Origin of the sequence: Segatella baroniae B14 (assembly GCF_022024235.1) — a bacterium.
Classification (GTDB): Bacteria; Bacteroidota; Bacteroidia; order Bacteroidales; family Bacteroidaceae; genus Prevotella; species Prevotella bryantii.
Map to the genome: position 1 here is coordinate 970,001 of NZ_CP091800.1, position 57,671 is coordinate 1,027,671.

General features: G+C 40.1%; 33 protein-coding genes, 1 tRNA gene, 1 rRNA gene and 2 pseudogenes (1 of these 37 cut by a window edge). 22 read left to right on the forward strand and 15 right to left on the reverse strand.

Annotated features, from left to right (window positions below; genetic code table 11):
- Window positions 1–62: 62 nt before the first annotated feature.
- Window positions 63–1,592 (reverse strand): 16S ribosomal RNA (locus tag L6469_RS14080).
- Between the two features lie 1,159 nt (window positions 1,593–2,751).
- On the opposite strand from L6469_RS14080, the gene L6469_RS14085 reads away from it, so the two are divergent.
- Window positions 2,752–4,668 (forward strand): heavy metal translocating P-type ATPase, encoded by a 1,917-nt coding sequence (locus L6469_RS14085; protein WP_006281403.1) that lies wholly within the window; start codon window positions 2,752–2,754, stop codon window positions 4,666–4,668.
- 108 nt (window positions 4,669–4,776) lie between these two features.
- On the opposite strand, the gene L6469_RS14090 is transcribed toward L6469_RS14085, so the two are convergent.
- Window positions 4,777–6,249, reverse strand: a complete 1,473-nt coding sequence (locus L6469_RS14090; RefSeq protein WP_006281404.1) for a DUF1846 domain-containing protein — start codon at window positions 6,247–6,249, stop codon at window positions 4,777–4,779.
- A 141-nt stretch (window positions 6,250–6,390) separates the two neighbouring features.
- Complete coding sequence (locus L6469_RS14095) at window positions 6,391–8,640, reverse strand: inorganic phosphate transporter (protein ID WP_006281405.1); 2,250 nt, start codon at window positions 8,638–8,640, stop codon at window positions 6,391–6,393.
- A 153-nt stretch (window positions 8,641–8,793) separates the two neighbouring features.
- Here L6469_RS14095 and L6469_RS14100 point away from each other — a divergent pair, with 153 nt between their 5' ends.
- Together L6469_RS14100 and L6469_RS14105 are read left to right on the forward strand one after the other, a co-directional pair.
- Window positions 8,794–9,486 carry a response regulator gene (locus L6469_RS14100; RefSeq protein WP_006281406.1) on the forward strand — a complete coding sequence of 231 codons (693 nt, stop codon included), beginning with the start codon at window positions 8,794–8,796 and terminating at the stop codon, window positions 9,484–9,486.
- A gap of 3 nt (window positions 9,487–9,489) precedes the next feature.
- Entirely contained in the window at window positions 9,490–10,905 is a 1,416-nt protein-coding gene (locus L6469_RS14105) for a sensor histidine kinase (RefSeq protein WP_006281407.1), read from the forward strand.
- On the opposite strand, the gene L6469_RS14110 is transcribed toward L6469_RS14105, so the two are convergent.
- Window positions 10,898–11,644, reverse strand: a complete 747-nt coding sequence (locus L6469_RS14110) for a ZIP family metal transporter (protein WP_006281408.1) — start codon at window positions 11,642–11,644, stop codon at window positions 10,898–10,900. The two genes, L6469_RS14105 and L6469_RS14110, sit on opposite strands and share 8 nt — an antisense overlap.
- Before the next feature lie 149 nt (window positions 11,645–11,793).
- Here L6469_RS14110 and L6469_RS14115 point away from each other — a divergent pair, with 149 nt between their 5' ends.
- The 6 genes from L6469_RS14115 (at window position 11,794) to L6469_RS14140 (ending at window position 30,085) form a co-directional block, all read left to right on the forward strand.
- Window positions 11,794–12,321, forward strand: a complete 528-nt coding sequence (locus L6469_RS14115) for a hypothetical protein (protein WP_006281409.1) — start codon at window positions 11,794–11,796, stop codon at window positions 12,319–12,321.
- Window positions 12,322–13,068: 747 nt separating this feature from the next.
- A complete protein-coding gene (locus tag L6469_RS14120) occupies window positions 13,069–14,892 on the forward strand; it encodes a hypothetical protein (protein WP_006281410.1) in 1,824 nt (607 codons plus the stop codon).
- A gap of 16 nt (window positions 14,893–14,908) precedes the next feature.
- On the forward strand, window positions 14,909–15,859 hold the full coding sequence (locus L6469_RS14125) for a hypothetical protein (RefSeq protein ID WP_006281411.1): 951 nt from the start codon (window positions 14,909–14,911) through the stop codon (window positions 15,857–15,859).
- Window positions 15,860–15,896: 37 nt separating this feature from the next.
- A complete protein-coding gene (locus L6469_RS14130) occupies window positions 15,897–16,877 on the forward strand; it encodes a hypothetical protein (RefSeq protein ID WP_006281412.1) in 981 nt (326 codons plus the stop codon).
- Between the two features lie 28 nt (window positions 16,878–16,905).
- Window positions 16,906–29,292 (forward strand): T9SS type A sorting domain-containing protein, encoded by a 12,387-nt coding sequence (locus tag L6469_RS14135; RefSeq protein ID WP_143067234.1) that lies wholly within the window; start codon window positions 16,906–16,908, stop codon window positions 29,290–29,292.
- A gap of 64 nt (window positions 29,293–29,356) precedes the next feature.
- Window positions 29,357–30,085 carry a hypothetical protein gene (locus tag L6469_RS14140; RefSeq protein ID WP_143067233.1) on the forward strand — a complete coding sequence of 243 codons (729 nt, stop codon included), beginning with the start codon at window positions 29,357–29,359 and terminating at the stop codon, window positions 30,083–30,085.
- A 79-nt stretch (window positions 30,086–30,164) separates the two neighbouring features.
- On the opposite strand, the gene L6469_RS14145 is transcribed toward L6469_RS14140, so the two are convergent.
- A complete protein-coding gene (locus tag L6469_RS14145) occupies window positions 30,165–31,037 on the reverse strand; it encodes a hypothetical protein (RefSeq protein WP_006281415.1) in 873 nt (290 codons plus the stop codon).
- Window positions 31,038–31,380: 343 nt separating this feature from the next.
- On the opposite strand from L6469_RS14145, the gene L6469_RS14150 reads away from it, so the two are divergent.
- The 4 genes from L6469_RS14150 (at window position 31,381) to ftsZ (ending at window position 34,870) form a co-directional block, all read left to right on the forward strand.
- Entirely contained in the window at window positions 31,381–31,632 is a 252-nt protein-coding gene (locus tag L6469_RS14150; protein ID WP_006281416.1) for a hypothetical protein, read from the forward strand.
- Window positions 31,633–31,697: 65 nt separating this feature from the next.
- Window positions 31,698–32,162 (forward strand): transcription elongation factor GreA, encoded by a 465-nt coding sequence (gene greA / locus L6469_RS14155; RefSeq protein ID WP_006281417.1) that lies wholly within the window; start codon window positions 31,698–31,700, stop codon window positions 32,160–32,162.
- Between the two features lie 61 nt (window positions 32,163–32,223).
- The gene (locus L6469_RS14160; RefSeq protein ID WP_143067232.1) at window positions 32,224–33,384 is read left to right on the forward strand and encodes a hypothetical protein; all 1,161 of its coding nucleotides are present in this window, start codon (window positions 32,224–32,226) and stop codon (window positions 33,382–33,384) included.
- A 16-nt stretch (window positions 33,385–33,400) separates the two neighbouring features.
- Entirely contained in the window at window positions 33,401–34,870 is a 1,470-nt protein-coding gene (ftsZ, locus tag L6469_RS14165) for a cell division protein FtsZ (protein ID WP_006281419.1), read from the forward strand.
- 128 nt (window positions 34,871–34,998) lie between these two features.
- On the opposite strand, the gene L6469_RS14170 is transcribed toward ftsZ, so the two are convergent.
- A tRNA-Trp gene (locus tag L6469_RS14170) sits at window positions 34,999–35,069 on the reverse strand.
- A 107-nt stretch (window positions 35,070–35,176) separates the two neighbouring features.
- On the reverse strand, window positions 35,177–35,671 hold the full coding sequence (locus tag L6469_RS14175) for a methylglyoxal synthase (RefSeq protein ID WP_006281420.1): 495 nt from the start codon (window positions 35,669–35,671) through the stop codon (window positions 35,177–35,179).
- 436 nt (window positions 35,672–36,107) lie between these two features.
- Between L6469_RS14175 and L6469_RS14180 the strand changes: the two genes are divergently transcribed.
- The 5 genes and pseudogenes from L6469_RS14180 (at window position 36,108) to L6469_RS14200 (ending at window position 46,028) form a co-directional block, all read left to right on the forward strand.
- Window positions 36,108–37,493, forward strand: coding sequence for an ammonium transporter (locus tag L6469_RS14180; protein ID WP_006281421.1), 1,386 nt, complete (start codon window positions 36,108–36,110; stop codon window positions 37,491–37,493).
- A 194-nt stretch (window positions 37,494–37,687) separates the two neighbouring features.
- Entirely contained in the window at window positions 37,688–39,934 is a 2,247-nt protein-coding gene (locus L6469_RS14185) for a helix-turn-helix domain-containing protein (protein ID WP_006281422.1), read from the forward strand.
- A gap of 160 nt (window positions 39,935–40,094) precedes the next feature.
- Window positions 40,095–44,465, forward strand: a complete 4,371-nt coding sequence (locus tag L6469_RS14190; RefSeq protein ID WP_162091541.1) for a pectinesterase family protein — start codon at window positions 40,095–40,097, stop codon at window positions 44,463–44,465.
- Between the two features lie 543 nt (window positions 44,466–45,008).
- Window positions 45,009–45,155: pseudogene (locus tag L6469_RS14195) on the forward strand (nitroreductase family protein); the annotation flags it as partial.
- A gap of 309 nt (window positions 45,156–45,464) precedes the next feature.
- Window positions 45,465–46,028: a hypothetical protein gene (locus L6469_RS14200; protein WP_006281424.1), complete on the forward strand. Its 564-nt coding sequence runs from the start codon at window positions 45,465–45,467 to the stop codon at window positions 46,026–46,028.
- A gap of 14 nt (window positions 46,029–46,042) precedes the next feature.
- On the opposite strand, the gene L6469_RS14205 is transcribed toward L6469_RS14200, so the two are convergent.
- Together L6469_RS14205 and L6469_RS14210 are read right to left on the reverse strand one after the other, a co-directional pair.
- Entirely contained in the window at window positions 46,043–46,747 is a 705-nt protein-coding gene (locus L6469_RS14205) for a hypothetical protein (protein ID WP_006281425.1), read from the reverse strand.
- Window positions 46,728–47,534 carry a metallophosphoesterase family protein gene (locus tag L6469_RS14210; protein ID WP_006281426.1) on the reverse strand — a complete coding sequence of 269 codons (807 nt, stop codon included), beginning with the start codon at window positions 47,532–47,534 and terminating at the stop codon, window positions 46,728–46,730. Before L6469_RS14210 ends, L6469_RS14205 begins: the two co-directional genes overlap by 20 nt.
- 312 nt (window positions 47,535–47,846) lie before the next feature.
- Between L6469_RS14210 and L6469_RS14215 the strand changes: the two genes are divergently transcribed.
- The gene (locus L6469_RS14215; RefSeq protein WP_006281427.1) at window positions 47,847–48,614 is read left to right on the forward strand and encodes a DeoR/GlpR family DNA-binding transcription regulator; all 768 of its coding nucleotides are present in this window, start codon (window positions 47,847–47,849) and stop codon (window positions 48,612–48,614) included.
- Window positions 48,615–48,709: 95 nt separating this feature from the next.
- On the opposite strand, the gene L6469_RS14220 is transcribed toward L6469_RS14215, so the two are convergent.
- From L6469_RS14220 to ribB, 4 genes and pseudogenes are all read right to left on the reverse strand, one after another.
- On the reverse strand, window positions 48,710–49,261 hold the full coding sequence (locus tag L6469_RS14220; protein WP_006281428.1) for a hypothetical protein: 552 nt from the start codon (window positions 49,259–49,261) through the stop codon (window positions 48,710–48,712).
- A 166-nt stretch (window positions 49,262–49,427) separates the two neighbouring features.
- On the reverse strand, window positions 49,428–49,970 hold the full coding sequence (locus tag L6469_RS14225) for a hypothetical protein (protein WP_006281429.1): 543 nt from the start codon (window positions 49,968–49,970) through the stop codon (window positions 49,428–49,430).
- A gap of 205 nt (window positions 49,971–50,175) precedes the next feature.
- Window positions 50,176–50,658: a hypothetical protein gene (locus L6469_RS14230; RefSeq protein WP_177181312.1), complete on the reverse strand. Its 483-nt coding sequence runs from the start codon at window positions 50,656–50,658 to the stop codon at window positions 50,176–50,178.
- A 989-nt stretch (window positions 50,659–51,647) separates the two neighbouring features.
- Window positions 51,648–52,253: pseudogene (gene ribB / locus L6469_RS14235) on the reverse strand (3,4-dihydroxy-2-butanone-4-phosphate synthase); the annotation flags it as partial.
- Between the two features lie 193 nt (window positions 52,254–52,446).
- On the opposite strand from ribB, the gene trxA reads away from it, so the two are divergent.
- Window positions 52,447–52,992: a thioredoxin gene (trxA, locus tag L6469_RS14240; RefSeq protein WP_371262738.1), complete on the forward strand. Its 546-nt coding sequence runs from the start codon at window positions 52,447–52,449 to the stop codon at window positions 52,990–52,992.
- A 122-nt stretch (window positions 52,993–53,114) separates the two neighbouring features.
- Window positions 53,115–54,359 carry a phosphoserine phosphatase SerB gene (gene serB, locus L6469_RS14245; RefSeq protein ID WP_006281433.1) on the forward strand — a complete coding sequence of 415 codons (1,245 nt, stop codon included), beginning with the start codon at window positions 53,115–53,117 and terminating at the stop codon, window positions 54,357–54,359.
- 490 nt (window positions 54,360–54,849) lie between these two features.
- On the opposite strand, the gene L6469_RS14250 is transcribed toward serB, so the two are convergent.
- Complete coding sequence (locus L6469_RS14250; protein WP_074803229.1) at window positions 54,850–55,245, reverse strand: hypothetical protein; 396 nt, start codon at window positions 55,243–55,245, stop codon at window positions 54,850–54,852.
- A gap of 102 nt (window positions 55,246–55,347) precedes the next feature.
- Entirely contained in the window at window positions 55,348–56,454 is a 1,107-nt protein-coding gene (locus tag L6469_RS14255) for an AAA family ATPase (protein WP_006281435.1), read from the reverse strand.
- 510 nt (window positions 56,455–56,964) lie between these two features.
- Between L6469_RS14255 and L6469_RS14260 the strand changes: the two genes are divergently transcribed.
- Window positions 56,965–57,671: the 5' portion of an AAA family ATPase gene (locus L6469_RS14260; RefSeq protein WP_006281436.1), read on the forward strand. The gene runs 637 nt beyond the window's last position; only the first 707 of its 1,344 coding nucleotides appear in the window; its start codon is at window positions 56,965–56,967; the stop codon falls past the right edge of the window.

Genomic DNA, 57,671 nt, shown 5'->3' on the forward strand with positions numbered 1-57,671 from the left:
CAACCTTTACGTTTGTCATGTCTCTTGACTTTTACTTACTTCTAAATAAGCATCTCTTCCAGAAAGGAGGTGTTCCAGCCGCACCTTCCGGTACGGCTACCTTGTTACGACTTAGCCCCAATTACCAGTTTTGCCCTAGGCCGACCCTTGCGGTCACGGACTTCAGGCACCCCCGGCTTTCATGGCTTGACGGGCGGTGTGTACAAGGCCCGGGAACGTATTCACCGCGCCATGGCTGATGCGCGATTACTAGCGAATCCAGCTTCGTGAGGTCGGGTTGCAGACCTCAGTCCGAACTGGGACCGGCTTTCTTGATTAGAATGACCTTACGGGCATCCGACTTTCTGTACCGGCCATTGTAACACGTGTGTAGCCCCGGACGTAAGGGCCGTGCTGATTTGACGTCATCCCCACCTTCCTCACACCTTACGGTGGCAGTGTCTCCAGAGTGCCCAGCTCTACCTGATGGCAACTGAAGAGAAGGGTTGCGCTCGTTATGGCACTTAAGCCGACACCTCACGGCACGAGCTGACGACAACCATGCAGCACCTTCACAGATGTCCCGAAGGAAGTCACTATCTCTAGATCCGTCATCTGCAATTCAAGCCCGGGTAAGGTTCCTCGCGTATCATCGAATTAAACCACATGTTCCTCCGCTTGTGCGGGCCCCCGTCAATTCCTTTGAGTTTCACCGTTGCCGGCGTACTCCCCAGGTGGGATGCTTAACGCTTTCGCTTAGCCACTCACCCCGAAGGGCAAACAGCGGGCATCCATCGTTTACCGTGCGGACTACCAGGGTATCTAATCCTGTTCGATACCCGCACTTTCGAGCTTTAGCGTCAGTAACACTACAGCGAGCTGCCTTCGCAATTGGAGTTCTTCGTGATATCTAAGCATTTCACCGCTACACCACGAATTCCGCCCGCTTCCTGTGCACTCAAGTCTGGCAGTTCGCGCTGCAGTGCCCAGGTTGAGCCCGGACATTTCACAACACGCTTACCAAACGGCCTGCGCTCCCTTTAAACCCAATAAATCCGGATAACGCCCGGACCTTCCGTATTACCGCGGCTGCTGGCACGGAATTAGCCGGTCCTTATTCGTAGGGTACATGCAAATAACCACACGTGGCTAACTTTATTCCCCTAAAAAAGCAGTTTACAACCCATAGGGCCGTCATCCTGCACGCTACTTGGCTGGTTCAGACTTCCGTCCATTGACCAATATTCCTCACTGCTGCCTCCCGTAGGAGTTTGGACCGTGTCTCAGTTCCAATGTGGGGGACCTTCCTCTCAGAACCCCTACTGATCGTCGGCTAGGTGGGCCGTTACCCCGCCTACTACCTAATCAGACGCATCCCCATCCATAAGCGATAAATCTTTATTCCATCTCAGATGTCTTTAATGGAAACCATAGGGCATTAATCTTACTTTCGCAAGGCTATTCCCTACTTATGGGCAGGTTGGATACGCGATACTCACCCGTGCGCCGGTCGTCATCAAAGAAAGCAAGCTTTCTTCATGTTACCCCTCGACTTGCATGTGTTAAGCCTGTAGCTAGCGTTCATCCTGAGCCAGGATCAAACTCTCCATTGTAAAATATCTTTGAATATCTAATTGAATAGATTATTTGTCTCTGTTTCAAGGACGCTTATCCTTTTATTGAAGTCGGTTTAAAGCCTGGACAAAAACTAAACTTGACGGTTCGTTTTTGTTACCCATTCACACATATCTATAATATGTGAACGCTTCTTGTACTACTTCTCTGTCTATGTAATCTTTTCAAAGAACTCTTTCTCTTAAGCCTCATAACCAACGTTATTTGGCTGCTTCCGTTTGTTCGAAAGCGAGTGCAAAGGTATACAAAATATCCATAACCTCCAAATGTTTTCAAGAAAAAATTGCAAAAAACTACAATTTTGCGCGTTCTTTGACAAATATGCCCTATTATACCCTTTATTTCGACTTTTTAATAGCATCGAACATCGTTTGCATCCAACAACATCTTTCAACGGTGAAGAATCGAACAACATCACTCCTTATATATATGATAGTCATGTTAGGCTCATGAATACAAATTATGTTGGCCTCATGAATATAAACCAACGTGCTGATCTGATTGAAGCAAACTTGATTATGCCAAGTACATCACAACAGGTAGTACGAGAAGCAAACTGAGCGTGTTGCTAAGAGAAAAATTAGAATTTAATTGACATCAACAGAGTTGTAGCTTGCGTATTTGAAATGGCGATGTAAATGTGCCTCAAATACGCGAATTTTGAAGCGTTTTTGTATCTGCCTGAATATCAGCGCGTTACGAATTTTACACTTCGGTGGCTTAATAAATGGGCGCCAAAACCCCAGCTCCTAGGGGTCGAAAGCTTAGGGTTGACGCGATAAGGTCATAGAGTTTAGCGAACAAAGTCTTAGGTTTCGACCCCCAGGAGCTGGGGTTTTGGCGGGAGAGAAAATCGAGGGGAAGAAAAAAGACCAAACAGGCTGATCAAAAGTTGAATATTTTGAGCTAGATGACGATTTTTGAAAACGCTGTTTTTTGACAAATTATTTGACAGTCAACCCATTAGAGACGGACAAGACCCGTTCACACCCGACACATCGCGTCGTAACAATATTATAAGTTTCTAAAAAATCCTATCTAAAAAAGACGAAGAATCAGCCATAATATCTAAATCTTATAAATCTAATCCTCAAAACTATAACAACATATTAACCTATATCTTATAACTTTGCACCCATGAAGAAAACAGTTCCAATTATAGGTATGGCTTGTTCAGCATGTTCAGCAAATGTACAGCGCAAGCTCGATGAGCTCGAAGGGATTCGCAAAGCCCAAGTAAACTTAGTAGGTCGCTCAGCGTTTATCGACTATGATGAAAACAGCATTACACTCGAGCAGATCAAGAAAGAGATTAATTCGATAGGATACGACATGGTTATCGAAGAAAATCGCAGTGCAGAAGAAATAAGCAAGCGAGAGTATGTATTACTCCGTCGAAAGACCATACTATCCTGGATTTTCTCAGTTGCAGTGATGGCCATCAGCATGCAATGGATAAATCTTGGAAGTAAAGAATATGCCAACCAAATGGCTATGCTTATTGCCATCTTCAATATCGTATATTGCGGCAAAACATTTTATATTACAGCGATAAAACAGTTACGCCATGGTACAGCCAACATGGACACCCTCGTAGCCCTATCTACCGGTATCAGTTTTATATTTAGTACCTTTAACACCTTTTGGGGCGATGCAATCTGGGGAATACGGGGAATAAGTTGGCACACCTATTTTGATGCGAGCGTAATGATCATCACCTTTGTACTTACAGGCCGATTACTTGAAGAAAAAGCTAAAGACAGCACAGCGACAAGTATACGTAAACTGATGGGCATGGCTCCCAAAACAGCACATATCGTAAATGGTCAGGAAATCGAAGAAGTACCTATCTCAACCATAGAAATAGGCGATTTACTCGAAGTTCGTCCTGGAGAAAAAGTTCCTGTTGATGGTGAAGTAACATGGGCAGAAAGTTTTATGACAGCCGATGCAGCTTATGTAGACGAGAGTATGATAACAGGCGAACCAACACCAGCCGAAAAGAAAAAAGGAAGTAAAGTTTTAGCCGGAACAATACCCAGTCAAGGCAAATTTCGCATGCGTGCCCGTCAGATAGGAGAAGATACAGCTCTTGCACACATCATACGTATGGTACAAGAAGCCCAAAGCTCCAAGGCACCCGTTCAGCGCATTGTAGATAAAGCCGCATTAATCTTCGTACCCGTAGTAGCAATCCTTTCACTTATCACCTTCCTGAGCTGGCTTCTTGTAGGTGGTAGCACTTATCTACCCCAAGCCATCATATCGGCTGTAGCTGTGCTTGTGATAGCCTGTCCATGTGCTATGGGACTTGCCACTCCAACCGCACTCATGGTAGGAATCGGGAAAGCTGCAGAAAGACAGGTACTCATTAAGGACGCATCTGCTCTAGAGCGTATGCGTAAAATAGATGCTCTTGTTACCGACAAAACCGGTACACTGACTCTTCCCAATCTAAATATCGACTTTACCCGAGCATCCAACTTGACTTTAGAACAACGCGAAGTATTAAAACCGAATGCTAAAAAGGCGATACAAATATTACAAGATCAAGGCATCGAAGTATATATGATGAGTGGCGATCATGAAGAAGCTGCTCAATACTGGGCAGAACAAACGGGTATCAAGCATTATCAGAGCAAAGTAATGCCACAGGATAAAGAAAACCTGGTGAAAAAGCTCCAAGCAGAAGGAAAAACGGTAGCCATGATGGGCGACGGCATCAATGACACTCAAGCCTTAGCACTGGCCGATGTGAGCATCGCTATAGGTAAAGGTACAGATGTCGCCATGGATGTAGCCCAAGTTACACTTATGGGCAATGATCTCATGGCTATTCCTGAAGCCATAAAATTAAGCAAGCGCACCGTACGGATGATCTGGCAAAATCTTTTCTGGGCATTTATCTACAATATCATTTGTATCCCATTAGCCGCAGGAGTACCTTATCTATTTGGCATCGATTTTCAGATTACCCCGATGTGGGCGAGCGCCTTAATGGCTTTGTCATCGGTATCTGTTGTTCTCAACAGCCTCAGACTTAAATTAGGATAATATAAAAAGTAGTTTAGGCTAAGCACCTCTTGAACGATGAGCTTAGCCTAAACTACTTTAACGATGTCACTCTGTCGCCATATATCAATGACGAATGGGACACATGATTTATTTTTTCTCCTTCTTAATTGGATCGCAAGTGATACCAACGCCCAATTTCTTGAAAATCTTACGGTCTACTTCACCCAACATAATCGTAAAATGAGCCTGACATCCACGCAACTTAGGTAATTGTTCAAGCGCTTTCTTACAATTTTCATCCGTTTGGCTAAGAATAGAGAGAGCGACGAGGACTTCATCCGTATGCAAACGAGGATTATTGCCACCCAAATATTCTATTTTAGTCTTCTGAACAGGCTCAATCAAGTATTGAGGAATGAGTTTCAAATCATGATCGATACCAGCAAGACTCTTCACTGCATTCAGAATAAGAGATGACGCTGTACCGAGAAGCACACTACTAGCAGCAGTAATAATACGTCCATCAGGCAACTCAATAGCAGAGCAAGGCACACCAGCTTCTTCCTTACGCGCTTTTGCAGCTAAAGTAGTCTTTCGGAAATCAGTGGTAATTTTAGCCTGCTTCATCAACAATGAAAGTTTGTTAACCTCTGCTTCATTTACCCCACCATTAGCCAATTTATTAAGTGCTGTATAATAACGGCGAATAATCTCCTGCTTAGATGCTTCCTGACAAACCTCATCATCACTGATACAGAAACCGACCATGTTAACACCCATATCAGTTGGCGACTTATAAGGACATTCGCCATAGATACCTTCAAACAACGTGTTAAGCACAGGGAAGATTTCGACGTCACGATTATAATTAATAGCCACCTTCTCGTACGCATCAAAATGGAACGGATCAATCATATTGATATCGTTCAAGTCAGCCGTTGCAGCTTCATAAGCGATATTAACAGGATGATTCAAAGGAAGATTCCATACAGGGAAAGTTTCAAACTTGGCATACCCAGCATTTACACCTCTTTTATTTTCATTATAAAGCTGAGACAAACAAACAGCCATCTTACCACTACCTGGTCCAGGCGCTGTAACAATGACAAGCGGACGAGATGTTTCCACGTAATCATCTTTACCAAATCCCTCATCAGAATCAATAAGAGCCACATTATGAGGATAGCCCTCAATAGTATAATGATAATAAGCGCGAATACCTAAACGCTCCAAACGCTTACGATACATATCGGCACTATTCTGACCATTGTAATGCGTGATAACAACACTGTCTACAAGGAAGCCACGATTCTGGAACTCTTTGCGCAGACGTAGCACATCTTCATCATAAGTGATACCAAGGTCTTGGCGAACTTTATTCTTTTCGATATCAATCGCACTGATTACAATAACGATTTCCGCCTTATCACTTAGCTGCTGCAACATACGCAACTTACTGTCTGGTTGAAAGCCTGGCAGTACTCGACTAGCATGATGATCATCAAAAAGTTTACCACCTAATTCAAGATATAGCTTACCTTTAAATTTCTCTATTCTTTCCTTGATATGTTCTGACTGAATACGAATGTATTTGTCGTTATCAAATCCTAACTTTTTCATCAGATTTTTCTCTTAATTGCCGATTTGTAAATTCAATTTTGCAAAGGTAATCAAAAATTTGCCAAAAGCGTGAATTCGTATCAACTATTGTCCATAAAAGAGCAACTTTTCACACCATTCAAGGCATATAGAAAGCATATTTTATTCCATAAACTTTTTAGCAGCACGAAGCTGATGACGCATATTACTGAGCAACTGCTGACTCTCCTGAAGCACATTCAGATATAACAGATTAACCTGCATCTGAGAGTTCGTTTCACTATCCTGCATACGGTCAATCTGACGCTTACGAAGAATAGAAAGTTCGTCTTTTACATTATCAGCCTCTGCAAGAATCTGACGATAATTCTCGTATCTACCCGTTTCTATCTGTGCACACGAAGCCTTCATCAGTTCATTGATACTACGCTTAATCGGCAAGAAATCAGCAATCAGTTCAGGTGATAAAGGATTAAAACTATTGTCTACATGCTCCTTGATAGGCTCAAGCATACGTCGCAATCCATAAATTAACTGTTGGTTACTATTCATACCCAAATGAAACCAAGTATTACGCTCTATAGCGATCATACGAGGAACACGCTGTAATACCAACATCTCCTGACGACGAACCTTCTTCAACGGTTGCTTCGCAGCCACTAAATCGCGCTGAGCTTTTCTTAAAGAACTGGTCTTCTCATTTTCAAGACCATCTATAATTAAGTTAAACTGTTCTAAGGCGAATTTACAGCAATCAGACTGCGTTCTTCTTACCTGCTTCTGAAGCATTTCCCACACAAGCTGTGGGTCACGGGTACGCATCATCAGACGGAATACATCTTTATCACGATTTTCAGAAGCCTTTTTCTCTTTATATTTACGACTACTTCGAATAAGTGAAGCGATAACCACTACGATAAAAGCAATATTAGCAACGATACCTCCATAATACATAACAAGACAGATAACAGCTGCCAGGAGGAATGAAGCTCCAGCTGTAATAAACCATCCACCGATAACAGAAATGACACCCGTTACACGGAATACGGCACTCTCCCTACTCCATGCTCTGTCGGCCAGAGAAGAACCCATAGCAACCATAAAAGTTACGTATGTAGTAGACAAAGGCAATTTATAGTTAGTACCAATGGTAATCAGCATAGAGGATATCACTAGGGTGACAGCAGCACGTACCAAGTCGAATGCAGCAGTTTCATCTTCCAGAATGATACCATTTTTATCAAATCTACTATCTATCCAATGCTTTATATTTGCCGGAATAATCGCTGAAATCTGCTTGTTAGTAGTTTGGAAAAAACGTACTATAGCACGAGCTGCAGAAGAAGAGCCAAACATTTCATCGCCCCCATCCTGTCTACTCAGGTCGACAGATGTTTTAATGACATTCTGAGCTTTTTTGGATGTAACCATTGCCACAACCATAATGACACCGGCAATAAGCAAGTACAACGGTGATGTCTTGGCATTCTCCATCAGTGATGACATCATAAAAGCATTAGGAGCAGCACCATTTGCATGAGCCACATAATCTTGATAACTGTCAAGACCAGAAAGTGGTACACCGATAAAGTTCACCAAGTCATTACCTGCAAAAGCCATAGCCAGCGCAAAAGTACCCATGAGAACAATAACACGGAAAATATTGACCTTAAACAGATGAAGTATCTCCATAAAGACTGTAGAACAGCCAAATGTAATCAATAACAACAACTGAATATTACCATTGATCCATGTGCGTATACCAGCATCCATGTAAGGACTATTGCCTACGCCTTTTAAGAAGATAAAATAAGATAAAGCTGTAAAGGCGATACCACCAAAAATAGCAATAGAATAACGTGAATACTTTTTGTAATTAAAGGAAAAGACCATTCGACTGATCCACATGATGAGCCATCCAAACACAAAGGCGAAAGCTACACTCACAAAGATCGCAATAATCATACTCAAAGCCTGACCAGAATTGAGTAACATATTATAATCGAGCGAAGGGTTTACAATCGTTTTTAGGGTAGCAATAGAAAACGATGCTCCTAATAGACCAAAAACGAGAGATATCGTACTTGAAGTAGGCATACCCACCGAATTGAACATGTCTAATATAATCACATTAGCCACCATGACGGCAAAGAATATGGTCATTACTTCAAAAAAGGAATAATGTACAGGGGTAAGAATACCATGCCGAGCCACATCCATCATACCTGTTGACATTACTGCACCCAGCAACACTCCTAAAGAGGCGTAAATTAATACTGTACGAAACTTAGCTGCACGAGCGCCAACTGCAGACTGCAAGAAATTGACAGCATCATTACTAACACCCACGAAAAGGCCAAACACTGCTAAACTAAGCAGAAAGACCACAATGACAAAATAAATTGTTTCCATAAATACTTATTTGTAGGCAAATATACAGGATGTATGTTACAGAAACATAACACTCATGTTACAATACTGTTACAACTTAAAAAATGAACAGCCTCAACTCGTTTTCGAACAAAAAAAACTGTATATTTGCAAATATATCAGTAATATCGCAACATGAAAGATGAAAGTTATCGCATATTAGTAGTAGATGACGAAGAGGACCTCTGTGAGATTCTCAAATTCAATCTCGAAATGGAGGGTTACATCGTAAATACAGCCAATTCTGCAGAAGAAGCACTCACACTTGATATCGCTTCTTACCATCTACTTCTTCTCGATGTCATGATGGGAGGCATGAGTGGTTTTGCCTTAGCCAAACAGCTGAAAAGCAATGCTACAACAGCATCAATACCCATTGTCTTTCTAACTGCCAAAGATACCGAAAACGATACGGTCACCGGTTTTACACTGGGAGCTGATGATTATATCGCTAAACCTTTTTCTATTCGTGAAGTAATACTCAGAATTAAGGCTGTGTTACGCAGAACAGCCCATCAGAATGCTATCGATAATCAAAATACCTTATTATATAAGGGTATCATCATCAACTTAGACCAGAAGACGATAACTGTAGATGGGCAGAATGTGTCTTTTTCAAAGACAGAATACGAACTTCTAAAACTGCTATTAGAAGAAAAAAATAGAGTTTTCTCACGCCAACAACTTATAGACAGAATATGGCCTAGCGATGTACAAGTATCCGATCGTACGGTAGATGTAAACATCACTCGTTTACGTAAAAAGATCGGTCAATATGCCACACATATTGCTACCAGACAAGGATTTGGTTATTATTTCAATGCATAAATCATGATTAAACTCTCTATAGGTAACAAACTATATCTCAGCGTAGTATCTATATTTCTGATTTTCGCCATATCCTTTATCGTATTCCAGCAAAATCGCGAAAAGCAGTATAAGATAGAATTTCTCAATTTACGCCTACAAGATTATAACGACAGGATGCATGTATCACTTTCTATCTTGGGCAAAATGGATGAGAAAACGTTGAGCAATTATGTTCAACGTAATTATGAGAAAAATATACGCGTAACGCTTATTCGAAAAGATGGACTGGTATTTTTTGATAATCTGATAAAGGATTATTCTAAGATCGCTAACCACTCGAATCGTACGGAGTTTATACAAGCGATAAAAACAGGCGAAGGCTCTACAGTAGATCGTCTCTCGAGCACACTAAAACATGATTATTTTTACAGTGCAACCTATTTTCCCGAGGATGGATATGTGATACGAACGGCTTTACCATACGACAACGACTTGGCAAAATCATTGGCAACCGACCAGCATTTTATCTGGTTTGCGCTTGGCGCCATTCTATTACTAACGATATTCCTTTTTCGATTTACCAATCGACTGGGACAAAACATTAATAATCTCCGTACATTTGCCTGGAGAGCCGACCATAATAAAAGTCTCGATATCGATGACCTTATCCACTTTCCGAATGACGAATTAGGTGAAATCGCAGAGCGCATCATCAAGATATACAGAAGACTGCAAAACACGCGTCAAGAACAAGACAAACTAAAACGTGAGCTTACTCAGAATGTAGCGCACGAATTGAAGACACCAGTGGCAAGTATTCAGGGCTATCTTGAAACTATTATCAATAACCCGAATATGAATGAAGAAACAAAAGCACAATTTCTTCAACGCTGCTTTGCACAAAGTGAGCGATTAACATCACTTCTACGTGATATCTCTACGCTCAACAAGTTGGACGATGCGCCACAGCTACAAAACTTTGAATATGTGGACATAGCAGAGATCGTGCAGAACATACAAAAAGAAACGGCTCTTCAATTACAGAAACATGAAATGAACTTCGTAAACCAGTTACCGCCTTCTTTAGTCGTTAACGGCAACCGCTCATTATTATATAGCATATTCCGTAATCTTACCGATAATGCGATATCCTATGCCGGCCAAGGTACAACGATAACCATATCAGCTACTCTAGAAGAAAGCGTCTGGCACTTTACATTCAGCGATAATGGCATAGGCGTGCCCTACGCACACTTGAATCGACTTTTCGAAAGATTTTATCGCGTAGACAAGGGAAGAAGTCGAAAAATGGGAGGAACAGGTCTCGGTCTGGCCATCGTCAAAAACGCTGTGCTCTTTCACCATGGCAACATAACCGTGAAGAACAATCCTACAGGAGGATTGGTCTTCCACTTCACATTAAGCGCTATCAAATAAGTTTATCCATCAACAACAAGGTCATAAAACCGAGTAATAAGGCATACGTGGCCTGCTTCTGATACCCATGCGCATGCGTCTCAGGTATCATCTCGTCGCTGGTAACATAGAGCATTGCTCCTCCTGCAAAACCGAGCATAACCGGTAACAGCGTCAATGATACAGAACCCATCCCAAATCCAATCCATACACCGACTACCTCAAGCAGACCGATAGCCAACGAAATGACCATGGTTCGTATCTTAGACACACCGGCAACCAGCAATGGGGCAATAATAACCATACCTTCTGGTACATTCTGAAGAGCAATACCCAAACTTACCGACCAATCGATTTCTGTAGTGCTCATACTAACGCCAGCAGCCATGCCTTCAGGCATTTTATGCAAAGCAATAGCCATAACAAAGAGGAGAATATGATTGAGCGATTTGTTATTGCGATGCTCTTCTTGATCTAATCCTGTAATATGATGCAAATGTGGAGTAACCAAATCGAGGACATTAAGAAATAATGCTCCAGCCATAACACCGACAACCACTATCCACCACGTTGTAGAAGACGTCATATCAAAGGCAGGTACAATTAATCCTAACGTTGATGCGGCAAGCATAATACCAGCACAATAGCCTAATACCGTATCATTCCACTTATGAGGAAGTTCCTTAATTAGAAAGCCTAAAACAGCACCTATCAGAGTGGCTCCGCAAAGTCCGGCTGCACTAATCCAAATTTGAGACATAAATGTTTTTTTATTGCGATTAAATGAATTTGGGGATAAAGGTAAGCCTTTTTAGGAAAAAAGGCATTATTTTTTTGTATAAAATTTGCTTTTTATTAGAATAAATAATATATTTGCATTTATCATACCTTAAACAAAAACACGCATTTATGAAAAACTTCTATTATTTATTTTTAGCTACACTATTCTGTATGACCAGTTTGTCGGTATCCTCCTGCACAAAAGATGAGGTTAGCGAACAGACAGAACTTGTTGTGAAAGATGCAACCAACCATAATGAGGCACTCAAACTAGAACAAGACTATCCTATAGAGAATCTCGCTTTCTTGATGAAAGGTATCTTTGTACTCGAGGACGAACAGAATAATATCACCAGTGTAATGGCTTTTGATCAAGATTCCATATACATCTTCAGCTGTAACACTTGCCAATATAAACACAAGAAATATCAATTACAACAAAATGGAACCATACTTCAGATAGATAACCAAAAAATACCTATTGCACGTTGGGCATACCTGAATAATCATAACCAAGGCATTATCCCTCTCAAGCTGACACCAGATAACACTCAATATTGGCTCGCATTCGAGAAAATAATACTTGGTGATGGCAATGAGCAACAAGAATTCGACCGTACCCAGCTCATCGCATTTATCAGAAATCAAAAACCTTAATTCGTTTAGCATTTTTCTTCATCCCGGCATGGTTAGTACGACACAAACCTATCTCTCGCATGAAAATAAAATAACATAAAAAAGGATTCGCCTCACGGAGAATCCTTTTTTTATGTATCCTTAATCTTCCTATGCAGATTAAGCAATGTCTCGTACTGTTTAATGCGAATAACCAACTTAAATATGTTGACCGAAAATAAGCATTCCCTAATGCGAAATCAACTACACCTAGCTTAATTAATGTCTAATGCGAATTTTAATATACTAATGCGAATAAATAAACCAATAATCTCTTTTTGATAGTACAAATATAACAAAAAAAAAGGAACCTGTCAAGAGTTTGAGGCCACTTTTTTCACTAAATTTGTTATTTTTTTTCTGTGTTCGAAAACAAGAAAATCTGTGCACGATAACAAAAAAAATAAATGATTCGAAGTACCAACATAACAACAAAAAATGTGTATTTCTCATTCAAATCCATCCTTGATGACTGATTATCAACGCTATGATTATCTATAATAGATACCAACTTTTAGCACCAGTAATCAAGTAGAATAAGTTTATATCGTTAATTTTGAACATATATCACTGATTTCAGCCAAAAAAGCAATATAATCATAACATATCTTAAAATATTTGTTTATATTTGCAAGACAAAATTATATAAATCCCGTGAATGTAAAGCATTAACGGCAAGTACCTTCAAAAAGCATAAAAATAAATTATAATCATAAAACATCTCCCAGCATGAGAAAAACATTTATTACATCGACCCTCTCTGGAGCGATAGCTATAGCAGCAGCAATACATCTAACAGCATGTCAAAGCAACGATATTGCCCCAGACACACCTGTTCAACAAAACGATTTAGTCAACACCAGCCTCGCTATTTCGATTCCACAGAATGCTGCTGGTAAAAATTACAAGGGACTTAACAGCACTACTAAAGTTTCCTCTCGTGCATCCCAGGAAATCGTACAGGGAGCTGACAATCAATTCAGAGGATTATCGAATATTGTACTCATACCATATTCTACTGATTCTACTCAACGTAATGGTGCCAATATCACACTGGAAGATATCAACAAGAACCAACTTAGCAGCGGAAGCCTTGCCAAGGTGTATGACAACATTTTGTTAAGCGTGGGTACAGCTGGAATAAGAGCCTACGCACACGCAAAGGATACGACTGAAGCCCTAGAAGGCTATCACTTTACCAATGGTACCCTTACAGCAACAGGACTTGACGATGAGGCTAATACGGATATCAACACCATTAGTTTTACACCGGTAAGTATCAATGCTTCTTCTATACCATCAAACAAAGCCCAGTATCTTGCGAACCTGCTTACTGAAATCGCAAAGACAAATGCAAACGGAATTAGCTGGAGTAATGATGAAAATGAAAAAACTGCATATTATAATTTCATAAAAAACGCTGCAGGATCATCTAAAACTGTACTTGGCCTGATACAAGAATTATACGATAACATGAAGAGCAAGAGCAACGCAATGTCTGTTGCCTTGATTAATAAAATCAATACCGTTACCCTGAACGATGTTCAGGACATCAATGGCGGTTCATACCCTTGTATCACCAACAACAACGGCATACTATCACTTCACAGTGACCTGGACAATTATCCAACCGAACTGAATCTTCCTGATGGAGCTGCTGTTGTAAAATGGAACAATAACACCGGTTTTCAACCGGTAATGGGTTCAAGTACGATATCCGAATCAATTTCTACTTTGGAAATACCACGATATGTCTACATGCCAAATTTGTGGTATCAAGTAACTTCTCCACTGAAAACATCAAGCATCGATCAGACTAAGGTCATGACAACCAACAAAGATTGGAGTGAGATTGTAAATGACGTCGACAATTTCCCTAACACTAGTGTCACAACAACCACCAAGACTATCGCTATGCAACAACCTCTGCGATATGCTGTGGGACGTATGGATCTCACTATCAAGTTGGCCAACGGCAACGTACTCTACGATAAAGCTGGCAATGTGGTTACTCCTAATGCGAAGGGATTTGAAGTAACGGGTATCATTATCGGTGGACAGAAGGCAGTAGATCAAGATTTTAATCCGATTACCGACTCTAATAGCAAACAATATGCCATATACGATAACTCGATGAGTAATATGTATGCTAGCAGTAACGGTAGTGATACCAACTATACGTTAACATTGCCATCTGCAGCAGAAGAAGTCGTTAATATCGCCATAGAACTAATTAATAATACTGGCCAAAATTTCGAAGGAGCTACAGGTATTATTCCTAACGGTGGCAAGTTCTATCTTATAGCCAATCTGAACCCACCAGCTGCTAAAAGTGGCTATACAAACGAACTTAATCAAGTCTTCAAACAAGACTATATTACTACCGTGAAACTGACCATACCACAAAACTCTACTAAAGAAAGCGAAAACCACGAGACAGGTCTTGGTAATGCCTATAATGTTTTGCCAGACTTGAGTAAATCACTCATCAGCTTCGGCTTCTCTGTAGACCCATCATGGCAATCGGGCTTATACTTTGAAGTAGAACTCTAAAAGCAAGCGCATGAAAATGAAAACCATCATACGATATATAATGCTGGCACTGCTGGCAGTGATGATGGGCAGTTGTAGTATCATTTATGAAGACTTAGACGACTGTCCGTCTCCTCCAGAACCGGATCCTGTCGTTAATACTACCGATGTTACAATAACCTACAATCTAAGTGGGGTTATTGAAAGTGATTCGCTCATGGAAAAAAGCCTCGGTAGTTTAAGCTCTCATAATTATGATTCATACTTTTTCGATGATAACAGCAAAGACTTTGCGCTCAAGACTAGATACAGTAATCAGGGTACGAGTTTGACAATCCAGGGAGAGATGAATATCAACAAATATATGAATGTAGCTATTACAGATGTAAAAGAGACTTCACAAGTAACCCTGAGCGACTCGTCTAGCTTTACGAATTTCAGTATCAATAATATCCTCGCTGATAGCATAGGCAGCCATGCCAAGATTATGTATTATGCGCTCGAGACCATGAATATCGACACACTTAATCGCGAGTTTACCGTAAATTTGAGTCCGATGAACAGTGTGGTAGAAGTCATTATAGACACCACTGCTGCCACACAAATCGTTAAGAACGTTACGGTATCTATCGACAGTCTCTATACTGGAATAAACTTTAGCAATGATTTTTTATATACCTTTAGTCGTAAAGAGATTGTTAAAACATATCCAGCAGTCGCAATCGAACAAGGGAAACTTGGTTTTGTCGGAGTAGGATTCCCATCGCCAGAAGAATGGTATTATACCATAAAAGCAGCACTGACCACAGGAGAGACGGTCTATACTCGGATAAAGGTTGAGGAAAAATTAAAACCTGGTGAAAAACGAATACTGGAAATCAAGATGAACGAATCCGGTACAATAGGTGACCAGGAGTTACAACAGAATATGGGTATGAGTGTCATCACGACATGGAAAGAAGGTCATACTTACGAACCGTCTATCTAACCTCACTCCCCATGAGATAATAACGAAACGGAAACATATGAAAATACATCAGTTATCCATCCTTATGCTGTCCGTATTGCTATTCATATCGTGTAGCAATCATGACGATACAGAACCATCTGGCATAAAGACGAAAACGCTTCCCGTAGAAATAGAGATACCTGCAGAACAAACGTCACGGGCTTGGGGAGATCCTGGTTCTGGATATAGCTATAAGTTACCTCGCTATCTTTATCTTTTTCTGGTAAGTAAATATGCTGACTCGAATAACGATACGACCACAACGGTGCAATACATCACTTCTGAACTTGATTCGGCACTATGGGAAAAGAATGAAGAAGAAAATATCTATAAATATATAGGTGGTATCAAAGTGCCAATACCAGAACTGAGAACGACGGGTGAAGTCTATTGTGCTACATCTTACAGTCCTCTACATCTCAACTCTGATGATCCATTAACACTGCAAGATGTACTGAATACCTCTTTCAGTTTCAGCAAGAACGATGATACCTATGCACATCTCAAAGATATCTACTCTACTAACGCCGACTTGAAAAACGGTACACAGTATTATGGTACAATCAGTGACTACGAGTCGAATAATCCATATATTAAACTGAAAATGTATCATGTGGCAGCCATACTAGACATAGACTGGAATGTTGCAGAGGATATCAATGAAAGCGTTAGTGTAAAAAGCATCACCATCGAAGGTTTAAAACAAGAAGGATGTTTGCTTTTCAGGCCTAACAAGAATACAACTGCCGGAAGCAATACATATCAAGAGACCTTCAATACGACACCAGGAACTCAATGGTATGGACGTACCTATTATTATATTATACCTTATGCAGCCGATGGCACGAACATACAATTACCATTACGCATAGAAAACGGTATTTCGGGTGGATATAAACAAACCACCATCAATATGACAATAGACCAAAGCAGCTTTGTTCCATGGATGTACGGTAATATCATCATCAAAGATGCTACGGGATGGCTTAATGATTAAAGTATAACCCAAAAACGGATAGAACAATATGAAACGATATATACTCCTTACCTTTTTTGCGCTATTTATACTAAAAGGATGGGCACAAACGGATACAATAAGATACGTTAATCCAAGCAACAAATCAAAAAATGTAATGACTGATGGTAAAACCTGGGCCACAGGTTATGCACACGTACAGGATGCCATCAATAGTCTACACAACTACATGAAAGCTAACCCGAATGTCACGTCGGGCAGCATATATGTCATGGGTGGTGACAGTGCCATTTTCTCCCCACTTGAAACCACAGAGAAAGAGGCATCGTCTATACAGAATACCGCTATTAATATCTATGACGGTATACATGTATATGGTGGTTTTAATCCACAAAACCCTGAATCTACTCCTGCAGAGCGTATATTAGTAGATGAAAAAAATGCTGACAATACCATTACAGTAGGTGAAAGAGACGCTCTTGACGCTGCTGGTACCGGATCGGATATTGCACACTGGTCATTTAAGACACCGACCACCTTTACAGGTAAGCATGGTGTTGGTGAAGTGACATTTGAATGGAATGATACCGAAAAAAAATATAACACAAGATATCCTAGCAGTTCGTATCACGTCGTATGGTTTGGTACTGCCGGTGAAGAAACGGATGAGGAAACCAGTACACATAAAAAAGTAACAAACCGCCGTAAAGCCTATACCTATGGTGCCAGTCTAGACGGTGTTACGATACAAGACGGTAACGCCAATAATAAACAGTCAGACATACGAGCCCATAATAGCTATGGCGGTGGTGTATATATGGTAAAGAACACGATCCTTCGCAACTGCATTGTTACTCACAACAGTGCTGCTATAAAGGGTGGTGGCGTATATCTAGACGGTGGCGGTCTGGTAGAAAACTGCCACATCGTAGAGAATCAGAGTATCGGTTCAGGTATCACCGACGGAATGGGCGGTGGTGTTTCTATCGGATGGGAAGGTGGAATACGAAAGAGCTATATCGAGAAAAATGTTGCCCGCATGGGTGGTGGCCTAAATATTACACACGAAAATGACAGAGTACCACTGAGTTGGCAAACTGATGACAGAAACCAGTATGCAGGATATGCCACTTCGTGTATCATCACCAACAATACATCTATTACAGAAGCCGGTGGTGTTAATATCGGCAACGGTGGAGTCATCGTAAACTGTACTGTAGCAGAAAACGAAAACGCCGGTGCTGATGTAACCTATAAGAATCACCGATACGGTAGAAGTGGTGGTGTATATATAGACAAAATGGGCGTTGTATATAACACCGTTATCTGGGGCAATAAATGTAGTACGAATACAGATATACAATATGCGGCTTACATACAGGAAACAACCGATGAAAACACCAAGGTGAACCGTCCAATAGTAGCCTATACTGCTATTGCAAATCACGATATCACCAACTGGAATGGAACCCATAAAGATAATGTACTATCACTCGAAAAGGGTAATTATCCTGAATCAACCACTGCTTCAGGACATTTTCCTTATTTTATGGACCCATCTTCTATCGTCGGTGCGAATGGTCAAACACCTAACAACGTGTATACAGACTGGCGTATCAGTGCTCGTTCCGATTTAGCGTATCGTGCTGTACAAATACAAGATATCCCTACTTACAATAAGATCATCTTACATGCACAGGTGCAAAGCGACTTACGCGGTCGTACTCTCTACCCGATTTCTTCTTGCGGAGCCATGGAATGCGATGAAAGTAAAACCCGTGAAATTATGATGGCTTCTGTTGAAGAAAGCGACAATGGTCAGTTAATACCTACTATTTTTGTAGACCCTAATTTCAATGCCATTATCCCTGGATCTATATTCGGAACAAGTTGGGAATCACCATTAACCAATGTCAGTGAAGCCATTAACTATTTCCAAAAGAAATATTCAGACAAAGGCAACAATACGCAGAAAGTTCAAATCCTGATTAAAGAAGGTAGCATAAACACGACAGGACCAAGCTCGTATGTCAATAATATGCTCCGCTCAGCTTCTCTCCGACCACAATCTTACATGCGCATATTTGGTGGTTATCCTTCTGAATTAACTGGTACAAATACCCAGCAAACCATCAACGAAACTACTTATGCACGTAATCCATTGAATTACAAAACTATTGTAAGTGCCAATAATATTAACCAGGGATTTAATACCAATAGTGTACATGTCATGGAGTTGAATAACGTACACGACGTGATCGTAGATGGACTTACCCTGGAATATGGTAATTCTACTTCTATCAATTCAAACAACACACTGCCAAGTGGCGGTGCCATTATGATCTCAAATGTCAATTATGACACGAATACCGAACCTACGGGACGTGTGAACATGGACAACATTGAGATAAGAAACTGTACGATGCGAAACTGTGTTGCAGAAGAATCGGGTGCAGCTGTCTTTGCTAATGGATTCTATTATACAGGAATCCAAGATGATGGTGCCGATGGAAATGTCGCACTTAAAAATGTTTGTCATATCAGTGCTAAACTTCTTAACTGCGTCATCAACAACAATACCAACCAGTCTGGCACAGGTATCGTAACAGCCCGAGGTAATGCAGAAATCGTGATGGACCATTGTACATTAGTTAACAATGTAGGTATACCATTGCAAAGTATGCAAGCTCGTGGATATTCAGGAACGATCAATGCAACCAACTGCGCTATATTCGGAAATGTAACCGACTCGGTAAACATAACCGATATCGAAAACTACATCGCACCATTAGCAACTTCTCAAAATACGACCCTGAAAACCATTATCGGTAATAATAACATCGTAGACAAGACGATAACAATTCCGACGGGTTTCATGGATATGACCAATATTAAACAAGTATTGGGATCCGATGCCAACGACATCAAGAGCTATGCTCACTTTGAGAACGCTACTCAAACTGTAGGCGCAAGACATAATCAGGATAATATTACTATGTATGGTGGTGCTCCTGATTTCATGCCTAAAGATATGAACCCGATGGTGAATGCGGCAACTACTGATGACAGTAATGCCACATCTACCGACCTTACTACTGTAAATAAAAGAAATATCGGTGGTGCTCCTGATGCCGGTGCTATCGAGAACAATACACTCCCTGAAAACGGACAGGTAATCTATGTTCGCGAATCAGACGGTGTGGATGATAATGCTCACGGTGGCAGCTGGGGTTCTGCGCTCAAGACTATCTCTGCAGCCCTAGAACGTGCCACATACGGACAAGACATTTGGGTTGCTGCAGGTAAGTATTATGAAAACCTTACCATGAAGGAAGGCGTCAATGTATATGGCGGATTCCTGAACTATGGTAATCCAGGAAAAGAAGAAAACGAACGAAATATTTCTAACGAAGACCCTGAATACCAGACCATTATTGATGGTGACAGAAGCGGTAGAGTACTGAATCAGGAAGAAGACTTTAGTAAAGAGACTATCTGGGAAGGATTTACAATACAAAATGGTTTATGGGCTTCTGCCATAGCTGATGAAATGACTATATCTGAAAATGAAGTCATCGTAGATACACTCACGAGTGCATGGAGCCATGGTACTTACGGTACGAAAATCGTGAAGGAAATCACTGAAAATGTTACAGGTCACTTTACCAGACATTATAACGAAAGTGAACCTTCTTGGAAATCGGGTGTGGGTGTAAACCTTATGAGTAATGGTACACTGAAAAACTGTCTGATTAAGGATAACTTAATGCAGATGCAATACCCTACCCAGTATCTGGTTAAGAATGTACGCAATAAAGTTATTAAGATTACAATCTACACCAAAGACAGCGAAAATGGCATCGAAAAATCGACGACATCCATCAAATACGATAACAATTCAAGCCGTATCTATAATATGGTTGATGGTAAGTACAAGAACGCTAAAGGTGGTACAGAATATGGTGGTGCCGGTATTGCTACGACAAGTGGAAGTAAAGTACTCAACTGTATTATACGCAACAATGTTATCGATTTCAGTTCTCTTGATGGTAGTGTTGTAGCCAATGTATCTACTCCTGCTCGCGGTGTAGGAGTACTTATGGATGGTGGCGATATTGTAAATTCACTTATTGTAGAAAATTATTCAAATGTCGGTTCAGGTGTTCTTGGACAAGGCATTTACATCAAGAGTAAGAGTAGCCTATATAGCTGTACCATCGCATATAACAATGGATTCAATGTAAGAAGCAACTTTACTGGTGCTGCTGCCCCTGGTGTGTGGGACGATGCTTCTAATCCTAATAAAGGTAGCGGTTGGGCTGCTAATGCATCACAGTTCTATAACTGTATCATCTGGGGAAATGCAGGTTATGGTATCACAGGCGAAAACTATAACAACTTGTGCCGTACAAACTGGCAGGCCTCTATCGGTGTTACCGGTTTCTTACATAACTGTTACCACTCTACTCCATCCACCTACTTTGCCATAGAAGGTGTAAACAACAGTCACTCTGCGGTAACAGACTCCACCTTGGTATACAATACCAAGAATATCGACTATAATGGTGTGCCTGAAGCCAATTCTAAATATTACGAGGCCGCGTATGTAGATGCTTACCGCCAAAGCTGTTATGATGCCAATCTGTTTAACGAATACAACTATCCATATTTCCCAGATGGTTCATCAGACAATAATTATAGCATCAATCGCGCAAGCGATGTTGCCAATAATTGCATCAACATGGGTGCTGATGAATGGGCAGACGAAATGGATAGCAAATTCAATATTATAGAAGATATTACTGGAGCTAACCGTGTACAAGATTGTAAAATTGACAAAGGTGCATACGAATACGATGGTACTGGAGAAATTTCTCCTGTAATAGAAGGCAATTCTGCAACTTATTATGTAACAGAGAATGGTGCAGGTACTGCCAAAGGTACGTTGACAGAACCAGCCTGTATGCAGAAACTACAGAAGATACTCGATGCTGCTGGTCGATATAAATATGCAAACCCTACTTCTGCTGTAACCGTAAAACTCGCCAGCATTCCTGACGGTCATTACTATCCAACCCGTACGACTCAAGAGAACTACTCTACCATTAATCCGCGTAACTTCTCTATCATCGTACCACGTGGTGTAAAAGTGATGGGAGGCTATCTTGACACGGATAATTTTGCTTCTCGTAACATTATTGACAACCGTACCATACTGTCGGCAAAATATACCAGCGAAAACATTGTCACGCAGAGTTATCATGCCGTAACCTTCACGGATCATGTATTTGATATCAATCAAAATCTGGAATATGAGGATGATGGTGTAACTCCGAAGTCCATCACCAAGAAATTAATAGAAACCTATGGTACAACGCTGATTGATACCATCCAGAATATCGAACAACCCAATATTCGAGCTGTTCTTGATGGACTCTATATTGAAGATGGATCTGCCAATGGTATCAACACAGAAGACCAAATCGGTGGTGGTGCTATCATACCAAATTATGCCATGATCCAGAACTGTATCATCCAGAATAACAATGCACTAACAGAAGGTGGCGGTCTTTACTTGCAAAAACGTGCTCTCGTAATCGGTTGTATTGTAGAAAATAATTCGGCTGATTATGGTGGTGGTATCGCTGTCGTCGATAACAACGACATGAGTGAGAATGCGTATTTGAGTTACCCGTATGTAGTATCATCTACGGTCGTCAATAATACCGCTACTACTCGTGGAGGTGGTATCTACTTCCTCAATAACTTCCGTACCAACTCCAGTGTATACTGGGCTAATACTAGTAACGACCAGGCTGACTTATCGGGTGTTACCACCACAACAAATGGTTTGAAAGGTGATATCTATCCCGTTACCTATTGTGCTATTACCAACCAGATAGCAGACGGATCAAACAATATATCTGTTGATGCTGACGAAACGAAAGGTGTAAGGTGGAATAACACAGACGACGACAAATACTACTCATTACAGGTACTGTCACAGCTTACCCGAGGTGGTATGTCGTATGCCAACTTCCGCCGAATGCAAGAAAGCTATCCAAGCATCGACTCTCTTGACATCAATGGTTTGTCACGTATGGCAGTAAGTTTATCCGACTATAATGCCAAACGATCAGATTACGATGGTAATCCATGGACCGTGAAGAGCAATTCATATATCGAAATTGGTGCACGTGTGGTCAACTATGCATTCATGACCTACACGTCACAAAACATTACCACCGACAATCTGATGACACGACTCTTTGTGGCCCATACAGAATATGTAGAACCACAACGAGCTATTGCATGGCAGCAATCTGACAATACGATGTATAAACAGGTTGGCAGCTCATTTGCCAATCCGTTCTTACGCCTTGACGATGCCCTGGAATATGTAGCCAAAGCCCGACAGAGTTCGATAAACAATATCAACAATACACGATTTGAAATTTTCCTGGCGCAAGGTAGATATTTTCCTTACACCAATATCGACCGTAACAACTCTTCAGCCCGAGGCAATACCTTCCTCATTCCTGAAAAGGTTACGATAATCGGTAGTATTGATGTATCAAAAGATGACCATATGTACTGCCAGAGCAGCACTATAGGACAGGATATAACCATCACAAGCAATCAAAATACCTATACCCTCAAAGGGTGTACCACAGATAGTATCCGCGCTGCTCGTGAGCATATCGATTTCAACAAGAACTCGATCTATGAGCTTTGGGAAATGGCTGCTCAAACCACCCTGAGTGGTGAAGTTACTATCGACGACAATACTCCAGGTAATGTGAACCATGTTATCTCTATCATCAATGATGATTCCAAAACGGGTAAATCGCCTGATATGTTTACAGGCACAAACCTTACCAATGGAGAAACCACATTAGACCGTACTAAGGAAAGCCAGGAGTCTATGATGAGTCGTATGATCATCATAGATGGCATAAAGGTTACCAATGGTAACGCCAGTGAATATACTGATACAACAGTATACAACCTTAATGGCTACTTCCGAGGTGGTGGTATGTATATTGATGGAAACCCTGAGACTACTGTCTTCGCAAATTCTGACGAACAGCATAAGTTGACACGTACTATCGAAACAAATGCTATGGAACGTGGTCTGCGTGATAAAGCTGTACTCCTTGCTAACTGTATCTTCCAGAACAATAATGCGATACAGGGTGGTGCCATCTTCTCGAATGGTACACTCTATATTAGTGGTTCTGAATTTGTACAGAATACAACTGTCGGTCCTAGTGGTTCAACTGCTAATACGGATAACCGTTATGTATCATACAGTGGCGGTGGAGCTATTGCGTCCAACTCAGACTTATTAATGGGTAACTGTCTGTTGGCCAATAACGAAGCACTATATGGAGATGTTGCTATCACCATAAACGCTGATGATGTAACATTACATAACGGAAAGACCGTCAATAAGAATGCTAATCAATATCAGGGCTATGGTGGTGCCATCTGGTTGGGAGACGAATCCGCCATCTATATGATGAATACCGATATCGTACGCAACAAATCTGTAGGATATCCTTGTATCTTCAACTCTATTCCTAACCGTTCTGACAATATCCACCACTATGCCATCAATAACGTGTTCTGGGGTAACGAAATCTCTACAGAAAACAATGATACGCTCAAAACAATCATGAACATTGAGGAGTGGAAAGGTGTCGACAATGCACCTTCTATATTCTTTAATGCTTTTGAAAGCGGTCAAGCTCACACTCCGAATCGTACTCTCGATCCAAAATATAAGCGTATCAACTTTACCGGAAACTTCCAGGATATCGCTCCTCAATTAAGAGAGACACAGGAAGACGGTACCGTAATACAGTATGATATGAACATACTGCTCGATAGCGACAACGATGCTCTAGATGGTCCTAACTTTAAGGAACCTACCGTAGAAGCAGGTGCAGATGGTTACATGGAACAATGTAACTGGATGCTCTCTCGTATTAACAACTTATGTGATAACGGATGGGGTTACCTGGAACAAGATGAAAATGGTAAATTCATCAAAAATAGTGATGGCTCTTATGCTGGTGGTGGGTATTATAACTACTGGTCACGTCTCACTAACCGCTATAGTAACCTTACCTTGGTGCCACTGGGCGACGAGGTTTATATGGAATATAGCAATGTAGAAACTGACTTGAACGAAAGTAACAAACGTATCTCTAATGATCCATTGCATAAAAAAGGTCTCAACTATGACTATATCGACATGGGTCTGTACGAATATCAGCATACGATTCTAGCATTGAATAATAGCCACGAAGTAGATACCATCTGGGTGGCTCCTAGCGAAGTCGTCGGTCAGAACGATGGTAAAACTTGGAAGACCCCTACCTCAGACTTGCAACGTGCAATAGAGGTGCTATTAATGAGTAGAAACGACCATCCTAAAGTGCTCAATATCGAAGCCGGTACATATTCTCCAGCTTACGTGATGAACGATAATTTGGGATACACAATCGCACTGGGTAACTATAACAACAACTCTATCGAACTGAAAGATACTGTCTATACGGGTATCGGTTATGGTATAAAGAGTCTTACTATTAATGGTGGATGGAATACCGAAGCCGAAGAATGGAATCCGGAAACATATCAGGTTATCTTTAAACCTGGTAACATCTATGGTAGCACAACGAATCATATCTTGAATATCGTAGATGTGGAAAACCGTGAGACCGAAATGGATGTGAAGGAGGATAAAATAACGCGCCCTACCTTTAAGACCGTACCGATTACCATTAATGGTATTACCTTTATTAATAATACAGGACAAAGTACAAGTGGCGGTTCTTCTATTAACTATCAGGACCAATATTGTTCGGAGAGTAAGACCGAAACGGCTACAAAAACCACCATTCCACTTAACCCGAACGAAAATGATGATCCTAAACTGATTATCAAGAATTGTATTTTCCGTGAGAATGGTATACCAGGCAATACGACAGCTGCTCCAGCGGTTACTATTGGTACAGGTGGCGGACAGGCACTTATCTACAACAGTCTGTTCCACTCAAATATCGGTATCCCTGTAAAAGCTGTTGATACCAAGATAACCAACTGTACCTTCGCACTCAACGGAGGTCACACACAGCTTTCTGAGTCTGGATATACTTACACGCTCAATTCAAACGAAGAAAACAAGACATGGGGTCCTTATACCAGTGAACTGCATAACTGTATTATCTGGAAGGATGATACTCTTGCTTCTACCAAGTATGCACAACAGTATGAATTAACACATACGGGCAACCAGATAGATGAGGGTTCTGAATATAACAGTTATAATGCCGTATATGGTATCGAGAACACAAAAGAAGACCAGGCACATTACTACAATGTAGGCTTGGGTGATAATAATAATCTTGTGCTATATGGTCCTAACTTCATTGCCCCATTCGAGAGCAATGCAGCAGATTGCAACTTTAAGATTAGACCTGCCGACCATACCTGCCGCCGCGCAAATGCACGACTTTTTGCAGAAAAAGCGCTACTTCGTAATTTTACGGGTATGAGCGATGAAGCCATTCAGGATTCTGTCGTTACTGATCTTAAACACCAAACAGACCTCTCTGGTACCTTCAGCCGTTACAATGGTAAAGGTATGGAACGTGGTGCTTACGAAAATGTCATTGACCTGCAGCGCATATATTATGTAAAGCAGAATCAGGCATTCAATCCTGAAGTACAAGATGGTAAGAGCTGGAATTCTGCATTCGGTGGCGGACATTTACAGGATATCATTGACGGTGCTACACTTTATGTACACCTGAATACGGATAAAAAGAAATCATACGTCCTGGTAAATGGTCAGGCTACTGAACCACAGTTGACTATACGCGACGGTGTAAACTTGTATGGAAGCATACATTCTCTCATAGAACTGGGTGATACGCTGAATATGCAAGATAACGAGAAGGAGAATGCAATCACTGACATGATTAATCATATCAAGGCTGACCGTCGTGGTATGGCATCTGAAACTAACAGCGCTAATGCCACCCGTATACGTGGTCTCATTACGGAACCGGTCAATAATAAAGATAACATTCTGGGTAGTATTATAGATGGTTTTATCATCGAGAATGACAGCATAGCTGAAACTCCGGCTATCGAACTTGATAATGATCGTACCACTCTTCGCAATCTTATTATACAAAACAATAAGAACAAGGGTGAAGCTCTGATCAGAATCAAAAATGGTTTGCTCTATAACTCTCTCATCTATAACAATACGGCAACGACCCTCGTGGACAATCAGGGTGGTGTACTGCTCAACAATACCATTATTGCCAACCAGGCAGATGGTATTACTGTAGACAATAAGAGTGGTGAGGTCATCAATACGTTGATGTGGAACACTGCTACTGGCACATCAGCTGAAAAGAATGGAAACGGAACATTCACCACCAGCAATACGGCAAGCCAGGTGAATCCGTTCATTCCATATATGGATAATACCCTTTATGCTCATCAACCTACAGCATATACAATCTATCCTACCTATTACTATCAGTTGCACGAAGCGAGCAGCATGATTAATGCCGGTACGAATATAACCACACCAAGTGGTGAACTTATCATCGGCAACAAACACTTCTCACACGATGCAGTAAACTTTGCAACAGACCGTGATATCTTAGGTAATCCACGTCTACTCGGTAAACAGGAGGGTGAAACATCCAACCATATTGATATTGGTGCTTTTGAAGTATGGAACATCTCTGACCATCAAAATGTCTATACCGAAAACACCACAAACACAGAGGCTAATCTCACTGAGGATGATGACAGCTACCGTACCTATACCAAGAATTACGGTGGCAACTTCTATCCACATGCGGGTAGTGTCATGTATATCGGGCGAGGGGCAAGATTCAATTTCAACAAGAATGCGAGTGAAACTCCTATTTTTGACGCCGACAACGCATTCATGCCAAGTTATCTACTCCTCAAAGACAGTGCCTCTCTCTATGGTAATCGTAACGTGATACGAGCAAGCTATGTCGCTATTGAGAAGACTCTCAAAAAGGGTGATCGCTATAAACTCATGTCGCTTCCATTCAATGAGTACTATTGGGATAATGTAAATGTGGTATCTAGTCAAGATGGTAATATCACATTAAGTAAATTCGATCTCACCAATGCTGTGGTTAAAACCTACAATGGCGAAACTCGCTCTGCATGGAACTACGAATATCAAGCTGAAAATTCGTCATGCTGGGAGGATGTGCATGTCGATACTCCTCTTCAAGTTGGAGAAGGATGGATGATAGACTATGGCCGCTCTCTCAACGAAGATCAGACCATTCGAATGACAGCATTTGCCAAGAATAATAACAGCTTTGCCTACGAGGAAGACGGTAGCGATAAGCAGGTTATTCTTACACAGCATAACACGATAGATCGTAGTGGAACGGCTCACTTTACTAGAGCAGAAAATATGGGATGGAACTTTATCGGACTTCCATACTTGGTAAGTAATTACAATACTGCTACCGGTCAAAATGGCAAGTACCAGATGCACATTCCACATGTGCTCTATGGCGTAAACAGTGAAGACGGTACATATCAGAGTGCAGACCAGATGGTAACTCTCCCAAGCTGGGAAGAAGGTTCTGAGATAACGATGGGCGACGGCTACTTTACACAGACCGCAACTCAAAGTGATACCGAAAAAGTTACCTTCCGCCTGCCTATAAACCCAGAAGAACCAACACAGGCTGCTGCCAAGCCAAATATCATGCTAACGGCAGAGAATGGTACTAAAGATGCTGTTAAGATGGCTCCATCTGCTGAAGCCACAAGCATTACCTACAGTGTTGGTAACGGTGGTGTAAAATGGGATGCCATCAACGATACCCTACCAGAAATTTATGCAAACGCTTCTGACGGCACACGTATGAGCTGGGTACCTGAAGCTCCGGTTGAACAGGAATTGGGTATAGGTATCAAAGCTGCAAAAACGGGTAACTATACGATATCATTACCTGAGGTTGATGCTTTTGATCAAGTTAGTAATGTATGGCTCATAGACCATGCAACGGGTACTGTTACCGATCTTAAAGATAATGCTTACCAGCTTACGATCAGCAAAGCTGGTACATACGACAACCGTCTTGCTATTAAGTTTGGTGGCATGCAACCTACGGGTATTAAGACTGCTGAGGCTAGCAGTACATTAAGCATATATGTAGAAAATACGACCTTACATGTTAAGGGTATCGAAGGTGCAGAAGATGTCAATATCTACACCATCAGTGGTAAACTCTACAGCCATGCTCACCAGGTACAAAACGAATATACCAAGGAACTACATCCTGGTGTATACATCGTGAAAGTTAAAAATACAACCAAGACCATCGCCGTGAAATCACAAAAGTGATTTCACGGGCCGATGGCTCATTGTTATGAATAGCCATATATCCATGAACATTTCGACGGGTATCATGAAAAAAAAATCAGTCCTTTTATTTCTTTTGTTTACTCTACTGACTATTTCGAACAAAATACAGGCACAGGATTTAGAGTCAATAGACCTCATCAAATACTGTCAGCACTTCCATTTTTCAGATAAAAATATAGCCCAATCTGCAGAACAGGAACAATATTTGGCAGATTTTTTCTTTCTCTTGCAGCACGTTGAGGATGACGATTACAAGCAACATGCCATCAATAACCTGTTTCAAGAAGCATCCCCATATCCAGAAGCCATCGACTTCATATTAGACGAAAGTCATCGGTACTTAACCGACTGTGAATCACCTGTATACAATCCTAAACTCTGGGAATTTTTCAGACGAGACACACGGGGACATGTCGTTCTCGACTTTCAATATACTGATGAAGAAGGACGAGATTCTACACTCTATACGACTCCTCTACAAGGTGATATTACCCTATTCTTCTATAATCCTGAATGCGAACATTGCATGCAAACGATAGCTGAATATAAGATACGCGAAGATGATTCCTGCATAACAGACGGAGAGACCATTTGGGCTATCCACGTAGGAGAAAATGATATACTCTGGCATAATACACTACCACTTTTGCCCAAGTCGTGGAAAAAAATAAAAGATCGTAGTCATCTTATGACACGACGCTGGTACGATCTTGAGAAGTTGCCTCATATCGTTAAGATAACAGCCAACTATCAGGTAAAACAGGCTCAATAAAAAGCGTTACTAGAAAAACATTAGAGGTTCGACTTATTAAAAAAGTCGAACCTCTAAATAAAAAAAATAATATATTGAATTACAATTTAATAACCAAGAACTTACTAACACTCCAGAACTTGTTCACATCCTTGATGTGTAAAGTAGAAGTACCATTTGCATTCTGAGTAATCTCATAAGAACCTGCAGGCATTTGAGTCATAATCTGAGGCTTCTTAGAATTCAAGTTAATATCATTATAGTTACGGATATCAATTTTGCTGAAATCTGCACTCTTCAACTTAGATACATCAATCTTTTTCTTTGCAAGGAAACCACCAGTCAACAAGCCCTTATTCTTCAGCTCCTTACTTGTACCAATCTGCACATAAGCCTCATGAATCGTTTCATCTTGAGCATTCATAACCGTCTGCTGCTCTGCAACCGTATTATTAAGCTGAGTATTCGTGGTATTAAGAGCTGTGATATCATCATTCAACTTGGCGATATCTGCGTTCTTCTTGTCCAACTCTGCCTGCAATTCAGCAATCTTAGCTTCTTTCTCATCCAACTGCTGCTTGTAATAAGCTATCAACTTCTTCACACGCTGAGAATAAGAAGAATTACTGCTGCTAAGCTTTTGCTCGAGCTCTGCGATATGCTCACGCTGACGCTTAACGATATCATTTAAGGTAGACAACTGAGTCTTTAAAGTTTCCTTATCAATACGCTTTCCCTCAGGATTAGAAGACTTGCGAACAATACCTTCCTGAGCAGCAATACTGTCCATACCATCACTCATAACCTGAATAAACTGAGCCATAGAGGTAACATCTTCAGCACGTAGACTATCTACATTTGCAAGAGAATCAAGCTGTTTCTGCAATGCTTCTGCTTTATTATCCTTGCAACCGACAATAGTCAAACCTGCTAATACAACGAGGCTCATTACACTAATTTTACTTTTTTTCATAACGATAACTCTCCTAATTTTAAATGAATAATAAATAATAATATAGGAATAATAACTAAAAATTTTTTAACAAAAACAAATTTTCTTTCTACAACAAAGGTATAGTAAAATTACTGATATTAATAACAAAAACGCATATAATTATGATTTTTTATACAACAACCGTTACGATAGAGGAGGAATTTTGGAATTATTTACTTACGTTGTGACGAATTAAACTATACCAATAAATGATAATTATGACTCTTGCAAAAAAGAAGCTTCTTCGCAAAAGTTACTGCACGAAAAACTATCGTATTTCAAAATAATGTACTACCTTTGCACGTCGAAATAAAATAAAATCATGGCAACTCATCAACAAAAATTAGCAATCAGACAACAAATAGACAATTTTATAAAACAAGGCGGAGACTTCGCATTTGTTTTTGGAGATATCCGTTTGCCAGTAGAGTACAACGAAGCATTAGGAACATTACACGTTAATGTAAAAGACAAAAAAGTTTCTCTTGTCGTAAATTATAATATCGACTTACAAGATAACCTGAATGACTTGATGGAACATCTGCTTACTGAGTACCCAGAATTAACTGACTAAGCTATTAAAATAGCTCTATCTATAATCCCCATTAGCATTAATAAAAACTAAAAAGAAGAAGCCTTATGGAATATATGTCTCAAGAGGGATACGATAAACTCGTAGCCGAACTACAGCACCTTACTAAGGTGGAATTACCACGAGTAACAGAAGCGATCTCAGAAGCACGCGATAAAGGCGATCTGAGTGAAAATTTCGAGTATCATGCAGCTAAGCGCGAACAAGGACGTCTACTGGGCCGTATTCGTTTTAAGCAGAATGTACTGGCTCATGCTCGGGTTATCGATTCTTCACGGCTCAGTGCTGACAATGTACAGCTTCTCAGTAAGGTTAAACTTACGAATACCGGTAATAATGCCAGCATGAATTATACCATCGTAAGTCCGCACGAAGCGAGCCTTAAAGAGGGTAAGATTTCTATCAAATCTCCTATTGCACAGGCTTTACTTAATAAAAAGGTAGGAGACGTGGTCGAAGTAAGGGTTCCTGCTGGTCTACTAAAACTGCGCATTGATAATATCGAATTATAATACTTCACCAAGAAATACTATGATTGCTGCTTGTTTATTGATTCTCTGTAATTCTTTCAACATGCAGGCTCAACAAACCGATAATCAGCTACGTGTGTCTTATTCTACCACAAAAGACACGACCATAACTAATTCTCATCATGAGCCTAAGTCTGTTTTACATCGCGAACAAGTATCTCATCATTTTAAGGATGACCGTAACAAATATTTAAATCAAAAAGCAGAGAATAAAAAAGATTCCAATATCATTATTGATAATACCGGTGTCAATAATAAGCGATTTGAGGGTAGTTTGTATTCTGAAGTAAACTATGGCAGACACGGGGACCTTGATTCTCCTGACTTGCTCGACTTGCCTCATTTCATTATTAATGGCCATTTACATTTGGGCAAAGGGTGGACTGTTGTGGCCGAACTGGAATATGAGCAGTTTTATGAAAATAAACAGTGGGAATATAAATTTGATGGCAACTTTACATCCAACAAACTGTATATAGCCAAAGATTTTTCTAAGGCCTTCAGTGCAAAAGCTGGTATTATTGAGGTTCCTGTAGGTATCGTCAACGCAGGTGGACCTGCACTTACCATCTACGACCCTGAAAGCGAATCGAATATTATTCCGATGAGCTGGCATGAAGGTGGCGCCAGTATATATGGCTCCCTTGGTAAATGGGATTATCAGATTGGCGGCTATATCTATACTTCTCTCCCACTAAAAAATAGCCAAATGCTAGGAGGAGCTACTCGCCTGAACTACTATCCTATCAACGGTCTTCGCATGGGTGTGAGTAGCTACTGGGGAACGCCATGCAAAAGTCAATATCACCGACAAGATTTGAATTTTCTTGGTACAGACGGACTATGGTATGGTGCTTTCGACTTCGATTACCAGGAGAATGGTTGGATTATAGACGGTTCTGCTATTTACTGTACCGACCAATCAGCTAAATCTGCTGGTATAGAAATCGGCTATGACTTCTTTGAGACAACTGAAAAGACAGATAAGATGGAACTTATTCCATTTATGCGATACGATGGATTGTTTCATTTAGGCGAACTCAACTTTAATAAATATACTGTGGGTATCAACTTTTCACCACTCAAAAACCTGGTAGTAAAAGGCGAATATGCCATACGACACCATCAAGGAGGGTTTGAAGAAGGTGAAAAAGCCACTTGGCATTCTTTTGATATCGGAGTAAGTTATACTTGGGAATTCTGATAAAAAAAGATAGAATATGCTCGATTTCGATGTAGAAATAGAAGACAAGACCAAAGACATCATCAAGGTAATCGGTGTAGGTGGTGGCGGATGCAATGCTGTAAGCAATATGTATCGGGAAGGCATTGATAATGTCTCGTTTGCTGTATGCAATACTGATAGCCAGAGTCTGAGAAATTCACCTGTACCCGTAAAAATACAATTGGGCACAGGTTTGGGTGCTGGTGCCAATCCAGAAATCGCCAAACGAGATGCCGAAGAAGCCGTAGACGATATCAAACGTTTGTTGTCTGACGGCACTAAAATGTGCTTTATCACTGCAGGCATGGGCGGTGGAACGGGCACGGGAGCAAGCCCGATTATCGCTGGTGTGTGCAAGCAGCTGAACATTCTGACAGTAGGTATTGTTACCATTCCTTTCTTTTTTGAGAAACGCAATAAGATTATCACGGCCTTACAGGGAGTAGAACAGCTTCGTAAAAATGTAGATGCCCTGCTTATTGTGAACAACGAGCGTCTTTGTGATATCTATGCCGATACACGGGTACCTATCAAGGAAGCATTCAAGACTGCCGACAAATTACTGAGTGATGCCACAAGAAGTATAGCAGAACTGATTACTGTTGAGGGCACTATTAACCTTGACTTTAGAGATGTGGAAGCTACTATTAAGGGAGGTGGCGGAGCTTTAATGGCTATCGGAAGAGCATCGGGCGAAAAACGTGTTCAAAATGCGATTCTTAATGCACTCGACTCTCCTCTTCTATATGGTAGCGATATTTCTAAAGCCAAACGCATTCTCTTTAATATTTATACGAGCGAAGAGCATCCTCTCTTGATCAGTGAAATGCAAGAAATAGACTCTTTCATGTATGAACTTGATCCAAATATTAATGTGATATGGGGCGTATCTGATGACAATACTGTTGGCGAGGATGCCAAAGTAATTATTCTAGCAACGGGGCTGGATAATGAGTTCCTGCCTAGAGAAAAAGATCATGGAGAAGATGAAACGCTATATTATAACGAAATCATCGAAAGTCTCTATCGAAAAAATCAGACTGAACATTCTGAGGATGCTGATAATACTGAAAAGGATATAAGCACTGAAATAGCGGAGGATGATGTTAATGCAGAGAAGGACGATAATACTGAAAAGGATGCAAGCACTGAAATAGCTGAGGAAGATGAAAATGATGATTTTTCTAATCTTGAAATAGAGACTTTGGAAGAGCAAAAAGATAAGAACGAACAAGAAACGCTTGAAAATCTGGAAGAAAAGGATGACCAGAAAGAGGATAAATTAACGTTCAGACCCTATAATCCTGCAGCAAATCATAATTCCGTCATCAAGAAACCGACAAATTATGATGAAAACGGTGCACATGAATACGATATCAAGGAACAAGCGACCCATCATCTTAGTTTCGCCGAACGGGTACGTCTTCGCATTAAGAATACGATGGATAAATTCACTGATGAATGATCTGAAGAATAACAATTACATCTGCACAAAGAACTAAATATCGGAAAATATCGCGATTATATCAAAAGTAAAGTGATTATAACTAAAAAAGTGAACTAGCAAAATGTGCTAATTCACTTTTTTCTTTGCAGGCGAACCAGGAATCGAACCCAGAAAGGCGGTTTTGGAGACCGCTATTTTACCATTAAATTACTCGCCTATTATGCAAAGGTACTCCCTTTTACAAAACGATTGCAAAAGTAATATTTTTTTTTCAAATAGCCAAAATTTTTTAAGACAAGTTTACAACAAGATTATATATTTTGGCTATTGATTTAAATTACGATGAGCATAAGCCTGAATGCAATCAGGTATTTTACGCTCATAGCTCTCGTTACCCAATAAACTCGATGTCAATAGCATATCTGCAGTCGTACGATTAGTAGCAAAAGCAATATTGTAAAGTGAAGCTAGTCGAGACAAAGCCGACACATCGTTCTGGTGTCCCTGCATTACCAAGTTGTCACAAAAGAAGATAAGCATATCTACCTGTCCGGTAGCAATCATAGCACCTATCTGCTGATCTCCCCCCAGTGGACCACTCAGTAACCGAGTAACCTTATCTTTAAAAGGATAAGTTACCACTTCTTTATCACCATCTGTTTCAGTAACAATACTCAGCTCACTGATAAGCTTTCCGGTAGTACCCGTCGCATAAAGATGATGATTAGAGAGTAAGTCTGCATTAAACTTAACCCAATTCATGATTTCTTTCTTACGTGAATCGTGTGCAACAAGTGCAATATTCAATGTTTCTTTCATATATCTTTTTAATTTACTTTGTTAATTAAAATAGCAGTCCACCTTTTGAAGTGAACTGCTTATTCATGCTTCTCACGTATTACATTCATTTTTTAATTAGTACATAGGCACTATAATAAACTTACAAAATCTCTCTCTCAACGACAATAAGATAAAATACATCAAGTGTTGTCTTTACGATTGCAAATATAAACAAATTGAAACTATTTTAGTTTAATATATTACATTTTTCTACAAGTACAATTAGTATTCTTACTATTCGTAAGTCAAAGACTAAAAATACTAACCAACTGTAAGCGTTTACCAATAAATATCTTACAATACGTAAGAATAAACATAATATATAAAACATTATGACATCAATTATACAACTTTTGCCAACAAAAAGCTATCTTTGCAGCCAAAACACAAACCATTATATATAAAAGAAATAGCTATGCATATCAAAAAGAAATGGATTTTACTCATGCTTGGCATGGCCTTTATAGCCATATCAGGATTATTCGTCAGTGAACCATCATTCACCTGTGATTTTAGTAAGATCAATGGTGCAGATGTATCTTGGCTCATCACCTCCACGATTTTTGTACTAATGATGACCCCAGGACTGTCTTTTTTCTATGGAGGAATGGTAGGAGCCCGAAATGTAATATCAACCATGCTCCAAAGTTTTATCGCCATGGGTATCATTACAGTACTCTGGGTAGCATTTGGTTTCAGTCTGTGTTTTGGTGACGACATTGGTGGCATTTTAGGCAATCCGAACACCTTTTTAATGTTTCAGAATGTAGGAGCCGACACTTATATTACCCCAACAGGAAAATTAGTAGGTGGCGCAACGATACCGTTGGCTCTTTATGCTCTGTTCCAGATGAAATTTGCCATTATTACCCCTTCACTGATTACAGGTTCATTTGCAGAGCGAGTACGTTTTTCGGCTTACCTCTTCTTCATGATGTTTTTCTTCATAGTGATCTACTGTCCATTGGCACACATGACATGGCATCCAGATGGACTATTCTTGAAATGGGGAGTAGTCGATTTTGCAGGTGGTATCGTTGTCCACGCCTCATCTGGTGTTGCAGCATTAGCCGGAGCGATATTTCTTGGTCGAAGAAAGACTCAGACCAAGAATGAGGAACCAGCCAACATACCTTTTGTGCTCCTCGGAGCTGCCATGCTTTGGTTAGGATGGTTTGGTTTTAATGCAGGTAGTTCTTTACACGCCGATGGTGTAGCCGTTAAAGCCTTCTTAAATACCACGACAGCCTCAGCAACAGCGATGATGACTTGGATATTTTTCGATTGTCTTCGTGGCCGTAAACCTTCAGCTATGGGCGCAGCAGTAGGTTGTGTCGTCGGTTTGGTAGCTTGCACCCCTTCAGCAGGATATGTTACTGTAGGGCAGACCATATTTATTGCATTCATAATTACCATGATATGCAATATTGCCGTATACTGGCGTTCACAGAGCCGCATAGACGATGCTCTCGACGTATTTCCTACCCATGGCACAGGTGGTATTGTAGGTACAGTCATGACAGGTATCTTCATTCAGGAAGGGCTCATTGCCGGCACATGGGATGGCTTTGTTGTCTTCCTCTATCATCTGTTAGCCATCGCTATAGTATTCGTTTACACCTTTATTATGAGTTATTTCGGTTATTGGTTAGTAGATAAATTTGTACCTATGCGTGTCAGCATCGAGAGCGAACGGGTAGGTCTAGACCTTAGTCAACATGATGAACATTACGGTCTGGCCCACTTCGGAGAACGGGAACTTGCCGAATATGAAAGACATATTAAAGACAAAAATGGATAATTGACTATTGTATTTAAGCAAGAAAGGGGCATATCGTGAGAAATGCCCCTTTCTTATTTGATAATACCATCCTCACCATCATAGTATCGAACAATAGAAATGAAACACGATATTATATATTTAATATATCCTTTGGATTATTCTGATATTTTTATTACCTTCGCCGCGCCTAAATAAAAAGATTAGCTTTATACATGAGAACCTATTTACTAATGATGCTTCTTATGGTCATATCTACCGTGAAGAGCCAAACTTATGACACGACATTCTACAATGAAGATTCAGGTCTAACCCAATGGCATGTTACTCAAATGCTACAAGACCACAATGGCATGATGTGGTTTTCCACATGGAATGGTCTTAATCGATTCGATGGTAAGGAATTTATTGCATTCAAGTCGAAAGCTGGTGATGGAAGTAATATGCCTACTGATCGCATTCGCGATATGATACTTGCCAAAAATAATGACATATACTGTCGCGTAGATGAGACATGGTACAGATTTAGTCAGAAAGACGGCAAGTTTTATAATCTTACCGTCCGCGCTAATCGTATTCTCAACTCGGTCTCTCACAGACAGACCAAATTTATGAAGGGTAAAGAAGAAAAACTCTTCGAGATGTATGACCGACAGGGTAACTTATGGTGCATCATGAAGAATGGTATCCAAAAACTTACTCCATCACATTCTCCCGTAAAACAATTAGACCAAGTGGGCCATTCTTCTCAAATAAGAGCTTTCTTCAAAGATCATAAAGGCCAGATTTGGATTTCCAGTCGTGAAGAAAAATGCATCTATCTTTTTGACCGTTCACTTCATTTCAAAAAATCCATTCCCATTCAGGCCTCAGCCTATACCATAGCAGAAGATGCGCAGGGACAGATTCTTTTGGGCTGCAAACCTGAAGGTTTGCTTATAGGCAATGAGAATGGCTTTCAACGCTGCTCACCACCTCTTGATATCTATGACATCGTTACTTCCAGTCATGAACCAACTTGGATTGCCTCGTTTCAGGGCATTTTCCAACTGAAAGGCGGCAAGTTAACATCCTGGCTGCCACCTACCGCACCCCAAATGCGCTTTCGCAAAATATTCCAAAAAGGAAATGTTCTGCTGGGAGCCACAACAGAAGGACTATTTGTGGCTGATATCAAGAATAAAAAGTTTATTCTTCATCAGAAAGAGGCCAACAGAGTCAATAGTATGAGCTCTTCGGCCTGCATGAATATTCTGGAACACCAGGGGCACCTCTATATTGCCACAGAAAGCGGCGGAGTCAATGAAATTCTCAATACGAATCTGCTCGACAAACAACTCCGGTTCCGACATTTCGACATGTCAATGGGCCTTGCCTCAGACATCGCGCTGTCTATGGTATCACTAGGAAACAACATACTTATCGTAAGCAGCAACAAATTAATCATCCTTAATCCCCAAACCGGCAAGTCTCGTTCGCTTAGTAAGCACTTTCTGCAACGATCCTGCCGATTCAGCGACGCCACCCCTATCCGTCTGGCTGACGGCCGCTGGTTATTAGGACTCCAGGATGGAGCTATCCAGATAAACGAGAAAGCACTTCAGGGCAGCAGATTCCGACCATATTTGGCATTGACAGCCATAAGCATAGAGAATCATCCCACCCTGTATCATGCAGATGCACTCAACAAAATTACACTTCAAACTGATGAACGAACGCTCTCTCTCTCTTTCGCTGCACTCGATTACAGTGATCCCCATCATATCTTATATGCTTATCGACTGGCTGATGATACCGAGTGGCACTATCTGGGGCACAATCGTACGATTACACTCCCAGAATTAAAGCCAGGCGATTACGAACTTCTCATTCAGAGCACCAATGCAGACGGCACATGGAGTAACAATACTCGCAAACTATCAATTCATGTTACCCCTAAATTCACAGAAACAATCTGGTTTACACTGCTTAATCTTCTGACTATCATTACCATACTGGCTATAGGAGGCTATACCTATTATTATATAAAACGCATGAAAAGCCAGCAAAGGGAAACCCTTGAAGCCTATCTGGCACTACTCCATACAGAAGAGCAAGAACAGAAAACAGCCCAAGAAAAAACAAGTAAGCCACAACTCTCCGAACAAGACGACGCCATCATGAAACGTGTCATGACCTTCGTTGAAGAACACATCGGCGATACTGATGCCGGTGTCAGTGAAATGGCCGAAGCAGCATTAATGTCAAAATCAAATCTTACCCGTAAACTCAAAGAACTTATAGGACTCACCCCTGGTGATTTTCTTAAAGAGGCCCGCATCAAGAAAGCCACAGAGTTACTAAAAAATACAAATATGAATATATCCGAAATAGCTTACATGTGTGGATTTAACGATCCCAAATATTTCTCCAAGGTATTTAAATCCTCTATCGGAAAAACACCGAGCGAATATCGAGAATAAAAATATCATATACAAGCGCAAACACCCTGTTAATCGGTTGTTTGCGTTTTTTTTTACCCATTCTTTTCGTTATTTTTCACCCTATCCCTTGTAGAGTTATCTGTAATTTTGCAACCGAATAAATTACTAATCCTTTTTAATAATGATGAAAAATAACCTAATGAAAATTCTTATGGTTCTTGTCGCCCTTTTGTCAAGTTTTGGGGCACAAGCCATACGCAAGGTTCACACTATTGGTGATTCGACCATGGCACCTTACGATCCTTCACAAACCGTGACTCGTGGCTGGGGAATGTATCTTCAAGACTTCCTCACCGAGAATCTACTAGTAGCTAATTATGCACATGGTGGATGCAGTACCCGAAGCTTCTATGAAGACTCCCGTTTCTGGGCTACCACCAAAACTCAACTGGCAGAAGGCGACTACGTATTCATACAGTTTGCTCATAACGATGAGAAAAACGACGGTATGGATGGAGCAGAACTCAAGGCTTATTACGAGAGCATCGGTGATGCCCAGGCTTCCAGCGTGGACACTCGTGGAACTGTACCTAATGGTGCCTATAAGGATTACCTTATTAAGTTTGTCAACGAGAGTCGCATCGCAGGCTGTACACCTGTATTGGTAAGCCCTGTATGTCGTAAGTATTTCACAGGTAACAAGATTCGTCGCAATGGTCGTCATGATTTGGGCGACAGCTACTCTGTCCTCACCTCAAACGGTGTTCTCACCAACCAAAGTGTAAGCGAAGACAATACCCTTATGGATTACCCTGCCATGATGAAACATGTAGCAGACTCTATGAACGTGCCTTTTATCGATCTGACACAGGCGTCTGAAGAATTATTCGAAAAATATGGTGATACCAAGGCCAACGAATTATTCTTCGATGGTAATGGCTCAACCCACTTTAATGAGACTGGCGCTACCATGATAGCCCGACTCTGTGCCCAGAAGATGAAAGAACAAGGTATCCTTGCTGACGATGTCAACCTGACAACTGAACTCACAGCTACTCCTTCAGCCCTCAGTCTGGGTAGTGGCTACAAGGGACAAAGTCTTACCAAGAGTTTTACTCTTAAAGGGTTTGAACTTAGTCCTGAACAGGGATCTGTATCACTGACCACTACCGGAAATATACTGGTATCAACAGACCAGCAAAACTGGAGTTCATCGCTCACCCTCTCGTACGAAGCCGGCATGATACTCGAAACTCTCTATGCCAAATATAATATCACTGATGAGAACGCAGAGATAAATGGTAATATCCAGATAGCACAAGGTGAACAGACTGTCAATGTAGCCGTAACAGGAGAAATCGTGAAACTGGAAACCGGTGAAGCTCAAGACGGGGTAACCGCCACATGGACTCTGGGCGATGGAACCACAAGCTCTACCAACGGAGAACTATCTGTTGCTGGTCTTACCTCTACTGCTACCATGACTATAGGCAGCAAACTCACAGTAGCATCTCCTCAGAGTGTCAACTCTCTATCATTCTACCGTGTACAGCCAACAGAGACCGTCAGCGCAGATGATGACAATGCTGCCATCAACTTCACACTCACCCCTAAGAAAGGACTTGTATACGTGCCTACACACATCGCCTTCAAGACTGTACGATTCGGTACCGATGGTGGTCTCCTCGATATCGTTGCATCAGTAGGCGACAACAGTGTGACCATTGCTCAAGATATCAAGCCAGATCGCAACAATACAGGTTATTCAGACCTGAGCTATGATATTCAGAATCTGGTTACTACAGGCGACCCTGTCGTCATAAAATTCTATGTCAAGAGTCTGGGCAATACCAAACAGATAGGTATACGCGACATCGTAGTAACAGGAAATTTCTCTGGTACCGTTGTCGAAGTACCAAGCTATACTCTCAATGTAGGCAATTCTGATCCAGATGCCGGTACGATTTCAGTAAGTCCAGAAGCCTCCGTCTTAGACGAAGGTACAGAAGTGACCTTGTCAGCAACAGAGAACTTCGGCTATCACTTCATTGCCTGGAACGACACAGAAGGCAACTACCTCTCTGAGTCTAATCCTTACACCTTCAAGATAACAAATAACGTAGATGTAAAAGCCGTATGGCAGAAGGCAACCGTTTACAATCTGGATGTCAAGCTCACCAATGGCGCCCGTTCTAACCTCGTAAAGATTGAGCCTGAAGGCAATATCGTAGATGGTAAACACCAGTATGAGATTGGCACAGAAGTGAAACTGACTGCCCAGAATAATAAGATTATGACCTTTACTGGCTGGGAGGACAACACGACCACAACAGAACGTGTCATTACCATGAATTCAGACACAACCATCACGGCAAACTTTGCCACTGATGATTATATCGTAGGTTGGGATTTATATGATGATTCACCAAAGACCGAACGAGCAGCAGACTATAAGTCGGATACCGAGAACGCCGGTCTACTGAGTCTGCATAATGAAGAGGGAGCTACCACCTCATGGCTTTCACGCGGATCACAAAACGGACAGGAGAATGGCAAATATGCAGCACGCATCTGGCATCCGCTGACCGATAAATATTTTTTTGAAATTAATTTCTCTACCCTCGGCTACAATAATGTTCAAGTAAGCAACTGCCTGGGTACCGACTATAATTCATACTCTACTATCTATGAGCAGGTATCTCTCGATGGTAAGGAATACGAAACAATAGGTACATTCGAAAATATTCCTGCTCGAGGCTGGAGCGATGTCAAATCCTTCACATTACCAGAGAAATACAGCAATCAACAGAAAGTGTATGTTCGCTGGTATCCTGATTTCGATAGCGAATTAGTAGGTGTTAGCTCTACCTATGACGGTCTTTCTATTGCAGAAATTTTTGTTACTGCAGACCATGCAGCGGGCGATGACACAGTAGCACCTACTCTACTCAGCTCTAATCCGGCAGACAAGACAGACGGTGTATCAGCTTCAGGCAATATCGTACTTACCTTCGACGAAAAAGTACAAGCTGGCCAGGGAAATGCAACACTTGGTGACGAAACTCTTCAGCCAACCATAACCGGCAAAACCGTAGTATACCCATATTCTGGTTTATCATACGCCACAGACTATACCTTCACTCTTCCTGCTGGTGCAATTACCGACCGCAATGGCAATGCCTTCGAAGGTGTCAGCATCAGTTTCAGCACCATGGAACGTCAACAGCCAACCGCCAGTGTCTTTGATGCTATAGTAGCTCAAGACGGAACAGGCGACTATACTACCGTTCAGGCTGCTATCGATGCTGCTCCTGCCAATGCAGCCACTCCATGGCTTATCTTTATCAAGAAGGGTGAATATAAAGGACATATTACCATACCTGCTACCAAACCCCATATCCACCTCATTGGCCAGGGTAAAGACTATGTTACTATCAGCGACGAACGCACCAGCGGTACCGGCCAGTATGGTATCGAAGATGGTGCTACACTCGACATCGAATCGGATAACATCTACATGGAAGGTATCGACCTGATTAATTCGTACGGTGTAACTCAAAATAATGGTCCTCAGGCTCTGGCACTCTGCTCTAAAGGCGATCGCCTGATCATGAACAAGATGGGGCTCCGCTCATATCAGGATACCTGGTTCACCGGCAAGGACGATACTCATCGTGCATACATAAGCAACAGTTTGATAGAAGGCGCCGTTGACTTCTTCTATGGCAAAGGCGATGCTATGATTATAGACAACACGATCAATATCGTTCGCAAGAGTGGTGGTTATATCGTAGCACCTAACCAGGGTGAAAACTGTAAATGGGGGTATGTATTCCAAAACAATATCGTAACAGCTCCTGGTATACCTAGCGAAACCGACGTATGGTTGGGGCGTCCTTGGCATGAAACACCTAAAACGGTGTATCTCAATACCCGTTTCGAGGTAACTATCCCTGCTACTGGGTGGTATCCTACAATGGGTGGTATCCCAGCACTTTGGGCAGAGTTTAACTCTATGGACGGACAGGGCAATCCACTCGACCTTTCTCAGCGCCGTGTAGATTACTACTATTATGCCGATGCAGAGAAGACACAGCTCATAGAAGGCAAGAGTGCAAAAGCTGTTCTTACAGCTGAGGAAGCTGCACAATATACCGTTAAGAATGTATGTAGTGGAGACGATGGATGGAATCCTGAACTGATAACAGAAGCCTGCACTACTCCAGAAGTAACTTCTGCTGATGGTATACTGTCATGGCAACCTGTAGCTTATGCTATCTGCTACGTCGTAACTCAAGGCGACGAAGTGGTAGCAATCACTACAAATACAACCTATGATACTACTACCGCTCTAGCATCTTCAGAAAACACAGAAAGCTATAAAGTACAGGCTGTAAACGAATATGGATCGCTCAGTGAGTATGGCATTCCTGCCACAACTACCGGTATAACAACGATTAAACAGACTGACACCAAGAGAGCAACTGAATATAACATTACCGGCCAGCGTGTATCACCAACCTACCAAGGTATTGTTGTCACTTCAGGCAAAAAGCATATTCAAAAATAATTTATATATAACCATTAAAAGAGGTTTTGTCTTCACTTTTTGAAGACAAAACCTCTTCTTGTTTGATAATACCATCCTCACCATCATAGTTTTGGACTTTTTGCTTCAAAGATTGAGCTTTATATCCCCTATTAAGGTTAAGTGATTCATGCTAACACGCTTAATAATCAGTCACGATGAAGGAGATTCTGTCATACCCCCTCAGAAAACCTTCAAGCGACAAACAGAAATCTTTCAAACTTAACACGAATAATCAAATTGAACGAAAAAAACTTGGAATATAAATAAATTCAACTTATATTTGCAGTATAAAAATCAAAAATATTAGTTGAAGTTTTACATATATTATTCGCACAGACCTACTTGGGAGTGATTCTTAGGAAAGGCCTGATAGATTATTCGCATAAATTTCTTATTATTGAATCATTTTATCTCGTCGGAGATAGCAAATAAGGCGTTAGCTTTACAGCAAACGCCTTATTTACGTTTATACGTATATAAATATTATGATTATCCAGCATAATAATTATAAACTATCAGATTCGCCAGACGCCGCTTATCATTTACGTTTGTGGTGATACTGCAAAATTTCAACCAGGAGAAGCACGCGACTACTGGATAGAAGACTGTTCTGCTGTCAGTGAGAATATTCTTCTTGCAGCTCATGCGATGGGGCTCGGAGCCGTATGGGCGATTAAGTAAACTCTTGTGCCGAAATCCCTTACCATAATACCTTGCATGGTATTATGGTAAGGGATTATTATTCTACCACGTTAAGTGCGAATCAAAGTGAAAATGAACTTTTTTGAGCAATTACTTGGTACAATCATTCTTTTTTATTTATTTTGTACCAATAAAAATCTAAATTATAAGAATAACAACATTTAGTGATTTTCTGCTTTCTCTTGATGAACACACTCCCTCATAGAGACATTATGCCTTATGTTTTCTCATGAGACTATGAAAGATATTCGCAAAGCACATAAAAATAACTAGCTTATGCAGGCAAGATTTAAGAAAAGAGCCAAGGTATTCGACATCGTGATTACCGCCGTGGCTGGAATGCTGTCGGTGGGCGTAATGCTCTATGGCGTATTTTATTTCGGACTGGGCGAGGCTTGGCCTGAACTGGTGCTCAACATGTTCTACATCGCCTGTCTGGTGATGATATGGATGTACTTCTTCAACTCTCCCCGTATCACCACCCAACAGTTCAACTACTGGTGTTCCGTCTCGGTGGGTATAACGGTGCTGCTGCGCGACATTCTCTTTGCACCGCCGTTGGCGTTCTACGCGCTCCACCTGGCATGTCTCACCCTGTCGGTGCTGCTGCTCTGTATGCTCACTTTCTTCTATGCACGTAAGGACTGGAAGAGCTACACCAAGCGCAATCTCTGGGCCATCTGCATCATCGACATGCTCATTGCCGCGCTCTACAATTTGGACATCTATCTGGAACCCACCAATGAGTACACCGACTATCTGCTCGTCGAAATTTGGATCCGTCCCACCATCACCTACGGGCTCGTGGCCTGCTTCGTGACGGAAAGGGAGAATAAATAAACACGAATATCACGTTAAAGGAACTTTATCTTTGCACCGATAGACAAACCTACGATATCTGTGAGCTTTACTTTCTTTTCGGTGATATACGAACGGAGGTAAAGGTCGCAGGTACTAAACTCGTAAAAGAGCGAAATACTCCTCTTATTCGTACGATGCTTCGGTGGAATATTCCACGAAATCTGCTGACCTAAGAATACGTTGATTCGAATGCGAGTAGATAAGAAGTCGTAATAACTCTTCGGATAACGGTCGGGCTGACTTCCCCAGAAATCCTTACCAAACACGGTATTCAGATACAAGCCGCAGGTAAGTGGGTCTACAACTAAGTTTTTCCACGTCTTGATCTGCCAAGGAATAAAGGTCTGCTTCAAGGTCATCGTTATCTTCGGATCGTCAGAATTACCCTTCGGAATGAAACCCATCAGTAAATGGGTTTCCCACTGTTCACGCTTACCATAATCCCATCCGATACCTAACGACACAACACCCATATTGCCATGGGTCTGAAATATACCTTGTGTAGGAATTAAGTGGGCCCATCGCCTATAACGACGTATCACCTTTCTATCGTAATCTGAAAAACTGGTATCTCTTAACACAGAATCATTAAACTGGGCAAAGAGTTTATCAGTATTTACATTCTGAGCCTGTATACTGGCATTCGCCAGTAACAGATATAAAACAATAAGCAGAGATTTAATATTTAACAATTTCATAATAATAGCCACTTGGGGTGATGGTGAAAATAAAATAGGTACGCTTCTCCATACTTGGCATACCATAATACATCAAACCGTCATGAAAGAGATCATCGGTCTGGATATTATGATCGTGACCATTAAGACAGAAGATAGGATGTAAAAAATTCTGTACATAATACTGAAATGGTTCAGCTATATTATTGTTAAACTGGTCGCTATATGGACGGGCATGCATACAGACTACAGTACGATCGAACTCACTCGAATCGGCTACAGACTGTGCTCTTAGATAATTCAGATCGGGTACCGAAGCAACATAATCGTACTCTGTAGCATTCGTATTAATAAAGATAAACTTGATTCTACCAGCAATCATCGAAAAATTACCCGGTCCATACTTGGTATAATAATATTCCTCACCTGTACCCAGAAAATCGTGATTACCAATCAGCACGACATAAGGCAACTGTAAACCACTGAGTACATCATCTGCCCACTCAAACTCCTTTCGAGTACCCGTATCTGTAATATCACCACAGTGGATAACAAAATCGATACTGTCTTTTCTTCGATTAATATCAGCTACAGCATCGTCTGTATCAGTATACCACTGGTGAGAATCACTCATACATACAAAACGAATCGTATCTTTATCCTTCGTAATTTGTTCTATTTTACTAATATTCGTACTATTAATACCTCTTTCTCCTGTTACCTCCACATCATAAGGATGGGTATCAAAGCAACTGGCAAGAAAAGGTATCATCAAAGCTACGATAAACTTTAACTTAAACCTATTCATAACTATTGTATAAAATTATCTTTACCCTAAATAGTAATATTTTTACTTACCTATTAACCTACAATAAAATTCGGTTACAAAAATAAACTATTCAAGAATAATATCAATGTTCTATTTACGACAAAATATGATGAATTAAGGCGAACTATACTAAATTGCCATAATTTTTTCGCAAAAAGAGAACCATAAAAATAGATTTCACTTAACTCTTTTGTGCTCCGGCAAAGAAATCGCATCGCTAAAAAAATACATGTAGATAGGAGAAAATATCAGAAAATATCAGTATTTTTGCACAAAAAAAGAAAAATAACTATGCTTTTAGCTGCAGAACGAAGAGAAAAAATACTCGAAATGCTTCGCGAAGACGGGCATGTCAAGGTGAGCGAACTGAGCAAAGTGTTCGGTATCAGCGAAGTGACTATACGTCAGGATCTGGAGAAGCTGGAAGAGGAACAGCAACTGCGACGTGTACATGGTGGCGCTATCCTTAATAATGCCGGCAATAATGTTCGCGAATTCTCACTCGTTACTCGTGATCATCAAGATGCAAAACAGGCTATAGCTCGTGAGGCTGTAAAACTGATCAAGAATGGAGATACGATTATTCTTGATTCTGGTTCAACAACTACAGAAATTGCGCATCTTATTATGGGTTTCACCAATTTGACAGTGATAACTAATGCCTTGAATATCGCCATGATTCTGGGAAGCAATCCTGGCATCAATCTGTTAGTTACTGGTGGTGAATTCAAATCACCTACCCTCTCTTTGACAGGACAAAAAGCAGCAGACTTCTTTGTCAATCTTCATGCGGATAAAGTATTTTTGGCTACAGCTGGTATCAATATCGAGACAGGACTGACTTATCCGAGTGTAAGCGATCTGGTCGTGAAAAAAGCGATGATTGATGCTTCTGAACATGTATATCTGGTAGCCGACAGCAGTAAAATCGGCAAAAGTGCTTTTGCGTGTCTAGGCAGTCTGTCACTGGTAGATACCATTATCACTGACGATGCCATGACACTGAAAGATCAGGATCTGCTGCTCCGACAAAATATAGATATCATCATCGCAAAATAACGGAATGAATAATCACTCTTGTGCTAAGATACTTATCTTATAGCTATCAATATAGAGTAAAAGTCATTTTTACATATTTTTTCCTATCATAAACATTAATCAACTATAAAATCTACCTTTTGGGCATATCGTATACCCCATAAGCCCTTTCTAATTATGACCACACAATTTCTTCCAATAGACTGAGGAATCTTGCCTGATTGATACCAAAAGGACATACCCAAATCTTTTATATATATTTTACTATAATATACCCACGAATCTGCCTGTTTACTTGGCACATATATTCCCATTTCATTACCAATCACGGTTCCAGTCTTTTTTATTTCTTCTCCTGAGGGAAAATATTGATTTGGAAGAACTATTATAGAAGCAATAACTACATAACTAACAAAAAACTTGCAAAAAAACTCAAAACATAAACTTAAAAAATTTTTAGTACTATGCTTAAACCATTTGATATATACAGAAATGCATAAAGACAATACTATTATAGCCAAATAATCATGCATCCACGGAATACAAATTGGGAGCAATGGATAGCTCGTACGTATAAGTATATCTAGAAAAGTTACTATAAATAAACAAATTGCCCACAGAAAAGCATTAAACCACAATGTCTTAAAAACATCTTTAATTAAAACCATAATTTTATTTTTTTATTATTTGACTATTCCTATCAAAAAAGGCTTTATTTACACCCCATATACAATTTCCTATATTTTCTATTTTTTCAGTGTATTTGTTTTTTGAATTTCTGAGATCCTTTCCTGATATAACGCATTCTTGTAAAAATAAAGAATTAGAAGTCTATTATAAATTTTCTGGGGACAGCATTACAGAACGCAAAGAATCAGCTCTTTCCTTATAATATTGCATTGGTTTCCAATCTTGGCGAGGAAGTTTATTATCTTTGAGAAGATTATATATTATATCTGCACAATTATAATGGCCTAAATCTGATCCTTTTCTAAGATAATAAAGTGCCATTTCTTTTATCTCAGTATTTTTACTATTAGCGAACATGTTGTTTTCTTCATATCCGAATAATAAACGATAAACCTCATAACATGCATACATATCATCATATTTCTCTGCCATAAGCAAATCATAGAATAAAATATCATAATGCTTTTGGGTTGGGAAACATAATTCATCATCAGGATAACACAATGCATATAATTCATAATAGGCATCATGATTACCATATTTTACAATTTGTTGCTTTAAACTATCTTCTATTAAAGAAGTTCTATTTGTACAAGAAATATCCTTCTTATAATTAAACATGAAAACAAAAGTTGTGCAAATTGCCCCTATTACTATTCCAATAAATATAAATAAAACTTTTTTCATCTTTTGTAAATTTTAGGTGTATTAAATAGCATTTCTCGTAATTTCTTTAAGAAGTCTTTAAATTTATCATTCGCATGATAATGATTTATCCACGATAGATCATCATCCGTCAATTGTACTTTATGACAATAAGACAAACCGCAAGAAGATAACAATAATAAAAGTATAAAATATTTTATATTTCCCATAAAATTGATTATAAGAGTTATTCAAGTTTATTAAGTGTATTAAACCGCATTTTTTTTAAAATATTAGTTGCTCCTAAAATATAACATACCAACAAGAAAAGAAAAACAAAATCAATAATATCAATTTTTCTAGATTGCGCATTATGAAATTCAAGCGGAGATTGCATTTTTAGCATTTGTTGTTTTATTGTAGGCTGTCCATCAAAAAACACTTTCCGTGTTTTTGTATTAACGAGGAAATATTTATTTTTGGTCATGCCATAAATAAAATTATTTCCTACACAAAAAGAATCAATACTATTAACCAAATATTCTCCTGTTTTGCTATCCAGCAAACCAGCAGAAGATCCATTTATCTCTATTGCATAATCGTTTGGGATTTTATCTAAATAATATGTACCTATAAAATCTTCATGATAATATATGGTCTTCGATATCGAATAAGTTAGAAGTAATAATACAATTAACACTAAGTTTATTAATAATTTTGATATTTTCATAAATAGTTTATTATACTGGTTTAAAAAAGAAGGTTCTAGTTCTTGTTTTGTAATCATAAGGGGTTCCTCCACGCTCTAAATTTGGCCCTTTATCATCAGGCTTACAAAATGAAATACCCAATAGACCTGTTATAACGCTATAATTAACCATAGTTCTCCCAATATGGAAAGTTCACTTTAATTCATACTCCGTAAATATCACTTTTCTATAATCTTCTCCACAAAAAAAATCATATGTATCCGGAACATATAATTTATGATTATAAACCACATACGGACTAGGCGTCCCTCGATCTATTTTATAAGAAGTTTTTGTATTTATATCTGTTATTATATAATATAAAACCCAAGGGCCAATAATTGTTTCAACTCTTTTATAATGATAATTAATACTATCAGAAGGATCAACAAATAGCACTATGTTTATACTATTATCACATTCTGGTATACTTGATATTTTTTCCCTAACTTTACTTGGTAATTCATTAAACCTAAGTACTCTTTTTTTTAAATACTTTATGTTATAACTACACGAAATACAACATAACAAAACGGAAAATATTCCTATAAATACTATATTCTTTTTGTTTTCATGATAATTCATTTGGCCATAATAGAATTAAGTTATACGACTTAATCAGATATATAAAAATAAGTGATTAATTTTCTTACAAAATTATATATAAACTAGATACATTGTTTATTTTTTTAACTTTTTTAGTACTCAATAGGTAACTTTCATATTCGAGACCACAAAGGTGGTACAGGTTCTGCGCTGCTGTCAATGGTATGACTTGTTGTCCGTATAGATGTTCAGTTCGTCGTATCTGGCTGTCCTTATCCATTTGGCAGGCACGCTGATGAACTTGAAAACCATACAAAACATAAAGGCAACCGAAATCAATCGATTGCCTTTATTCCTATTTAAATAACAGTTTCAAATGAAATCTGTAGAATGAATCTATTACCGTTTAGCAGTTGTTAGCTTTACGATATTCTATCAATTCCTCGATAGAAATAATCTTCATATCCCAAGCCTTCGCCTTTTCCATCAACTGTGGCAAACGCGCCATCGTACCATCTTCATTCATCACCTCCATCAACACGCCAACAGGTTTAAGTCCCGCAAGACGACACAAGTCGATAGCAGCTTCGGTATGACCATTACGATCGAGCACACCATTATCCTGTGCATAAAGCGGATTAATATGTCCTGGACGACCAAAAGTATCAGGGGTAGAAGAAGGATCAGACAAAGCCAAAATAGTAGCCGCACGGTCTGCAGCTGAAACACCAGTAGAACAGCCCTCAAGTTTATCGACCGTAACCGTGAAAGGTGTACCCAAAAGTGAAGTATTATCCTTTACCATGTGAGGCAAATTAAGCTCAGCGCAACGAGCGTTAGTCATAGGCACACATAGTACACCACGAGCCTCATGCAATAAGAAGTTAACTTTTTCAGGAGTAATCTTTTCTGCTGCAACTATCAGATCACCTTCGTTTTCGCGATCTTCATCGTCTACAACGATTACAAATTTACCCTCTTTAAAATCTTTTACCGCTTCCTCAATACTATTGAGCTTATATTCTGTCATTTTTACAAATCTTTTTTTGTGGGTTTTTAATACCTTTTTATATGATGCTGCAAACTTACTGATTTTTTTTGAGAATTCCATCGATTTAATCAAAAATATCAAATTTATCTCTCATACGATACTTTTTTACCGAAAATATTTGGAAGTAATATAAAAATAGTCTATATTTGCAGCAATAAATATCTGAAACGATATGAAATACTTGATAAGGAAAACGATATTAATGGGCTTAACCCTGACCATGATGCTTGCTGCAACGAGCTGTAATAAACAGTCGGATAAGAATGCACAGCAAGAAGGGAAAGAGCCTACAGCCAGTAACCATCTGGCAAAAGAAGAGAACAAGACAACTATAAACAAGGAGGAAAAAAAGATGAACAAACCAGTAGAAATGACTGCGGAAATGTTCCGCGAGAAGATTATGGATTATCAGACTAATCCTAATGAATGGAAATATCAAGGTGATAAACCAGCTGTTATCGACTTCTACGCTACATGGTGTGGTCCTTGTAAAGCTACCGCACCGGTACTCGAAGAATTAGCAGGCGAGTATACAGGACAAATCGATTTTTACAAGGTCGATGTAGACCAGCAAGAAGAACTCGCTGCATTGTTTGGTGTACGCTCTATCCCTACCCTCGTATTTATACCTAAGGAAGGACAGCCACAGACCGCTGTTGGGGCGATGAACAAGCAGCAGTTGCAAGAAGCGATACAAGCTACGATCTTAAAACATTAAGAGTGAATATCGCCCGACATCGGGTAAAAATAGGCAGAAAACGCAAGTTTTCTGCTTTTTTTCGTCTTATCAACGAATATTTGCGTAACTTTGCACGATAAACGCAACTATTCATATTTGATATGGTAAATAATGAACTAAAAGAAGAACAGATCCTTATTGGTATAACCGGTATCGACCAGCCAGGTCTTACCGCTACCATCATGCGTATCCTTTCTCGCTACGAGGCACAAATCCTCGATATCGGTCAGGCTAACATCCACTCTACTTTAAGTTTGGGTATCTTGATTCGTATCGGCACGGAGAAGTCAGGATTCGTTATGAAAGATCTTCTGTTTGCAGCCACCGAACTTGGTGTACATATTGACTTCCGTCCAGTAGCCGACAAGGAATACGAGGGATGGGTACGCCATCAGGGTAAAAACCGCTATATCCTATCAGTGGTAGGTAGAAGTCTTACCGCATTGCAAATAGCTCTTGTTACTGCGATTATACGCCAACAAGGTTTTAATATTGATAATATTCGCCGACTCACTGGTAGAATGAGTATCGAGCATCCTGAAAGTAATCTCCGCACTTGTTTCGAGTTTTCACTACGTGGCAAACCTACAGATCGGGAGCAGATGCAAAGTGAATTTATGCGATTGAGCCGTGAGCACGGTATCGAGATATCATTCCAGGAAGATACTATGTATCGCCGTATGCGAAGACTGATTTGTTTCGATATGGACTCTACGCTGATTCAGGCTGAATGTATCGATGAGCTGGCTCGCCGTCATGGTGTATACGATCAGGTTGCAGCCATCACAGCCAGCGCTATGCGTGGTGAAATCGATTTCAAAGAGAGTTTTACCCGAAGAGTGGCTTTGCTGAAGGGTCTTGATATCAGCGTTATGGAGGATGTACAGAAGAATCTTCCTATCACCGAGGGTTGTGATCGACTGATGAAAGTGCTCAAGAAGGCTGGTTATAAGATTGCTATCCTCTCTGGTGGATTTACTTACTTTGGTGAATACTTCCGCAAGACATACGGTGTAGACTATGTATATGCCAACGAACTTGAAGTTGGCGAAGACGGCAAGTTGACCGGTCGCTACAAAGGTCCTGTTGTCGATGGTCATCGCAAGGCAGAACTATTGAAACTGATTGCTCAGGTAGAGCAAATCAATTTGGAGCAAACGGTAGCTGTGGGTGATGGTGCAAACGACCTACTCATGATATCAGAAGCTGGTCTGGGAATCGCCTTCCACGCTAAACCAAAAGTTGTAGAAAGCGCCGAACAGAGTATTAACAACATTGGACTCGATGCCATATTATACTTCCTTGGCTTCAAGGACAGCTACCTAGGCGAAGATGGTGTAGCATAAAAAGAAAGATCGATAATAGAAATAGCAGACTCAACCAGAAGGCGTATACACCTCTGGTTGAGTCTTTTTTATGTCATCATGCAAACGTTTACATAATAAAAAACAATTTTAATGCGTAAAAATTATCATAGTAGAGAAAAACTATATATCTTTGCAGCAAAAGTTGAGAATTTCAACGAGAAAAATAAAAAGAACTAATGCGAATAAAGCGATGAAAAAGGAAAAGAATGTATCAACAGGAACTATCAAAAATGGTATGATTGAAACAGATTTTAATTTCCATAACTGGTTCCTTTCTTACATCGACAAAGACTAATCTCTTAATCGTGTGAGCAAGATTTGAGAAGGAAAGAGAATTAAAAGAAAAAACATTTTAAAAAAAAGGGACAATCGATATAATAATTCGACTGTCCCTTTTTTTAGTTAACAAGAAAAAATCCACTTATTCCATCATTTTAACATCATTTTTGGCTTAGAAAAATCCTCTCAATCATTTCAAATAATCATACAAGAATATTGGAAAAGAGTTTAATATGGAAACCATTTCATCCGTATTCACATATTTATCTTTCTGCGCTTCAAATATGCTTTTCTGATTGATCGTTGATTTTTCTGATGGGATGGTATTGCAACCACTTACTAAATAATGAGCCTTACATACATTTTGAATTTTCAAACTTTCCCAGTTGTTCTTGACGGTTTCCTTGTCTGTCTTATCAAGGTCGATGAATCGAAAGGCTTTTGCTTGTGCATAAGCGAAACGTTCGGCCTTACCTTTGAATAGATGCTTGGCGCACTCGTCCCTTGTCGCAACATATTTCCAATAGTCAGCATCTGGCATTTCCTTGGTGTATTTCAATATTTGAGTACAATGTTGGGAGATCATGCCTGCACTTAACTACGCATAGTTCTTCATTCGGCAGGAATAGTTTTCCTATCGAATCGAAAACCGTAGGTTCGGCTTTTCCACCTTCAAATACGAACAATATCATACGCCAAACGTACCCCCTCTATACAGTTTCTCCAAGTTGTGACCAAATCGAAGCTCTTTGTCCGTAAGATTGCATATCGCACTTATATTGTTGTTCTTTAATATGAAGAAACAATCAGGGCGTAGCAAATCATTTGACAACAAAAACGTGTCATGAGTAGTCAAGAATAACTGATTGTCACTCTTGAACAATCGACGGCAAAGGGTATATGAAAGTTCATGGTGGTAAAAAGCATCAAATTCATCAATGAAGATAAATGAAGCATTCACCATCTCTTTCAACCAGTAGTATTGCAATTCTAAATTCATTGTGCCCGTAGACGCAACTAACACAAATGGCATACGGATGCCATTGATAACCGTATAAAGCATGTTCTCGCCCTGCATGGGTTTAGCAAACACAAAATGCTGACCGCTCACTTCTTTCAGAAAATTCGAGAAATCCTCTGTAAGATTATTGTTGATGATATATTCCTCTATGTTGCTTCCTCCCTCTTTAAGTCCAATAAACTCACGATTGTCAAGGCTTCTGAAGAACAACATATTCTCAACAAAGTTTCTTAGCTTCAGCAAGGCATGCCCTTCAGGAAAAGGCACAACACTCAACAGATAATTGACAATCGAGATGTTATTTGCGCTGTTTTTCAAATTGTCAATGGCTGCATCCGTCAAAGCGAACTCTTTGTTCAAGCGCAACGTATCCGTGTCCTTATATAGTAGTTCCTTGTCATTCAAGAACAATTGCTCCTTTACGATAATCCCTTTAAGCTCCTTTGCCACCTTTGAGTAGTTATATGATATGACATCTTTACCGAAATTAAAGACATACTCAAAATCTACAGGCAGGTTGTATCCATATGCCGAAGTATAGTTCAAATAGTAATCGGGTTTCTTCCACTTATGCGACAAATGATTGGCTATATCGAAGATAGCCAACCCTAAGTTACTTTTTCCTGATCCATTTGGACCATATATGATGCCATTCTTCACAATACCGTTCTTAATGGCATCCGTATTGAAAGAATAGCTGCATGGATGCGACAAATTCCACTCTATGTTATCAGCAAATCCACGATAATTCTTAACGGCAAATCTTGTTAGCATAGCTAATATTTACTTTTTTAAATTATATACGGCAAAGTTACAAAATATTCTTTGTTCCGTAAAATATTTACGGAACAAAGTCTCTAATATGGCAAACTTTCCCATAAAATAACCTTCTTTTAATCTTTTTCGTATGCATTTTACGGACAGTCGAATTATTATATCGACTGTCCCTTTTTTTAGTTAACAAGAAAAAAAATCCACTTATTCCATCATTTTAACATCATTTTTGTCCACTTATTCCGTTTTTTAACGACCGATTTCACCCACTTATTCCGAATTTTTAGGGCTATTTTTGTCCACTTATTCCTTTTTTGGGCTGTATAACCGAATACTTTGAAAGACTTCTTTACAAGGTTCAACACATCGGATTTTTATAAGAAAACGACGAGATATTTATAATACCCTAAATATATGTCACATTTTCAAATATTTAATGTACAAATTCGACAGAGTCTAAAATTATTTATTATATTTGCAACAGAAATAATATAAATATTAGATACTATCATGTTATTATCAGCCAAGTTCGAAAATATATACTCGTTCAACGAGGAAACGCGTATCTTGTTCACGGCGAGCAAGAGCGACCAATTGCCGTTGCAAGTGTCACGTGCAGAGAAGCGAGATGATATATCTGTGCTCCGCATGGGCTTGATTTATGGTGCCAATGCTTCGGGTAAGTCGAACATCATAAAGTGTTTGGCTATCATCAAGGAGTTCGCCATGAATGGTTGGAGTAACCGAAAGTACAATTACTTCAAGATGACGGACACTCCACAAGAGCGTTCAAGCATTGAACTGGAGTTCAAGGTGGATGGTCAATTCTTTGCATACGGCATTGCCTTCTCGAAGGGAGGCTTGTTGGAAGAATGGCTGTATAAGACAGGCAGTCGTACTGATGCTATGATTTTCGAGCGCAAGCGTAATGGCGACGTTTGGGAGAATACCATTGCCCCACAGTTCGTGAAGGGGGCAGACGATCAGTTCTTGAAGTTCCTGATTGATGGCACACCGACAAAAGGCACTTTCCTGAGTGAGTATATCAAGCGTAACGGAAAGGGAATCGATGCCATCAAGTCGGCACGCAAGTGGTTCGAGAATTTGAACATCATCTTCCCAAATACGCACAGAACAGATTTCCCATTTCGAGTAGTGGACGTCTCCCAATTTAAGAATGTGATGCGTGATTTGCTCAGCTATTTCGGCACAGGCAT

Coding starts and splice junctions, on each gene's coding strand:
- L6469_RS14085 (WP_006281403.1), top strand. CDS start 2,752: ATGAAGAAAACAGTTCCAATTATAGGTATGGCTTGTTCAGCATGTTCA.
- ftsZ (WP_006281419.1), top strand. CDS start 33,401: ATGCTCGATTTCGATGTAGAAATAGAAGACAAGACCAAAGACATCATC.
- L6469_RS14140 (WP_143067233.1), top strand. CDS start 29,357: ATGAAAAAAAAATCAGTCCTTTTATTTCTTTTGTTTACTCTACTGACT.
- L6469_RS14215 (WP_006281427.1), top strand. CDS start 47,847: ATGCTTTTAGCTGCAGAACGAAGAGAAAAAATACTCGAAATGCTTCGC.
- L6469_RS14255 (WP_006281435.1), bottom strand. CDS start 56,454: ATGCTAACAAGATTTGCCGTTAAGAATTATCGTGGATTTGCTGATAAC.
- L6469_RS14150 (WP_006281416.1), top strand. CDS start 31,381: ATGGCAACTCATCAACAAAAATTAGCAATCAGACAACAAATAGACAAT.
- greA (WP_006281417.1), top strand. CDS start 31,698: ATGGAATATATGTCTCAAGAGGGATACGATAAACTCGTAGCCGAACTA.
- L6469_RS14225 (WP_006281429.1), bottom strand. CDS start 49,970: ATGAAAAAAGTTTTATTTATATTTATTGGAATAGTAATAGGGGCAATT.
- L6469_RS14190 (WP_162091541.1), top strand. CDS start 40,095: ATGAAAATTCTTATGGTTCTTGTCGCCCTTTTGTCAAGTTTTGGGGCA.
- L6469_RS14210 (WP_006281426.1), bottom strand. CDS start 47,534: ATGAATAGGTTTAAGTTAAAGTTTATCGTAGCTTTGATGATACCTTTT.
- L6469_RS14095 (WP_006281405.1), bottom strand. CDS start 8,640: ATGGAAACAATTTATTTTGTCATTGTGGTCTTTCTGCTTAGTTTAGCA.
- trxA (WP_371262738.1), top strand. CDS start 52,447: ATGAAATACTTGATAAGGAAAACGATATTAATGGGCTTAACCCTGACC.
- L6469_RS14090 (WP_006281404.1), bottom strand. CDS start 6,249: ATGAAAAAGTTAGGATTTGATAACGACAAATACATTCGTATTCAGTCA.
- L6469_RS14110 (WP_006281408.1), bottom strand. CDS start 11,644: ATGTCTCAAATTTGGATTAGTGCAGCCGGACTTTGCGGAGCCACTCTG.
- L6469_RS14200 (WP_006281424.1), top strand. CDS start 45,465: ATGCAGGCAAGATTTAAGAAAAGAGCCAAGGTATTCGACATCGTGATT.
- L6469_RS14145 (WP_006281415.1), bottom strand. CDS start 31,037: ATGAAAAAAAGTAAAATTAGTGTAATGAGCCTCGTTGTATTAGCAGGT.
- L6469_RS14125 (WP_006281411.1), top strand. CDS start 14,909: ATGAAAACCATCATACGATATATAATGCTGGCACTGCTGGCAGTGATG.
- L6469_RS14105 (WP_006281407.1), top strand. CDS start 9,490: ATGATTAAACTCTCTATAGGTAACAAACTATATCTCAGCGTAGTATCT.
- L6469_RS14160 (WP_143067232.1), top strand. CDS start 32,224: ATGCAGGCTCAACAAACCGATAATCAGCTACGTGTGTCTTATTCTACC.
- L6469_RS14100 (WP_006281406.1), top strand. CDS start 8,794: ATGAAAGATGAAAGTTATCGCATATTAGTAGTAGATGACGAAGAGGAC.
- L6469_RS14130 (WP_006281412.1), top strand. CDS start 15,897: ATGAAAATACATCAGTTATCCATCCTTATGCTGTCCGTATTGCTATTC.
- L6469_RS14250 (WP_074803229.1), bottom strand. CDS start 55,245: ATGATCTCCCAACATTGTACTCAAATATTGAAATACACCAAGGAAATG.
- L6469_RS14120 (WP_006281410.1), top strand. CDS start 13,069: ATGAGAAAAACATTTATTACATCGACCCTCTCTGGAGCGATAGCTATA.
- L6469_RS14180 (WP_006281421.1), top strand. CDS start 36,108: ATGCATATCAAAAAGAAATGGATTTTACTCATGCTTGGCATGGCCTTT.
- serB (WP_006281433.1), top strand. CDS start 53,115: ATGGTAAATAATGAACTAAAAGAAGAACAGATCCTTATTGGTATAACC.
- L6469_RS14230 (WP_177181312.1), bottom strand. CDS start 50,658: ATGAAAATATCAAAATTATTAATAAACTTAGTGTTAATTGTATTATTA.
- L6469_RS14205 (WP_006281425.1), bottom strand. CDS start 46,747: ATGAAATTGTTAAATATTAAATCTCTGCTTATTGTTTTATATCTGTTA.
- L6469_RS14185 (WP_006281422.1), top strand. CDS start 37,688: ATGAGAACCTATTTACTAATGATGCTTCTTATGGTCATATCTACCGTG.
- L6469_RS14175 (WP_006281420.1), bottom strand. CDS start 35,671: ATGAAAGAAACATTGAATATTGCACTTGTTGCACACGATTCACGTAAG.
- L6469_RS14135 (WP_143067234.1), top strand. CDS start 16,906: ATGAAACGATATATACTCCTTACCTTTTTTGCGCTATTTATACTAAAA.
- L6469_RS14115 (WP_006281409.1), top strand. CDS start 11,794: ATGAAAAACTTCTATTATTTATTTTTAGCTACACTATTCTGTATGACC.
- L6469_RS14220 (WP_006281428.1), bottom strand. CDS start 49,261: ATGGTTTTAATTAAAGATGTTTTTAAGACATTGTGGTTTAATGCTTTT.